Below are 57,671 nucleotides of genomic sequence, written 5' to 3'. Positions count from 1 at the left end.
AGGTTGGTAATAATGTTCATCAACCATTGGTATCTGAAGTTTGGTCGCAATGTCCCAGCCCTCCTCATAATCAGTCCCGGTATAAAAAGGACCAACGGTTCCTATCACAACTATTTCCGGATACTTCTCTCTGAGGGCATTAAAAATCATGGTGAATCTCTCTTCAAATATATCAGTTATTAAATCTTCATTTCCAATACCGATATATTTTAAGTTAAAAGGCTCCGGATGACCAGCTTCAGCGCGAATTCTGCCCCACTTTGTATTTTTGTCTCCGTTGGCCCATTCAATCAAATCAAGTACTTCCTGCACATATTCATCCATTTCGGCCATAGGAATCCCCCCTTGTTGACCATGTCCGCAAGTTCCCGAATTCTGGCAAGGCACTCCTGCCGGCAATACAGGTAGAGGCTCAGCCCCAATATCTTCGCAAAATTGAAAGTATTCAAAATACCCCAAACCTGCTGACTGATGATAGTTCCAAATATTTCGTTGCGGAACCCGTGTTTCCAGCGGCCCAACTGTGTAATTCCAGCGATACATGTTATGAAGCCCGTCGCCATGAGCTACACATCCACCAGGAAAACGGACAAACTTTGGATGGATATCTGCTATGGCCTGTGCCAGGTCTTCTCGCAAACCATTTTTTCTCCCTTTAAAAGTATTTTGCGGAAAAAGAGAAATCATATCCAAAGCAACTTCCCCGGTAAACTCAGGAACGACTTCTAATTTCGCATTATCGACCGTTTTGTTTGCAGTGAGAACAGCTTCATATTTTTTCCATGTGTTCGAAATCGATTTTGTTGTTGTTTCAGCAATTACCTTATTATTTTCGTCGGTCAATCGAATAAGCAGTTTTCCTTTTTTGGGCTCTATCATTTTGGCAAAAACCGAAAAATCATAACGATTCCCTTCTTTTACAGCAATCCCGTCAAATCCTTCGTTAACCAACGCAGCACCAATTTCCCTGATTTCAAGCACAACAAAATGTTTGTTATTCTCGTGAATGGGTGAAACAGAATCTATCTTAAATGATGCATTTTCTCCATTCAACGACCAGGCTTTGTAACTGTTCCAGGATGGATCGTTTCCGCTTTTATCGCTAAGAACATATTCAAATCCACGATTCTGTACCAACTCGGCATACAAACCACCGTCAGCGGCATAACTGATATCTTCGAAAAATATTCCAACCAGCTTATTGCTGATCTTTTTGCTTCTTTCTGGTATTAGCTTAACGGAAGCATCCACTTTCCTGAGACCTTTGAAGCGTTCCTGGTCATTACGCATATTATCTGCCCTCTCCATATTATGAAACTGGCTCCATTCGTACCATTTTATCAGACCATCAATCGTTTTCCATGAAACTCTTTTTACCGTACCTGTTTGTAATTCACCATCAATCCTTACTGTTTCGCGGAGCCCAAACCGCTCATCTTCTGAAATTCCTGTAGTTTCAGAATAAATTTTAAAGTCTTCTGTGGTTGTTTTGAATCCTTTGAGTTCTCCGTCGATTTCACTTTCCCAGGTAATTAAATATCTATTATTTTTTTTGTCTGAAGATATTTCCAAATCCAGGACATTACCATTTCTCATTACCTGAGGATAAGACTGACGCTTCCAGTGATAAAGATCTTCGGAAGCAGCGTGTGCAAATTGCCCCACATCATCGTTCAATGTCCATAAACAATGATACAATCCTTTTTCATCTTGAAACAGAATTGGGTTAATAAGTTTTTTCTGAGTTCCCCATCGACCAAAATCACTCGCCAAAAAGCGAAACTCCGGTCCGATCCCAAACCAGTTTTCACGATCTACACTCCATGCATAGTGCAAACCTGCGGTATTATTTTGTTTGTTTGTGGTGTAAGCAAAAATGTAAGCCGAATCAGGTTCGTCGGCACCTGCTGCATTACAGAAAAATAAATAAATGAATAAAAGAAAAATTGGCAATTTTATTGATTTCATCAGGCAAAAGATTTAAAGCGAAGATAATTAAATGTTCGGAAGTGTACAATATACACTTTAAAATTTCATTCGCATCCGGTCATTTACTTTCCCAATAGATGAAAAAAACAAAAATTAAAAAACCCTGGCTTCAGTATTTATGAACATAAAAACTGAATACCAAGGTCTCAACAAAATGTAAGAACTACTTTGTTCAAATCTCCAGAACCCCAAAAATTACTTTAATTCAAAATCTACTGAAACAGCCTCACCGGCAATTACAGGCACATTATTTAATGTATCGCTTCGTATCCTTCTATCTCGCAAACAACTGTATATGTTCCTTCCCGGAGACCAATGATTTTATAATCGCCAAGTTCATCGGTAAACGAAGACACATAAGTTGAATCTTCTTCCAGATTACTATTTTCCATTTCTGAATTTAACCAGGCTTTCACCATTACATCTTCAAGAGGTGCTTCAAGCGTATCTGTTACATTTCCTTCAATACGTCCGGCGGCTCCCATGTATACACCCCGAACAACTGGTTTAAAGTTAAATCCTTTAATATTATCCAACGAGCCTTTTACCACAAACGATTTGCTTACATCAAAATCAAGCAAAACATCTGAAGTTTGACCCTCTTCAAGATAAATTTCCGGCTGAATTTTCACTTTTAGTCCACTTGATGAACCACTTGGTACTTTTAATTCAAATTCAGAACCGTTAGTAAGAACAACTGTTGCATCAGTAACACGAAGCTTTACCATATCGTAATACCCCGCTTCGAGATCTACTGAAGCAATTTGTTCAGTTATTCCATTGGTTAACTCAAGTAAGTCAACAACCATAGTTTCTTCGCTGAGCACTAAAAAAGTGTCATCGCTTTCTTCCATATCAACTTCTGTTTTTTGCCGAATTTCGACTCTATCAATTGTTACGTAAGTGTGACTGATTAAATCGACAGGAAAGGGAGCGTCAGTAAGATGAACATTAATCCTCCCTTTACCATCCATTGAAATTTTTTCATCGTTATTATTACAACTTACCATTGCAATACTACTAATTACTATTCCGATAATAATAAATTTAAGTTTTCTCATAATACTAGAAATCTTTTATTAATTTTTCTAAATGCCAAATCGGATTACAATTACTATACTAAAAATCAAAATTATATCAATCTCCACCATATCAAACACTTACATAAAAACATATAAAATACTCCCTGATCAATATGATAATTAATTCTCATTTTGATAATAGAATATCTTTAATTATATCATCAAATTCAACAAATATTTTAAAAATATTTATAATACTTTCACCGCTCTATTACCTCAATTTATAATATATTCAACAATCAAAACAGTAAAATTGTTACCCAAAAACAAAATCTTATACCCCGTCCTTTTTTCTAACAATCTCTAAAAAAATTCTAATAATATAAATCACCCCTTCAGATTAAACTTTGTCAAACACACATTGACATAAACTCTCAAAAACAAAGGATTATATGTCATTATACTTTCTGACCAAAGAGGTAAATTATACTGACACAAAAAGAAACTTTTGCTGATTTTTCTAAAATATTCTAATAAAATTCTAAAATAAATTTTTAACATATTTATTATTTATAGTTTTGCCCTGACCATTACCACAACACATTTAAACGTCCACTTATCGGGGCAACTTTAAGTTGCCCTTTTTTTATATCATTAAAAGGATAGCAAAAAATATACAATCGGGCAGAACAATCCTTTATGGATTATTTATTCTTATTTTTTTTACTCTCGCCGTAAAATTTGGGAGTATGCTATAAGAATGTAATTTATCTTTATCTGAAAGACGCATTCAGAAAGTGATATAACAAAAAAGTGGCTTCTATTCCACAGGCAATGTTTCAATAATCCCGCTAAGAAAATTATTCAGGTCAAAATTCGAATATCCATATCCCATTCTGACAACTACCAATTTCTTTGAAGGAATAATATAAATACGCTGACCAAGAAAACCATCGGCAAAAAACACATCATGGGGAATGTCAAGCAGTGCATTCTCCGGATTTGATTCCTTGAGCCAAAAAGTTCCTGCATAATTACCATCAGAGGCAGTTGCAGGAGTTTTCATAAAATCGACCCAACTTTTTGAAATAACGGTGTCACCTGCGAAAACTCCTTCATTCAAAAAAAGCATTCCAAAACGAGCCCAGTCGCGTGTAGAACCGTAACTGTACGAAGAAGCCACAAATAGTCCGGCAGCATCAGTCTCAACTTTGGTGTGCAGCATTCCTGTCGGATACAGCAACTTTGTGTATATGAATTTATGGTAAGATTCGTCGTTATTCATTCTGTTGCGAATAATTCCTGAAAGCAAATTTGCATCTCCCGACGAATAATTCCAGAAACTTCCCGGTTCATATTTTACTTTATTATCAAGGATTGACGCCAGCATATCATCGTTTTGCATTAACATTACCGTAGCATCTGAAATGGTGAAATAATTCTCGTACCAATCAAGACCAGATGACATTTGAATAATATCTTTAACAGTAATCTTGCGGCGTTCATCACTCTGCCATTCTTCAAATCCGGCAGGTTCACCCGCATTTAACTTTCCTTCATCAGCTAAAATTCCTGCCAGTGCTCCCGTAATGCTTTTGGTCATTGACCAACCGTGAAACATCGTTTTATAATTGTATCCATTCAAATATTTTTCGGCAACCAACTGATTATTGTAGACCACTGCAATTCCCAGTGTTTTTTTGAAAGGTTCGCTTCCGGCCTCATCAAAACAGGTGTCGAGTAATTCATTCAAACGTGCAACATCCAAACCTTCCGGCAAAGTATCGGGGAGTAAATCTCCCTTGGGCCAGGAGATTGTATCTTGCGAGTATCCGGGAAAAGGTAATTGAAATTCAGATTTTTTTAGTTCATTTTCAGGAGAATCTAACACAAGCACAGCGCCCAGACCTTCCCGATAAATTGCTTTTCGTTTTGCCAAACCAAAAACGGTCGAGGTTACAGATTTTTCATCAAAATCGACTACTGATTTTGCCAAACTTATCGGAAAAAAAGACAGGTCTTCAGCCTGCACACGTTCCTGCTCTTTATCTGCAAGAAAGATACTTGAACACATTCCTTTTGCTGCAAAAGCAGTAATAATAGGCATCCGGGGCCATACAAACCAACCTGCGGCAGCAATCAAAACAACAATAAAAAACAGTATGACTCTTTTGACACGGTTTTGTTTCATTTTCGTTTGATTTTGATTTTCAACTAAAAATAGGAATATTTTAGAATTTCTCATTAAAAATCATCGCTCGGCAGAACAAACGAACTGCCTCACTCAAACGAAGAATCACCAATCAATATGATAATAACATCATAGCTAGTTTAACACACGGGTAAAATAATCAGGATAATTCTCTTTCAATTTTTATAATATTCATCCAATGGTATTCCTTCCGGATTGCCAACAGAAACTACTACCCCGCGTTTGCGAACATACCCGTCATGATAATTTTCTATTTCAACCTGTTCCTTATTTTGTGTTGGCAAGTATTGTTTGAAAAAAGACTTAATATTATTGTACCGGAGATCGTTTGCCAAATTCGTCCATTCCATTGGATCCTTTTCATGATCGTATAGCTCTTCTGTCCCGTCGTTGTAATGAATATATCTCCATTTCTCGTCGCGCATGGCGTGGTTATTTTGTCCGCAGGTGGTAATTGCCGGCTGTTTAATCGACATATCCGGGTTTCCCATCAGTTCTTTCATACTAAAACCTTCACAATGTTTAGGGATTTCTAGTCCACAAAAATCTGCCAGGGTTGGATATATGTTCATAAAATCAACAGCTTCATTTATCACTCTTCCATTGGAAATATTGCCGGGAACTTTAATCACCAACGGTGCGCGCGTTGCTTCTTCCCAAAGTGTATTTTTTGACCAGTGAAGCTTTTCGCCCAAATGCCACCCATGATCTCCCCATAAAAGAACAATGGTATTCCCGGCATATTTGCTATTTTCAAGTGCTTTTAACAGCCTTCCTATTTGTGCATCGGCATACGATTGCGCGGCCAGATAAGCCTGAACCGCTTCTTTCCACTTTCCTGATTCTTTAAGCCTGCCCCATGTTTTACCTGAATGTTTAATCATTTCTTTTCCCATTTGTGGAATATCATCAAAATCATTCTCATTTACATTTGGCAAAACAATAGAATCAAGCGGATGCATGTCAAAATATTTTTTAGGGATGTACCACGGCAAATGCGGTTTGTATGTTCCACAGTGCAGAAAAAAAGGTTTGTTGTGTTCCTGTTTTAACTGATGGATAACATAATCAACCATTTTCGTATCGTCAAGAGCCTCATCTCCCTGGTCAATAGCTGCCCACATAGCCTTTCCTACCCTGTTTTTCTGAATATTAGAATCAATGTTATCCCGATTTCTAAGGAGGTACTCGTCCCAATCATTAATGCTGATATAATCTGCGTGAAATAATTTACCCGCTCCGGCAACATAATATCCGTTGTTTTTGAAATACCGCGGGAGGGTTACCACATCACCTAAAACATCATTAAAATTATACTTGTTGTTATATAGTCCTGTTGTGCCGGGCCGCATTCCCGTTAATACAGCAGATCTGGACGGGTTGCACAAGGGAGCTGCACAATGGGCATTATTAAACCGGACTCCTTCTCCGGCAAGTTTGTCTATCGCAGGAGTTTTAGGATAGGGATATCCTTTTAGAAAACCAGCCCAGTCATTCATATCATCTACCGAAATCATCAGGACATTGTATTTTTCCTGCTGAGCTTTTATTTGTAAACCTACAACAATCGCCAAAAAAGTTAGCAATATTTTTTTCATGTCTCTTAATTTATTCGGTCTTCCTTTGCTTCTAATGAAGTATTCTTATGTAAAAAAATCCCAAAAATATGGTTTACCAAAAAGGCTTAACTATTTTATCCTCTTTCTTGCACGAGTTTCGTCATAAGAGGTATTAACTGTAGGTAGCTGAGCACCTGCTTTTTTTCTCCATCTTACCAGATCATTCATCAACTCCTTTACTTTTTCCGGATGAGATAGTGCCAAATTCAAATCTTCTTCAATATTATCATGTAGATTATACAGTTCTACCTCTCCTGTTTCGAAAAATTCAATCAACTTCCAATCTCCTTTACGAATTGCGCTATAGGGAGTAGCCCCTTGAAGATGATAATGTGGATAATGCCAATAAATTGCTTCCCGGGTTATTTTTTGCCCTTGTACCATTAATTTAGAAAAATCGATACCATCAATTTCAGATGCAGGCTTCATAGGCGAACCCGTTAATCCCAAAACTGTTGGATAAATATCAATGGAAGTTACAGGTGTTTCATCTATAGTTCCAGCAGCTATCTTTTCCGGCCATTTTATAATAAAAGGGACACGAACACCACCTTCATAACAATCTCCCTTACCTGAGCGTAACGGATAGTTTGAAGTAACCTGCTTACTTATTTTATTACGATTGCCAATTAAACCACCATTGTCACTGGTAAACAAAATAATAGTTTCTTTTTCAAGACCGGATTCTTCTAGCATATTCAGCAATTTTCCAACTGCATCATCCACATGTTCAACCATAGCTGCATACACAGGGTTATGATGACGTTTTGTGGTATCCCTTAGAGCTCTATACTTTTCAATTTTATCTTCTTTTGCCTGTAAAGGCCTGTGTACACTGTAAAACCACAGGTTCATAAAAAACGGCTTATCATCCGATTTGTGTATTTCAAAATACTTAATCGCCTCATTTGCCAGCCTTTCGGTCAAATATTCATTCTTAGGACCATCCGATAACCGGGGATTAAAGTAAGGAGAAAAATAACTGCCTCCTTCATCATTTTGGGGGCTACCTTGCTTATAACCGCCAATATTTACATCAAACCCCTGATTTTCGGGCCAATATTTTTCTTCCTCTCCCAAATGCCACTTCCCAAGGTGAACAGTATTGTAGTTATCTGCCTTTAAGGATTCTGCCAATGTTATCTCATTTTCATCCAGGTGCTGGGTCCATTTGGGTATAGCCAGTTTTGCCCAAGGCATTTTATGACCACTAATCCAGTCTGTGCAGTTTAATGTAGCCGGATACTTTCCACTCATGATGGCAGCCCGACTTGGGGAACATACGGTGCAAGACGCATATCCATTAGTAAATACCATTCCCTCAGTTGCCAATTTATCTATGTTGGGGGTCAGGTAGAAATCACTTCCAGAATAACCTAAGTCCGTCCAACCCAAATCATCAACTACAATTAATACTACATTAGGTTTTTTTGCAATGCTACTAAAAAGACTAAAAATCAGGATTAAAACCAAAAAATATTTTTTCATAGCTTCGCTTTGTTTATTTTATTTCAAAGTCGGTAACATTTACCCAGCCGGTATTTACCGAACGATCGCCATTCATATATTTCTCGTAAAAGTTCCAGAACTTATCCGACTGAAACGGATAATTGTCAAACACATCTCCATTGCCAAACATTCGTGGGTCTTCCTGATTTTTGAGTTGTTCAAAAAGTTTATTTTTTAGCTTTTCTTTTACCTGTTCAAAATCAACTACGTTGCATAAATTATCCAAACAATACGGATCTTCTTTCAGGTTATAAAGCTCTTCCTGCTGACGTTTTCCAAATGCCAGTTGCCAGTATTTACTTTGACCATTTTCCCGTCTTTCATTTAGAATGAATGTTTTTGTCGGACTTCCGTCGCAATCTAGATATCCTGTTTCAGGGTTTCCTGCCGGCCATAACTCTGTTTTGAAATTATAAAGATAAAGCATCTCATCTTCGATAATTCCCCGTATTGGATAGCCCTGATTGTTGGGGCGTCCAAAATCGTGTCGCTCACGTCCTATCAAAACAAAGTTTTCCCCGCCCTGGCTTAACTTATTATCTTTCAGAATAGGTAGCAATGAACGCCCGGTAATTTTTTGCATCCCTCTTTCACTTTCAGAGACCCCGGCTACCTCCAGAAAAGTCGGGCTGATATCGATAAATGAAACATATTCATCGCTCACTCTTCCCGGGTTCTTAATCCCATCCGGCCACATTATCGCAAAAGGCATATGATTTGACATTTCATACTCCTGCGCTTTACACCTGGGAAAAGGCATTCCGTTATCGGATGTAACCACAACAACCGTATTTTCGAGTTGCCCGGTTTCTTCCAGCTTATTTAATATTTGCAATAATTGACTATCAAAATATTCTACCTCAAAAGCATAATCAAGCATGTCTGTTCGCACCGTATCGTTATCGGGCCAAAATCCGGGAACTTCATCAATCATATCCAATGTTTTACCTCCTTTTTTTATTCCCGAACCAAATTCATATCGGCGATGAGGTTCACGCCCTCCATACCAAAAACACCATGGTCGTCCATCAGGAACATCATTTAAAAAGTGATCGAAATTGGTAGAATAATCGGTTGCTGAAATCCACCGTGTCGGCTTTTCTTTTTTTACCTGGTTGTATGCTCTTCCGGTTAACTCTCTTCTCTTCCCGTTAATTGTACCCGGATTACCAGGTTCCCAACTTTTTCCGGTATAACCCACAAAATATCCGTGGTCTTTTAATTCCTCCACATAGGACGTAAACTTTTTTGGGAAATTTCCCACATGATTTCCTGCTTCTTCCAATTGCCAGGAATTTCTTCCGGTCAAAATACAGGCTCTTGACGGAGCACATTTTGCGTTGGGTGTGTATGCATTAGTAAACAATACCCCGCTGCTTGCTACCTTGTCAAAAGCAGGTGTTTTAACCCATGAACATCCGTAAGCCCCCATATAGGGAAACGATGCATCGTCGGCAATACAAAACAGAATGTTAGGACGCGCTTGCGGTTTCTCTTCCTTACCAGAGGTAAGCCCCAATAAAATGATTAAAAATGCAATATTTAACTTCATTTCAAAAACTATTCTAATTAGCAGACGATTCCCCAGTCACCTTTTCGACTTTAAAAACGGCACTTTCCAGTGGTTTTTTCAGGTTAACTTTAAAACCGGTATTCATTAAAACCGAACCTGAAATTATTTGGTTATCAAAAACAATATGTGGTCTTTTTGCCGCTTTATTCAGTTCCGTAATTTTATATAAAGCATCCTCATCCAGGCCTTTCATTTTTACGACCGCTCTTTCCATACGCCGGTGGAATTCGTGACTGTAAACCATTAAAATTGCTTCCGATTTATCGGGCAATACATAGTTGATTGAAGCAAAACCATCGCTATCATAAGGCGATTGCAAACGATACAGATCTCCAAACTGAATAACCGGCCTGATTTCCTTGTAAAGTTTTATGGCTGATTTTGCATAATCTACCTGCTCCGGTTCCAAATCATCCGGTCGCAATTCCATGCCGAGTCTGCCGCCGAAAGCGACATCAAACCTGAACTTTAATGAAGTCTCACGCCCGGTTTGATGGTTAGGAGATTTGGTAACATGGGCCGCGGTTGCAATTGGCGGGTAAATATGGTTTGTTCCCCATTGAATAAATAAACGCTCGTAAGGATCGGTATCGTCGCTTGCCCAAAATTCGTGTGTATATTTCATCGAAGAAAAATCGACTCGCCCGCCACCGGAAGAACAAGCCTGAAAAATTATTCCGGGATATTTTTCCTGCAAACGAAAAAATACGGACTCCAGTCCGCGTGAATAGTCAATCCATAAATGCGATTGTTTATCGTCATCAAGAAAAGTCGATCCAAAATTTTGAATATGCCGGTTTGCATCCCATTTTATATAGGCGATACGCGAATGTTCACTTAACAAATTGTCAATTATACCAAACACAAAGTCCTGTACTTTTGGATTTGCAAGATCTAACAATAACTGATTTCTCGTTAATATCGGCTCGCGGTTATTTTTTCGCTGAATGATCCATTCCGGGTGATTTTCAGCCAATTCACTTTTGGGATTTACCATCTCGGGTTCAACCCAAATACCAAACTTCATCCCTTTTCTTTCTGTGTAATCAATCAGGTTGTCGATACCTGCCGGAAGTTTTTTCCGGTTTACCTGCCAGTCACCCAACCCGGCTTTATCCGAATTGCGGGGATATTTATTTCCAAACCAGCCATCATCCAAAACAAAGATTTCCACTCCCATCTCGGCCGCTCCATCCATCATTTCTTTTAAGCGAGCGGCATCGAAATTAAAATATGCACCTTCCCAACTGTTTAAAACAATCGGCCTGATGGCATTTCCATCCTGCAGATTGTATTTTCGCGCCCAGCGGTGCAGATTAATTGATGCCTGATTTTTACCGCTTGAATTATAAGTTAATATCATACGTGGAGTTTCAAATTTCTCACCGGCGGAAATCGTATATGCGGATGCAAAAAGATTTATTCCTCCAATAAACTGACATCTTTCCTGGTCGTCGACCTGAAAAGACAGTTTATAGTTTCCCATCCAGGCAAGCGCTCCCATTATTACCTCACCATTGTCTTCGCTCGCTGCCTGGTTTAAAGCCATAACAAATGAGGGATTTTCATATTCGGTAGTACGCACTCCCCGCCTGGTTTCAATACTTTTTACTCCGTTGCTTAATTTTTCCTCACTTATGTGCATCTCGCGGGCCCAACTGCCGTTAAAATGTGTCAGATAGTAACTTTCAGCTTTAAACGCCAGTGCAGAGGAAGCAAACTGATCCAAACGCACTTCGCCTTTCTCCTGATGAGAAATTACAACATTTTGTTCAATTACATTTTCTTCCTGATAGGCGCGGAAACACAAATCGACAAAGAAAGGAAGTTTTTTGTCCTTAAGGTGAACAACGGTTTCCTGAACTCCATCAGACAGTTTCTGCTCATGTGACTGATAAAACAAATCAGTAGCCATTGTTCCATCGGAATGTGTTACAATAACAGCCACTTCGTCGGAACTTCCGTTTCCGAAAGAGGGGTATATTTCGCTTATATACGACTGTATCTTTTCAATTCCTTTTATTGACTTTAAATGCCCACCATAATGTGATTGATATACTTTCCCTTTTTTTGAAACACTAAAAACAAGTGATGTATTTTTTGTCTCAATGTGGATTACCTGTGCATTTATCTGTGCACCTATAAAAAGAAAAAAAAGAACGATGAAGATTTTTTGCATTACTGTAAATACTTTAGCATATTTTACTAAGAATCAACCTATTCACTTTTATATTTCGGATTGGAATTATGAACTATGGATGCTCCCGTTTTTTCCTGCAACCCGAATAATTTATCAATCAATTCATCCCGTTTTTTTGTTTCAATATTTGCAAGATTGGTTGTTTCGCCAATATCTGTTTTAAGATTGTATAATTCAACCGAATTATTTGTTGAAATTTTCTCTCTGCCGCCGTCCAGGCTCCATTCTTCATGAAAGAGCAGGAGTTTCCAGTCGCCATCGCGGATAACGCTCACCGGACGGGTACGAAAAGCCGGATCCCTGGACTCATCAGTCATCCCGCTGTAAGCTTGCAAATATGCGGGAAAGTACCAGAATAAAGGATCCCTTTTTAGCGAACTCTTTCCTCTGAACAAAGGAGTAATATCTACGCCGTCGAGCGTGTAATCTTGAGGAGGCTTAGCTCCTGCCAGTTTTAAAAAAGTAGGATAAAAATCGGTACTGATTACGGGCTGCTCGCAGCTTGTACCTGCTTTAACAGTCCCGGGCCAGTAAACAAACATCGGTTCCCTGATTCCTCCTTCATAATACATGCCTTTACCTCCCCGTAGTGGCTTCTGACAAGTATAAGTACCGTGGCCGCCGTTATCCGAAAAGAATATCAGAATGGTATTTTCGCTTAAACCCAGTTCTTCCAGTGAGCTGTTAATCCGGGCAACACTTTCATCAACACTCTGAACCATAGCTGCATATTCCGCCTGACTTTGACATCCTACTCCCTCTTTCTTTTCGTACTTTTTGCTGTAACCTTCTTTTGCCTGAATGGGAGTATGTACTGAATGGTGTGCCAAATAAACAAAAAAGGGCTTCCCTGTTTCTTTTGGGTTGTTCTTTTCTATAAAATTAATTGCAATGTCTGTGAGAGTATCGGCAAGGTAAGCCGCTCCTTCTTTTAAATGGCCTTTGTACCCCATTTCATCGCGTTCGATACCAAAATCAAAGCCTTGTTCCTGAGGTGTATTTCCGACATGCCATTTTCCAATTGCGGCACTCACATAACCAGCAGGCTTTAATGCTTCGGCAATGGTAATTTTGTCGAGCGAAATACTCAACGAGTTTTCATACGCCAGCAACCGCCGTGACTGAGCTTTTCCGCGATTGGGATTTCCAACCGTATACACGCCGTGACGTGGAGTATATTGCCCGCTTAAAATACAGGAACGTGTTGGAGCACAATTGGCAGCATTTGCATAAGCCTGTGTAAAGCGCATCCCGTTATCTGCCAGTTTATCGATGTTGGGGGTTTCATAATATTCCGACCCCATAAATCCAACATCTTTCCATCCCATATCGTCGATTAATATAAAAACGATATTGGGTTTTTCTTCTGCCTGTAATTTACTTCCGCAGGCAAAGATTAAGACAAGGACTAAAAGACTTAATTTTTTCATTTGTTAAAATTTTATAATTGCCGGTTAATGAGTTAATTATAAATTTGAAACTCATAAAACCGCTTCGCTCTCGCATAATTTTCTAAATTATTCTCCTTTGTGATTTAATGATTAATAAAATTATGCTCGTTTCATCCCGTTATATTTTAGCACGGAAACAACTGGCTTAACCAAACTAAACTAAAAAGCTACCTTTTCAAATACCAGTTATTGTCCATGCCGTTTTCTTCAAAATTAATATTTAAACAATGGTTTCAAAGACGATTCCACACGCGCTGTTTTAATTATTTCAGCCATTTCTTTTACGATTTCGGGATAAGCATCAGCAAGGTTATTTAACTCTTTGGGGTCTTTGTTTAGGTCATATAACTCAATCGCGGTCCCGGGATTTTTTGATACGTTTTGTTTTATCGCTTTCCAATTGCCTTTTCGCACAGCTTGCTTGCCTCCTCTTTCATAAAACTCCCAATACAGATATTCGTGTTCCTTCTGCTTTTTAGGTTTTCCTTTTAAAGTTGGCAGAAAAGAGATTCCATCAATATCTTTTGGTGTTTTTGCTCCTGCAATGTCTGTTAATGTTGGTAAAATGTCCCAAAAAGCACTTATGTGTTCTGATTTTACACCCGGTTCAACTATCCCCGGCCATTTCACAATAAAAGGCATTCTTATACCGCCCTCATATAAATCTCTTTTGATACCCCGGAAAGGGCCTGAGCTATTAAAAAATTCCGGGCTTCTTCCTCCTTCCTGATGTGGCCCGTTATCGCTTGAAAACATGATAACAGTATTATCGTCAATACCCATTTCTTTAAGCTGTTTTAAAATTTTTCCAACTTCCCAGTCGAGCCTTGAAATCATCGCGGCAGTAGTTGCATTTGGTGTCAATGTTACTCCATAATGAGGGTTCCTTCCTGGTTTTCTTCCCATAAACGGCGTTTCTTCAAATTTACCTTTGTAAGGTTTTTCAAACTCTTCGGGAGCCCACATCTGCGCATGAGGAAGCGTTGATGCATAAAACAAAAAGAAAGGCTTATCTTTTTCTTCCTTTATAAATTTAAGAGCCTCTTCAAGCATTAAATCCGGGCTATAGATTTTTCCCCGCCATGTCTCGGATCCCCCATTCCCGGGAAAGTTAATCTGCTCTCTGTTCCGGTGTAAATATTTGGGGAAATAAGCATGTGCCTGTCCGTGCCCCAAATAGCCATAAAATAGGTCAAACCCTTTCTCGTTGGGTTGTCCCGGAGTTGTTAAACAGCCGGTGCTCGATTTTCCAATCATTGCTGTTGCATATCCGGCTTCTTTTAAATATCTCGCAACGGTAATATCCTCCGGATCCGGGCGCATCTGATAATCACCATTAAAGCGAACATATGTATGCCCGGTATGTTGCCCGGTTAACAATGTGCTGCGCGAGGGTGCACACACCGTGCTCCCGGCATAATGTTGCGTAAACTGCATGCCTTCCTTTGCAAGATTATCAATATTGGGTGTTTTTATTACTTTTTGTCCGTAAGTTCCCAAGTCGCCATACCCTAAATCGTCGGCAAGAATATAGATGATGTTGGGTTTGGTGCCCTTTTTATTTGGTGCAGTCTTGCCAACACTCGCACAGAAAGCGATAAAAAAAATCAGTAATATTAATTTGTTTTTCATTCAAAAATAATTTGCGGAATACAGTCTTCCGAAAGAAAAATCAGAAGACCGTATCTAATTCTTGTTATTCGGGATCTTCCGATAAATTGGGATTTTGCTCAATGGCATCAAGTGGAATAGACCACAGATAATACTGATCGGCAGTAAAAGTTCTCGTTCCTACTATAATTTTCTTAGAATCATCCAGGTCGCCATCCAATACATTTGCATTTGCATTCCTGCCGTCTCCCAGCGGTATTCCGTATACATTGGTTTCAGAAAACAGTTGTTCACCCAGCCGATGCCTGCGGATGTCGAAAAAACGTTGCGGGCCTTCGAGAGCGAATTCAATTCTTCTTTCCTGTAGAATAATATCCAACGCCTGGTCAACACTTCCAACGCCGCCATAGCTTGTACTTACATTGGGCATACCAACACGCTCGCGAATCTCATCAACCAAAGACATAGCAAGGCCGATATTTTGATCTTTCCCAAGAACAGCTTCGGCATACATTAGGACAACTTCGGCAAAACGGATAAAGTGATACTGAATATCACTGCTTTGGGGTTCAATAAAATCAAAATCCATGTATTTTTGAAAATTGTAACCTGTTTTATTTATTCCGTTTTTATTTACATCATCCGTTTTCACGGATTCAACGGTAACGCCGCTTTCCAATGTTACAGTAGGATCTTTTTTTGGATGAGGATCAAAAACATACAAATCGTTTACTCCATCGCCTCCTTTAGCAGGAATAATATCTCCGCTTTTTAAAATCGTAATATCTAAACGTGGATCTCTGTTTTCCCATGGATTTGCAGGATCATAACCCGATTCAGCATTTGAAATTGCCAGTCCGTTTGATTTTACCTGGTATGCTTCAATCAGTGAATTGGTTGCTCCAATATAGTTACTGTTGTTTGATCTGGTTCCTGAAAATGCTCCCTTGGGCAAAATAGCAAGCTCGTAACTGTGACTCTTAAAATCGCGGTTATAATTAATTGTTAATATTGCCCCGTTTGACACGCCGTTGGCCGATTCGCGGGTAAACAACATTTGATAACCTTCTTCTCCGGGGTCCAGACTATAAATCCCGGTGTTATAAACCTCGCCCGCAGCTTCTGCTGCACCCGTATATAAATATGCTTTATCGGGATACCAGTCAATTGCATTTAACAAATGGCGTGCTTTAAGCGTCAATGCTGCCCCTCTTGTTATTCGCACTTCGTCACCGGCATCTTCATATGTTTCAGGTAATATTTCAGCGATTTCATCCAGTTCAGAATTTACGAAATCAAAAACCTTTTCGCGTGTGGCCCTTTTTGGAAAAAAATCAGGTTCAGTTGGCTCTGTCAGCAACGGCACAGCACCAAACAGAAAATTTAAGCGGGCATAATTCATCGCCCGAATAAAACGAGCCTCAGCAATATAACGATTGTACAATTCAGGATTGGAAAAATTTTCTTCGGCCTGTGGTGCCCGGGCTAAAAATTCGTTTACATCCCTTATGGTTGTGTATCTCGTTTGCCAATCGTAGCCCAGAACTTTTTTACTTGGGCTAAAGTCGAGATCTGAGGATTGGTTCGCACCTGCCCGGTGATAAGCATTATCTGTCCACATGGAATAAATATATTCGCTTTGGTTAACATTTCCCCCTGTGTTAAATCCCTGCAACTGACGGTATAAACCGTTTAATGCGAATCGTATATCTTGCTCAGATGTATAAACTGTTGAAACAGAGTACTGATTCAATGGGTCCTTGTCCAGAAATTCTTCGCAACCTGTAAATGCGAATGTGAATATTATTATATATAAAATACTTTTTTTCATGTTGATTCAATTTAGAAAGTAAAATTTGCGCCAAAAGTAAATGTACGGGGTAATGGATAATCAACCTCTCCTATTCCCAATTCCGGATCCCAGCCATAATCACTGGCATAAAAGTTATCCCACAAAATAAACGGGTTCTCTACCGACACAAAAAAATCTGCCTTTTTCAGGAACCGTGTCTTTTGAAGCCATCTTTTATTAACAGCGTAACTCAGATTCATATTTCTGACCCTTAAATAACTTGCTTTCCTCATCCAATAGCTGGATCTGTCGTAATTAATTAAACCTGACCGCACCAAAGGATAAGCAGCTTCTCTGTCCGGATTATCGGGATCGAAACTTTCCAGATGTACGGCAAAAGCATTTCCTACTCCACCTGAAAAATGTTGATTTGACTGTCCTCCGGTTGCATAAATTGTTCGGTTGAGAACCCCGCTGACAACGGCAGAAAAGCTAAAAGATTTATAAGCAAGCCCCAACTGTCCACCTATACGGTAATTCCCTCTTAAATCCTCAATAATTTCGCGGTCATAAGTCGCATCAATCTGACCATCGGGGGTGCCATCAGGTCCGCTAATATCGACCAGTTTAGGAGCACCAACATATAGCAATGATGCGTTGGGTCCAGCAAAAGTGTGTGTACTTACATACTCTTCCAGTTCTTCCTGGCTGGCTATCAATCCATCGGCCCGGTAACCGTAAGCGATTCCAACCGGAAAACCCTCTTCTCTCAGACTGCTACCATAATTCGGTTCTTCTCCGCCCAACGACAGCCACTCCGAACGGACATTTGTTGCATTAAGCGAAACGGTATATCTAAAATCCCCGATGTTATTTTTGTGGGTTACAACCAATTCCCAACCTTTGTATTCCTGAGAGCGCCGGTTTATACTGGGTGCAGGTAGCCCAAATTCCTGTGCTATTTGCACATCGGCGAGAATATCATATATGCGGTTTCTAAACACATCGGCAATAACACTTATTTTGCCATCATACAATCCGATGTCTGCTCCCAGATTTATTTTTTTATGTGTTTCCCATGTTAACTCAGGGCTGGCATAATTGGCAATTACCAATCCCGGTTCCATTCCGGTTGACCAGGGGTAACCACTATTTTGATTAACACGCTGAATAAAGGAGAGCGCAGAAACGTTGTCGAGGCCAACTTCGCCCCATGCTCCTCGTAGTTTTAACAAGCTAATTTTTTCAATACCTGCCATAAATTCTTCTTCCTTAACATTCCAACCCAACGAGAATGAAGGGAAAAATCCGCTTCTAAAGCCCTTTGCAAAATTAGAAGACCAGTCGTTTCGAAATGAAAACTCAACAAGATAGCGCCCTTTATAATCGTAATTTATTCTTCCGAGTGCTGAAAGGTTACTTGATTCTCCAGCATCGGAATTGTTTGTTAATCCTGTTTCTATACCACCAACGTCTAAACTAAGAACTGCATCACTTAAAAAGTCTTCCCGTTTTGTATTAAATCCTTCTGATTTCTTTTCTTCGGTTTGCCACCCCAGCAACGCTTTTACCGAATGGTTGTCGATTGACCAGTTATACCGTAACAACGACTGTGTTGTAATACTCTGAAAACGGCTTGTGGAATAACGTAATGATCTTCCTGATGACTGTGCCACAGAAATTGGATTAGAAGAATATTCTCCGGTTTGTCCATCGAATTCAAGCGACGCATAATCTATCACATTTGTCCAGTCTTTACCGTTTGAATTGATAATACGTACTCCCACATTTTCTTCAAAGCTTAATCCTTTAAATAATTTTAGTTTTGCATTTAGCTGAATCTCAAAAGCATCTCTTAAACTTTTATCGAAAGATCCTTTATTTGAAGTTAATACCGGATTTTCGGAAGTCCCTCCATCGCCAACAGCATACAATCCTGATCCCAGATGATCTCTGACCTGATAATAAGGAACTGCACGAAGTCCGCGGCCATTTTCGATAGGAACCGTAATTTGAGTGCGATGTGAATATGCACTGTTCGTGCCTATGGTCAACCACTTATTTACATCGGTTTGAAGTTTAACACGGACATTGTAACGTTTAAATCCATCAAGGTCTGAAATATTTACCCCATCCTGATCGACATATCCCAAAGCCATCGAATACACCGTTTTATCGGTACCCCCTCTTAAACTAAGATTTTGTGAAATTTGAGAAGCATTTTGTCCATATAAAATATCGGACCAACGAGTATCAAAAAACTCACCATTCATAGCCCGGCTAATAACATCCTCACTAAACAATGAATACGTTTCTGCAGATTCCGGATCTATTCCGTTAATATAAAGTTGTTCATTTAACTCTGCCTTGTTCCGAAGTTGCATGTATTCGACTGTATTGGCCAGTTCCGGGATTTTTGTATATCCCTGTACACTCGTCTGGATCCCATAAGTAAACTCAATGGGTTTGTTTTTTTGTCCGTCTTTGGTTGTTATAAGGATTACCCCATTGGCAGCCTGCAAACCATAAACAGCCGCAGCAGAGGCATCCTTCAAAACCGAAATTTCTGCTACCTGGTTGGGATCTACATCGCCCAATGAAGACTGAAACCCGTCGACCAAAACAATGGGGCTTCCGTTTCCCCGGATCGTTAATCCGGGAAAATTTCCGGGACGTCCGTTTGATTGAAATACATTCAATCCCGGAGTCATCCCTGAAAGCCCTTGCTGAACGGATACAATTGGCCTTCCCTCCAGTGCTTCGTCGGTTTTGATTGTTGAAATTGCACTGGTTACCTTACGCTTTATTTGTGTTCCGTAACCAACTGCAATTACTTCATCTAGCCCGATTGCGTCTTCCACCATTACAACATCAAATATTGTTTTTCCGGTTGCAGGAACCTCCTGTGTTTTCATTCCCACAAACGAAAAAACAACTATCGCATTTTCGCCAACACCTGACAAAGAAAAACTTCCATCAAAATCGGTTACTGTTCCAATTGTCGTTCCTTTTACCAAAACAGAAACACCGGGTATTGGTAAATTACTTTTATCAACGATCTTTCCGCTGATCTTCTTCCCAATCTGTTCTGTTTTTTGAATAAAGGCTTTCGCGCGTAATGAACTATTATTTTCAGCATGAAGCCCCGTTGATAGAAGTAAGAATACAATAAAATACCAAACATTCTGTTGATTTAACTTTCGATACAAAGTATTGCCTATACTTTGCCTGAAGCATTTTATCTCTCCGTTTTTTTTCATAATTAATTATTTTTTTAATCTTTTATTTAGCGGAACAATAACCCGGATTGTATCCGGCAAATACAATCCGCGTTATGTTTTTGTATCTTTTTTGTTTCGGTACAAAAACAACTCTTATTGATTACGGTAACAAAACTAAAACATATGAAAGCTACATCCCGGAAACGATGTAACAGATATGGGGTACATTTATAACATCTCGCATAACGAGCTTAGATAGAATGAAATATATGCATACATTTACCCGACGGTTCATAACAAATTTTATTATATTATAATTGTAATATGAAGAAATACGCTGTTGTAATACTCATTCTATTTTGTTCGTTACTTAACCGTGCCAATGATTTTCGCCTTGATAAAATTCAAATTGAAGACGGGCTCACCCAAAGCGATGTCACTTCAATTGTTCAGGATAGAAATGGTTTTATATGGTTTGCTACAAATAATGGATTGAACCAGTATGACGGCTACCGGATTAAACAATTTAAGCACACTCCCGGATTAAATAACCAATTAATAGATAACAAAATCAACACGATGGAGCTGGACGATCTGAATAATATATGGATTGGAGCAAATACCGGCTTATGTTATTACAATATATCTTCCAATAAATTTGTCGGAATCAACGATGTTCTAAGAAATAACAATTACGATCCCATTGGAGATGTTAGCCAGATATTTCACTCTTCGAAAAATCAAATCTGGGCGATAATAGATAACCAGATTTGCAGGCTGGATGAAACCAAACAATATTTTATTGCCCAGGATATTCAACAAAACAACTATAATATTGGACGTATTAATCAAGTGCTTGAAAATATATTACTCAATCAATTAATTTTAGCAACCAATCGCGGCGTGTGGGTATACGACGCGTCAAAAAACATGGTTAGTCCAATAATACTAACAACAGCCAGTTATTGCCGGTACGACCCATCTACCAATGGATATTATATTGCAGATGCAGATGGATTAACTTATATTCAGAAGGAAAAAAATATAAAGGAGGAAATTCTTTATAAAGGAGAAAATATTCAGCACATAAGGGCTTTATTTAAAGATTCAGAAGATAGAATATGGATTGGGACAAAAGATAACGGTGTATTTGTCAAAGACAGAAATGGTATCATTCAGTTTACACACAATCCTTCCGATCCAGGCTCACTCAGCAGCAATGAAATAAGATATATTTACGAGGATTCTTCCAAAGTAGTTTGGATTGGAACAGCTACAGGAGGAGTAAATAAATTTGTGTCAGATTATTCTCTTTTTAATACACTTCGGGTAAATCCCTACTCAAAAAATACAGGGTTGAGCGACAAAGTTGTAAAATCGGTATACATAGAAAACGATGACAAGGTTTGGATTGGAACCAAAGAGGGTGTCCTTAATTTATGGGACAGAAGAAACAATAAATTGTTTTATTACAAAAACAAAAACACCTTCTACATTAACGACATTGAGCAAAGTACAGATAAAAATTTTTTATGGATTGGCGGCACATACGGACTTTACCGGTTTAATAAAGAAACCGGACAATTCAAACATTTACCTTCTGCCACAAGAAATAGCAATTCTTATGTAAATACACTTTTTATGGATTTTGACTCTACTCTTTGGTACGGCTCTCCCAACGGGTTGTTTGCTTTAAAAAACGATAAAATTACTGCCCGCTTATCCGGAACCGACAAATTTGGGATTTCGAATAAATGCAGATTTATATACCGCAAAAACAAAAATGCAAAACTCTGGATTGGATTCCAGGAAAAAGGAGTGGCAGAGGTAGTTGTAAAAGATGGCGAAATATCACTCAAAATGTTTTCTCATATTGCGGGGGATTCTACAAGCATTAATTTTAACGACATTTCGTGTATGTTTGAAGATTCAAAAGGCCGCTTATGGTTTGGCACCTGGGGCAGAGGAATCAATCTATTAACGGATTATAATACCGGCACATTTAAACATTTTACAACCAAGAACGGATTGTCTGACAACATTGTTTTTGGGATGTATGAAGATAAATCCGGTCAACTGTGGATTAGCAGCTACAACGGATTGTCCAAATTTAATCCAGCAACCGAATCCTTTACAAACTACACTTATTTAGATGGTTTACAAAGCAACGAATTTTCGGTAGGAGCACACGCACAATCAAAAGAAGGAGAACTCTTTTTTGGCGGAATCAATGGCCTAAACTACTTTTTCCCTGAAAATGTAAAACAAACAAAAGAACAATATCCGTTGACGATTACCCGAATGAGAGTTTACAATGATGAGGTTAATGTTGGCACCGAATATAATAATCGTATCATTTTAGATAAAGCTATCTTTAAAAAAGAAAAAATTACCCTGCCCTATTCGATTAAATCTTTTTCTTTCGATGTCAGTTTGTTTTCATACGTTGAACCTGAACGAAATCAATTTAAATATACCCTGGAAGGATTTGACAACAAGTGGAATACATCCATTGGAAATACATCCATCAATTACTCCAATCTTTCACCGGGTTCTTATTCTTTATTGATAAAAGGGCGGACATACAACGGCAAATGGAACCAGGAACCTTTGTCGCTTACCATTGAAATTACACCACCTTTTTGGGCTTCCATCTGGGGATATATAATTTATGCCGTTGTTCTTGCAGGTATAATTTATGTATTGCTCTTATTCTATCTGAAATCGCAAAAACAAAAACAAATTATTTTAAAAAATAAATTAAAAGATGAAGCGCAAAAGGATATGTATAATACACGTATGCGGTTTTATACCAACATTTCACACGAATTGCGGACTCCATTGTCTCTTATTTTGGGATTGACAAATAAAATACAAAAATCTTCTGCCGGCGATACATCAAAATCAATTGAAATAATAAAACGAAATGCCGAAAAATTACTTACGCTGATAAATGAGATACTTGACTTCAGAAAAATTGAAACACAAAACATTAAGGTTGAAAAAAAGAACAGGGAAATTGTTTCGTTTGTCCGGTCGATTTATGTAAACTTCAAAGACGCCAGCGAAAAAAGTGATATTGTTTTCCATTTCGAATCGAAAATAAAATCTTTGATGTTGGATTTTGATATTGAAAAGACAGAAAAGATAATCTATAACTTACTGTCCAATGCACTAAAACATACTAAAAATGAAATAAATGTTGAGGTTGCAATAGATGAAACTAAAGACAAGCGATTAATAAGCATTTCGGTAAGCGATAACGGCAACGGTATAAGTGTTGAAGAGCAAAACCATATTTTTACAAGATTTTACCAGGGAATTAGCAGCACAAAACATTTGGGGTCGGGTATTGGCCTGAATCTGTCTCTTGAGTTGGCCAGGTTGCAGGAGGGGAACCTGAAAGTACAAAGCGATATTGGTAAAGGCTCCAAATTCACCTTGTTCTTGCCAATACAAAATGTTAACATCGAAATAGAATTGGGGGATCAGGACGAGAACACTGAAAATCTCCCTGTCGTTTTAGTAATTGACGACAATAAAGACATGTGCTTTTATTTTGAAGAGATATTGTGCGATGAATATATGGTAAGCAAAGCATATTGCGGGAAAGACGGCCTTCAAATTGCCAATGAAATCATGCCCGATATTATTATCTGTGATATAATGATGCCGGATATGGACGGGATAACGCTATGCAAAATGTTTAAAGAATCCGTAAAAACAAACCACATTCCTGTAGTTCTGGTTTCAGCTCGCTCAACAGATCAGTACAAAATTGAAGGTTTACAATACGGAGCCGACGCTTACCTTACAAAACCTTTTTCGGAAGAACATTTGAAAGCACAAATGGAAAGTATTTTTAAAACACGGGATACGATGCGGGAAAAATTAAAATTGGAATTGCTTTCAAAACCAAAAGATGTTGAACAGGATTCTCCTCAAAACCTGCTGATGCGAAAGATTGTGGAATCTATTGAAGCCAATATTGCCGATTGTAATTACAGCGTAGAGCAACTAAGTAAAGATGTTGCTTTAAGCCGCATGCATCTTACCCGGAAATTAAACGGTATTATTGGAATGAGTCCCGGGAATTTTATTCGTGACTTCAGGCTTCAAAGGGCAGCTGATTTGTTAAAAAACAGCGATATGAATGTAAGCGAAGTTTGTTATACCGTTGGATTCAATACACCAAAATATTTCAGAGCTATTTTTGCCAAAAAATTTGGAGTCAATCCCAACGAATATCAAAATTCTGCCCGGCTTGTAATGACTTCCCGAGAGCAATGATTGGCTTAAGTTTCACAAAAACCCTGAACTCTCATCACTATTATTTCAATAAATCTTTAATCGTTAATTGTAATTATCCAATAGTTTTACCATAGCAGTTGCAGCCCAAAGAACGGCAGCCTGCCCATGGTAATCGCCGGTTAATTTCCAACGTTTCAGGTAATGTTTTTCACTGTTTTTGGCATTGGTGGCAATACATACGTTTTTTGTTTTTCCTTTTTTGTTCACATAACCAGCCAATGCATCCCAGCCTTTTGTAACATTGTCTTTATACTCATCAAAAGGGAGCCAGCCGCTATCGATTCCTGAAGCCATGGCATAAAGAAACATTCCCGAACTAGACGTTTCTGCATAACTTTCCGGATAATCGATCAACTGGTGCCACATGCCGTCTTTTTCCTGATAGTTTTTTAGTGTCGACATCATTTTTTGATATGCTTTTAACAGCGGAAGATAATGTTCATGTGTTTTGGGCAAAACCAGCAATACCTCGGTTAAAGAAGCGGCAGCCCAGCCATTTCCACGCCCCCAAAAGAAAGGCGCATCTTTCCGGTGGTAAAACAAGCCATTCTCTCGTTGAAGACTGTCGCAGTAAATTTTTAACAATGAAGCAGCACGGTCGAGATATTTTTGCTCTTTGGTTGATTTAAACGCCTGAACCTGCAAAGAACCAACCATGTACATGTCATCAACCCAAAAGCGGGAGTAGGATGTTAAACCGTCTTTACGTACATTTTTATATTCATGGTCAGCCAACTCTTTTCCAATCTGCAAATATTTTTCGTTTCCTGTTTGCCTGTATAATTCAAATGGCCAGATTCCAAACACATTGTAATCAACATGTCCTTTCCGGTAATTGCGTTTGCCATTTACGTAAGGTTCAATTCCTTTTTCCATCTGCCGGGTTATTTCGCTATCGTCAGTGGCATCGCCAAATATAAGTGAACCATAGTAGGTACAAACCATTGCATAAAACCGGTACGATTTCTTTTTTGCCACATGATCTGTTATTCTTTTACCAATTTCAACCGGGTCTGTTTTAACCTGAATGTTTTGATTGTTACTATTTTGAGCTTTTACGGTAAGGCTAATTGATACGCTTAATGCCATGACAATTAAAAGCCCCGATATAATTTGTTTTTTCATATGATTAAAATTGTTTATTTATAAAGTATCATATGGAACTCCCGATGAATTTAATCATTCCCTTGTGTGTAATTTAGAATGCTAAAATTCATGCTCGTTTCATAATATTCTCTATTTGTAGATTCTGATTAGGTTCTCAAAATCAAGGAATAATGATTTCCCATTGTAACTAAAAATTAGTGTTTTGTCTTTTTTTTCTGCTTTTGCGTAAGGAGAATCATAGCGGTTATAGTTTTTATCTACTAAATTGCCATCAATCATAAAGTCTCCTCCAAATTTCAATTGGTAGGTTTTGCCATTCGACTGATAACTTAGTTCCAGTGTTTCCGCAGAAAAACTTACTTTATTGTTCTTAATCCTTTTTACAAAAGCTTCAAACGAACCATCTTCGGTTTTTGACCCAGCTTCTGTAATCCAAAATGTTTGTTTTCCTTTTTGAATGACATCGTCATTTGCCTTATCCCTGAATTCAAAATTATTGGCGCCAATAAATGCACAGTAGGTTTCGTCTTTTTTGCCAAACACATAATTTCGGTCGATGTAAGCCGTATCAAACTTTTCTGAAGGAAAATAAGCTCGTGTATAATCGAGCAAATCCATTTCCATCATTCCTTTTTTCTCCGGAATATTGTAAATAGAGAGGTTTACATTTTTATCCTGCATAGCGTGCGGAATATGTCCGTAACCCACCCAATAATTTGGCGATTGGTTTTCTACATCTTTTTCGATGGCGGGATGAGTATGAAAGATGCTAAAATGATTTTTAATGTTCATTCCAAAAATATGCTGCTGATCGCCGTAAGTTCCCGGATGATAACTCTGCGCGGTGTACATCGAGTAATCTTTTGTTTTGTAGGTGTAAGTAGTTCCTTTTTGAATGGCAACTCCATTGGGCTGAGGATTAAGCAACCGGATTAATGAAGGTTCCAGATGCAACCAGTCGATTACTTTTAAATCCAATATTTTAAACTCTCCTATAAATTCATTGGAAAACATACTACAGTTTCGAATGTGCTTCATGGAATTTCTCACAACTTCCGGATTGGTAAAAGCCTCCATTCCCCACTGCATCATCATACTTCTGGTGTCGGTTCCGTAATAGCCTTCTTTCTTTAGGTCTGAAATATCAAGTCCGTTGCTCTGCCTGATAATTACATCCGACGAATCTTTTGCAATCTCTGCGATTACCGGTGGCAAATCATATTTTTGTGTGGTCATCATTCCATACATCATTCCCGGACCTATTTCTTTACCGTCTCCCCAGAAATAATTTGTTAATCTTCCCAGTGTTGAGCCGGGACCACCTGTCCGATTATTTTTGTATGCACGGCCACTCACACTAACAAACATGGTATTTATATTTTGTGTGGCAACATCGTAAAAAAGCAAATCCATAATCATCCGGCACTTTATTGAAATTTCTTCTTCTGCAAAATCTATGAGATTGATTAGTGCACCAACATCTTCTTTATAATAAGTGCCTGAATAAAATTCAATAAAACCATAGTTCCAGCGCATCTCCAGCCAGTCGAGTATCCTTTTTCTGGCTTTTTCCATGTGTTGTTTTCCTGTTAATCCACTATTTGGGAAAACAATGTCAGGATATTTTTGCCCAATCAGATATTCGGCAGAAGCAAACAGGATTTGATGATTCTCACTCCAGTAGCACATTGAATTTTCGCCGGGCTCGTCCCACCAGTATCGGAAATTAAAAAGTACATCTTCAATTTTGTTTTTATAATCTTTCGGAATCTGGTTGCCGACTTCATAAAGAATACGAATGAGGTTGACCAATCTAAAATCTGAACAGTCGTATTCTCCTTTCACGTATTTCAGTGTGCCATCCAGTCGATTCCAGTTAATTTCGGTCGCGCAATTTGCTAATTCATACTGTATTTCATTGTGCTGTAAATCAATTTTTTCCGCAGGCCTCATGGGGATGAGCTCATAATTTGAAATGCGGATTAAATCAACAACGATGGTTATTGAAACTATCAAAAGCAATAATAAAAATATATGTTTGATTTTGAATTTCTTAGGCATGTTAATTCTGTTCATCTAAGTATTGTTCAAATTTTTCGAAAGAATTCATTTCAGCTTCACGCGCATTTGCCGATGTAATTCTAATTTCCATCTGTTTTGTTGGTATAGAAATTAGCAGGTATTGATTACCGTCATCAATTTCATTTTCGAAATCGCTGCTGTCAAAAAGAATGGCTCCCCCAATTTCAACTTGTTCGGCAGCAACATCTTCCGGATGAATTCCCCACGTTGCAATATAATTATCACTTTTCTTTACTTTAAGTTTTTTAAAATAGTTTATTCCGGTAACAAATTGAACCGATTCACCGGTTTGCGACGACGCTTCAACTGTCGCTTCACGCTTATCGGGAAAAACAGTCACCCTGACTAAAATAGTAACTTTCTCCCCTTTATACCGAACTCCTTCCGATACCATTTCCATATAAGATGAGTCCTCACCTTTTTCAACCCTGGCGGAACGTAAGGAAACCGGATGAAGCGGGACGACTTTTTTGCCATCCCAAAGTCTTACTCCCCCTAAACCAACAGTTTTTCCAACTTTGTAATAATCAGCTCCCCAACCATTGCGTTGCTCATTTTTGGAGGGATACCACTTTTTCTCCCGGATTTCCAGTCCCGGTTTAGCTTTCGAATAAACATCTATTGCTGCTTTTTTATTGAAATACAAACGAAATCCCAGCCATTGATTTTCAATTGCCGGTCCATGGTGTCCAAGTTTAGTAAAAAGATTTCCCGATTTTGATTCAACAAGAGTAAGATAGTTATTCCTGTCTTTTTTCAGATAAAGACTCACATCTGTTTTGTTTTGCGCAACACATTGTATTATAACAAAGAACATTATGGCAGATGAAAATATTCTCATAAAATAATATTCAAATTTATTTTTTGCTTGACTGAATATAAAAAAGTTGCTCCCAATTAATTTCATTATAAAATTATTTTATGGGAGCTCCCTTTTTTAACCTAAACCTATACTTATTTTGGTATGAATGTAAAATGAATAAACAGTGAAGTGTGAAACGGAAGTTGTTCCACAACGTCTAAACCTATTGCAATATTAAGTTCGTTTGCAGTTACTTTTTTAATAATAAACAGAGGCGACAAATCCAGGAAACCGATAAAATGCCCCTCTGAGAAAACCAGTCGTGCCACTTTGTTGTCACTTTCATTAAAATTGAAAGTAACTTGTTCCGGTGCCTGGGCTCCCGTAAAAACATTAAAAACATCAACGGTATAATCGTCATAATCCAATGTCCACGTACCGCTTGCAGGCGGAGTAAATGTTGATGCGCAAAGTGGAACTGTATTCAGGTCACTTGATGGAACTGCAATGGTTTCTGTTGCTGCACCAAAAAGAATACCTGCCAGGATAAGGCCATTTTTAGAATCTATTTTATATGCTCCGTCGGGATAAAAAGTATACTCATCTTCGTATTCATCTTTTAGCCCAAAAAATCGAAGTACTTCTTCAACCGATGAATTTTCAATTTTCAGGTCGTTGCTAACACTACCAGAACCATCAGCCCCCACTACATATCCTTTGCTTAATACCCATGTTTTTCCTTCAGTATTGCCGGGACCACCAGCCAGTAACTCTTCAATTGGGATAGCAACTTCAAATGACTTTTCTTTTGTTTTTTCGCCACCCGGACCCTTTACCGTTAATGTTACGGTATATTCTCCGCCACTTCCGTAGGTGTGAATTGGTTCCGTTTCAGTAGAAGTATTTCCGTCACCAAAATCCCAAAGGTAGGTGTCCACATTTGCAGATTTGACTTTCGTAGTTAATTCATACTCATTCAAGGTTCCGTAAAATTCAAATAAGGGAGGTTCCACTTCTTCTTTACATGATACCAAAATGCCAATTAAGAATACAAAAGTGACTATTTTGTATGTTGATATTATATTCTTCATAATTTTTCGTTTCTTCAATTATTTTTTTTTGTATAAACGGGCTTGTTATTTAACATCCCACCAAAGAGCAGTAGTAATTTTATTCGGCCCTTGTTGTGCAATTGCATTTGCAACATTTTCGGGGTTGGTGCTTAACTCATCGGTTCCGTAAATTAACCTCTTTGGAAAATAACCGTCGGTAACTCCCCGGGCCATATCTTCTCCGCGTTGTTCAATTACCGGATAATCCGTTCTTCTCATATTGCTGAATATTTCAGCAAAATTTGGAATTAAAGCAATCCAAACCTGTGTCGAAATTTGCTCAAACTTTTCTTCATCACTTCCGGTTAACATTGCTTCAGCTTCGTTGGTTAGAAAGGTTGTAATCTGGTCTTGTGGTACATTCCATTTTTCCATAGCCTTTTGAATTCCTTCCTGATAAAATGCATTTGCATCGCCTGTTCCAAGGCCAAACAGTGCAGCCTCTGCTTTTAGAAAAGCCACCTCGTCCGCACAAAGGAAATACGACGGCCTGTCTTTCGCATATAGCGCTTCAGCCGGATAACAGTACATACTTTGACTAAAAGCATTTCCGTGATCAAGATCAGTTAATCCATTCTTTATTCCGTAGTATTCTCCATTCTGATTGGCTTCCACAAAAATGGGGAGTCGCGGGTCGTTTGTGATTTTTAACCAGTTGACAAACAGTTCTCCCATTTTCCATTTTTCTTTTACCACAAATAAATTATACCAGGGATTGTTCAATTCTTCTACATCTCCTCCATCATGCTGAAGTTGGGCATTCTGTTCATTGGTTTCAATCAGCGGGTTAGATAAACATTCAGAAATTATCTGAGCTGATTTGGTAGGATCGATAAATCTTGCCCTCATCGCCAATCTTAACCGTAACGAATTGGCAAATCTCACCCATTTACTTAGGTCGTTTTCATACAAAGGATCAAAACCCGGATAAGCATCTTCAGGATTGGCTGATTTTAGTACATCGATGCTGCTTTTTAGCTTATCCAACATGTCGTTGTAAATAAACTCTTGTGAGTCGTAAGCCGGGTACAGGATATTTTTTCTTCCCCAGCCACCTTCGGTATATGGAATACTCCCGTATAAGTCGGTAAGCTTTGCAAAATTACATACACTTAGAATATGAACCAGAGCTAATTTTACTTCATTATGTGGATTCCCATCCTCGTCTTCATTTAACAGTATTATTTCATTTATATATTTTATCGGACCGGTAAACTTGCCCGTTAAAGTAGCATTGTACACAGGGTCGTTATAATCTTCATACCTGTCGGCCTGACGTCCTAAACCCGGAGAAACATACATGTGAGAATACTGAGACCCCATCCTTAAATCGAATGACCCCGGACTTTCTTCAATGGTAGATTTTACAGCGCTGGTAAACAGGAATTTATCATCGATACTGGTAACAGCGTTTGGATTTTCATTCATTTCAACCAATGAATTTTCACATCCCCAGTGCATTAAAAAGAGAAGTAAAACACTGAATCTTGTTATGATATATTTAATATTTTTCATTTTCATCTGTTTTAGTGTTCAGTGATAATTTAAAAATTAACTTTTAGTTGCATTCCAATTGAACGTGTGCCTGGCAGCGGAGAATGCTCGATTCCCGTGCCCACACTGCCGCTGCTAAAACCCGACTCAGGATCTGCGTAATTATTCGCACGGTATAAAAAGAACAAGTTGCGAGCTACCAGTGAAAGATTGGCATTCTTGATGGGCGTTTTTTTAATAAGGCTTGATGGTAAGCTATACCCCAAAACAACTTCACGCATACGTACATTTGTAGCATCTAATACAAACTCTTCACCAACCGACATGCTATACGGGTTTGTATAGTAAGTATATGGTGCCAGAGGTATTTCATTGGGTTCTCCGGTGTTAATATTTATCCCGTTAATTATTGGCCCGTCAGGTATTACTCCATCAATTGCTGAACCGTCTGCATTATGGGTTGCATACCATTCTTCCCTGCCCTGCAAAGTTTCAGCATGCGTACCGAAAGTGTATTGATAATACTTACTGCCGGAAATAAAATCACCTCCAAGCTGGAAATCGATAAGAAAACTCAGACTCAGATTTTTATACTCAAATTTATTACTAATACCACCGGTAAAGTCCGGATTAATATTTCCAACTTTCTCTATTTCACCTTTAACCGGATTTCCATTATCATCCACATAAATGTCTCCGAAATCATCTCTTAAATAAACATTTGAATAAATTGAACCAAACGGTTCTCCTGGTCTTGCTTCAATATTCAGAATACTAAAAAAGCTGGTTAGTCTTAAATTTTCCAAATTTTCGTGTAAGGAAATAACTTCAGAATAATTTTTAGCGGCATTTATTGAAACATCCCAGTTAAATCCTCCGTCATTCTGAATGATACCTGCGTTCAGAAGCATCTCCATCCCGGTGTTTTTTACTTCACCGGCATTTACAACTTTACTGCTGTAACTACTTGTACTTGGTATGTCGATGGCCATAATCTGGTTTTGAGTCCGGTTATTGTAGTAGGTGAAATCGAGTTCTACCCGGTTGTTAAAAAACAATAGGTTAGCACCTACCTCCCATGATTCGGTAATTTCAGGTTTCAAATCAGAGGTTGCCAGTGCTCCAATCGTTCCCAACGGATAAGCGTAATTTGACTGGTTAAAACCGTAATACTGATTGGTGCGGTAGGGACTGGTATCATTCCCTACTTTTCCATACGATCCGCGCAAGCGACCGGCAGAAAAAAAGTCGGAATCAATTCCAAAAGCCTTTGTAAATAAAAAGCTTAAGTTTTCGGAATGATAGAAATAAGAATTATTCCCTTTAGGTAAGGTTGATGACCAGTCGTTGCGAAGGGATACATCAAGATACAACCATTGATTGTATGTTATCGATCCTAATGAGTATGCAGAATATACTGCCTTCTCCCCAAAACCAAGACCAGTTTTATATTCATTTGCATTGCTAATATGATAGAGATCCGGCGCATTCAATGCAGTACCACTCTGACTCAAGTTATTGTATTTTGAATAACGATAATTACCTCCGGCACTTAAGCTTGCAGAAACTTTGTCAAATAAATCTTTATTAGCATTGAACATAAAATCAGAATTCCATTCAATATTATTAGCCAGAATATTTGACAGACCTCCCAAAATATTTAAACGAGGTTCAGAACTTCCGGGCGCAAAATGTTCATGTGTAGTAAGATTGTTATAATCTATTCCGGTTTGAACTTTAAGATTTAACCAGCTTAAAAAATCAATTTTGGTGGAAAGGAAGCTGATAACATGGTGTTTCTCATCATTATTTTTCAGGTTATTCAGCGTCCAGTAAGGATTGTTTGAAGCCGGTTCATCCTGAAACTTTAATTCATATCCATTTGCATCAACCGTATTGTTTTTTAAATCTTCCAGCCGCATATTTCGAGGCATAATCGTAAGCATCCACATTGCATTTCCGGCTGATTCCTGCATATAAACGCGGTTGTCTACAGTTTGATGGATATAGGAAATCTTACTGTCGATTTCCACTTTTTCACCTACTTTCATTAATCCGCGCATATTTATTACCTGGCGTGCTAAATCATTATTTGGTGATATTCCTTTACTGCTGACATTTGTAAGAGAAAGGATAAAATTTGCGTTATCGTTTCCGGCATCCAGTGTTAAAGAATTTGTAGAAGTCCCCCCGTTTCTGTAAAAGTCTAAAACGTTATTGGGTTGAGGTGTAAACGGTACTTCCTTTCCGGCAAAATTAGGTAACAATTGTCCATCCATTTTAGGACCGAAGCTAAGGGTCCAGAAAGCGCTTTTATTTGGCATATTTGTACTTTCATCAATGGCCGGGTACAATCCCATCAATCCGGCGCCATAAGTATTTTGTAATTCGGTGTATAAAACAGGCTGGTCGATTGTATAATTGGAACTGTATGAAACGCCAAAACCTCTGCCTCTTCCTTTTTTAGTGGTTATGAGGATAACACCATTGGCACCTCTTGAACCATAAGCTGCGGATGCTCCGGCACCTTTCAAAACACTGATTGATTCGATATTTTCAGGATCAATCTCGCTCATTGCATTTCCCATATCTTTATAAGAAATACCTCCATTGGGATTGTTTCCGTCACTCATAGGCACACCGTCAATTACAAATAACGGGCGGTTTGAACTCGACAGGGAAGACACTCCGCGCAAAACTACACGGCTTGAACTACCAACACCCCCGGCGGTTTGTGAAATTCTTAACCCGGCAACTTTCCCTTTCAGAGAGTTGATCATGTTGGTTTCCTTGGCCTGGTTAATTTCTTTACTATTTATTGCAGTTAATGAATAGCCTAAGGATTGTTTTTGCCGGTTAATATTAAGTGCTGTTACAACGACTTCCTCCAATGCCGCAACATTTTCTTCCATCGTTACATCAATTACACTTTGTCCTGCTACCGGAATTTCTAAGGTATTCAATCCAACAAAGGAAAATTTGAGTATGGCATCATCCGAAACATTTGTAATTGAATATTTTCCGTTGGTATCTGTAATCCCTCCATTCGTGGTTCCTTTAATTACAACGGTAACTCCGGGTAGTGGATCGCCTGCTTTGTCGGTTACGGTTCCGGTAATGTTCTGCTGTTGCCGTGAGTCAGCATTATTCGCAATTTTTGAAATTGCAATGTAGCGGTCAATTATTTTGTAACTGTATCCCGTGTTTGCTAAAATATCATCTAATATCTCAGAAATCTGCGCATTTTTATAATTTATATCAAAATGTTTTTCTAAGATATCGTCATCGTATTTTAACATGAAGTAGTATTCTGTTTCTGTCTCCACATGGGCAATGAAATCCTTAAAAGTTACATCATTCATTGAGAGGCTCAATTTTGAAGATTGCCCATAAGAACTCGCATAGGTTTGAATAGTTAAAACAAATATCAGTAATACCGTTATTTTCATTACCTTAATTAGTTTAGTCCGGCCCCAATATTTAAGGGCATTTTGGTTTTTTTTCATACATTTGTTATTGGTGAATGATTAGCTGGTAAAGCAATTATTTATCGCATGTTGGTTTGTGTTAGCGCACAAACTTATTTAGCAACAGACTGAAGATATTGGTAGTATTTTCGGTCTGTTTTCTTTTTTAGGAAGTATTCAATTTTAGCATAATATTTTTTTGACTAGTTTATTTTATCCCAATATATTAGTGTAGGTTTATTGGCACGAGGAATAATTTCGTACTTAAAAACAGTAGTAAGTTTAAATACTTCAAGAATCTGGTCGATGGGTTTATTTTTCAAAATTGTTCCAAAATATCTTTCATCTCCAAGTTCCTCACTTCGTATTATAATTTCAACATTATACCACCGCTCAATAAATTTGGCAATGTCTTTTAATTTTTCGTTTCTAAACGTTACCAACCCTTCTCGCCATGAAGTATAAATTCCTGTATTAACTTTTTGAACAATCAACCTGTTTTCATCCTTTGCATAACTGGCATTTTCTCCGGGTTTCAATTGTGCAATTTCCTTTCCCGTTTTATCCATCACACTTATGCTTCCCTCAACCAGCGTGGTACTGAATTTTTCTTCGTTAGGATATGCTTCAATATTAAACGATGTACCATAAACCTTGATATCCAAAACTTTTGACTTTACTGTGAATGGATGTTCTGTGTCTTTCTCAACATCAAAAAATGCCTCACCTTCAAGAAATATTTCCCTTTGCCCCCGGCTAAAATCAGCGTTATATTTTATTTTACTTCCTGAATTTAACAGGACAAAACTACCATCAGGTAATTTCAGTTCCGTCATTTGCCCCAGGGGAGATTTTACCGTGTATTTTGCCTGATATATTTCCTGGTTGGAAGCAGAATTAAAATAAACGTATGAGATAACGCCGCCCAGTCCAATTAACAAAATAAAAATAGCAGCCTGTGCCATTATTTTCCTGAACCTGTTTTTCTGTTTTTCTCTTTCGGCAACTTTCAGGAAATTTTTATAGGCCACATCTTCATTTTCCGATGCCTTTTCCGTAAGAGCCCATATTCTTTTCCAGTTGGTAAATTCTTCTTTGTTTTCAGCGCTTTCGTCTATCCACGACAAAACAGCTTTTCTTTCTTCAGGAGAAGCTTCTCCTTTCAGGTATTTCAGAATCAGTTCAAAAGTCATTTTTGCGTTTTATTAATTAAGGTACGTGCTCACACATAAATACCCTGTATCCGAAATTGTATTTTTTTAAATTGATGTTTTATAAAGAACAAAGGAGTGCTATCAGAATACTTAAAAATTCTGCCAGGCTCTTTCTTAGAAATTTCAATGCGCGGGTTATGTTGGTTTCAACCGATTTTATGGCTATTCCCAGTTCATCTGCTATTTCGCGGTTCTTTTTTCCTTCGTATCTGCTTTTTATGAAAACCATCCGACAGCGTTCAGGTAAGTTCTCAATTGCCCGGTTCACTGCTTCTTCCAATTCTGAAAACTCAATGTTGTCGAAATCGTATGATTTTAAAATATTTTGGGAAAGAATCATTTCCCGCTTTTCAAAGTTACTTTTTACCTTTTCATGTCTGAGGTAATCCAAACATTGCGTACGTGCTGCGGTGTATAAGAATGAATGAATTCCGTTTTCGGTTTGTACTTTTTTCCTGTTTAACCAAAGCTTCAAAAACGACTCCTGGGCAATATTCCGGGACATATCCAGATCAAAAATGAATTGGTTGCAAAAACCAACAATGCGGTTATAATTTGCTTTAAATATCTCCTGGAAAATCCTTTCATCTCCTGATTTAAAAAGCAAAAATTTGTAGGATAGTATTTCCCGGTTATCTTTTGTCAATTGTTTGCGTTAGTAAATTGACTATAAATTTAAATAATAAATTAAAGTTCAAAACATTTATGTAAAATGGAATGTTTCTAAATGAAAGAAACAAATCAACAAGTACATAACCACCTACCGACTACCTAGTTACAATCAAAACCCAACCCAGGTTCCAACTCCGAATGGGAAAATATCCGTTTTTTTTGATTTGCTGTATATCGGAATTTCTTTTTTGTTACTTTATACATCCTTTAGATAAAAATGGGGCAACAATAAGGAAAAGATTTAAATAAAACACAAGCGTTTACTCAAAACTGTTTGTTATAAAAGTTGACCGTAATAAAAAACGGAGCAGGTTCCGTTCGCACACCCCTATTTTAATAATTCGCCATCGAGTAATATTTTACCCACATGCCAGCAATTCTCACTGTATTTCTCCGGGTGCTGATCAAAATCTTCCTTTTTGGTCAGTATGCTTCGTTTGTCAAATGGTTCTGCAATTACCTTAAAAACAACCTGGTGCTCTTTGTTTTCCAGTTTATCAATAATTACAAAATTCATTCTCCTGTAGGTACAATATTTGTCAAACCGGGAGAGCGTATCCCGCGGTTCGCCATCTATTTCCACGGCAACTTTCCCTGCATCGGGTCCCATAATATCATACACTCCAATTGCTGTCCCTTTAAAATGAACAGCTATTGTTTCGCCCGTGTAACAAGTTCTTCCCACATGGTCGAGAAAACGACCAAATCCGTTAAAGCGTTCATCATCTTCTACAGGAATTATTTCCCAGTTATCGCTTAACTCCGCATTTGTAAAATCCAGCATCCTGGTGTCTGAGAAATATTCCGGATTGACAGGTTTCGAAACCTTGTGCTTTTTTGCTTTTGCGGTCTTTTCCTTCTTTATTGTGTCAAAAGAACGGGCAAGAACTGTCTTATAAATTTTGTGTCCGGTTTCAACATAGGGATGCACCCTGTCGGGACAAAAAACAGGCACTCCGTTTACTTCTTTACTATCCGGGTTGGAAAAGATTAATTTGCCTTCCTTTACTTGTTGAGCGACTTCAAAACCAAAATTCACGCTGGGAATTCCGTATTTATCAGCTACCTTTTCCATCGCCTGTGCAGATTTCGGTAATTGCCCGTTGGTTTCAGTTTCCAGGAAATCACCTTTAATGGTGTAAACAAAACAAATATCGACATACGGATTATCTTCCCATGTTTGGCGTACAATTCCTTCCATTGCCCTGATCACCCTTTCAGACGCTGCACCATCATCATTCACGGCAAACTCAACAAACAATAAATCGGGTTTGAACCTAAGTACATGCTCATGTAACCTGAAAACACCAAAGTTGGATCCTGTACCGCCAATCGCAGCATGAATTTCTTCAAACTTTGCCAGGGGAAACTTCTCTTTCATCCATTCCAAAGAATAAACGCGCCACCCGGCCTGAGCAGTAATGCTTCCTCCCAGGTAAGCCACACGAATAGATTTTCCTTTTTGAATCTTACTAAAATAATTGGGCAAACCTCCCCTGGCATTTAATTCCTTTGAAGTGAGAATACCTGAATTCTCCAACGCCGAAGCAACAAAAGAGACAGCTACAACCAGTAAAATGGTATATAAAAATTTCCGGAAAAGAGTATTGGTTTTCATTGTTATTGTTTATTCAGTTTCTCTAAAATAACCATACTAATTAGAACGATATCCTGTACTGTCCTGAATAAGCTTTACACTTTAACCAAGTCAGGCACACAAATAATCATCAGATAAATTTCCGGTTGCTATTTTATTTTTCCGGTTGGATTTTTGGGCGGGATAAAAAAAATTGTCCGGGGAAAGTGTAAAATCATCTGCGGAATAAGAAAAATGGTCTGAGGAAGAGGAAAGATTACCCGGGGGCATATAAAAGCTCCGGGGGAATTGGTACATCTGCCCCGGGGAGAATAGAATCAAGGGTTTGATAAAAATTTTTCCCGGTTAGAACCGGAGGAAAATAGACGGGAATACAACCCAGGCCTGCGAAGTAAACGAGATTAAAAAGGAGCCTTTCTTCCGGCTGCAAAGATAAAGGAAACAAGGACCAGCGTAAATACCATATTAGTAAAGGAGAAAGGGTTGTTTCATAAATTTACAGGAATTCAACTGGAAGTTGCGGCGCATGCTTTGCCTCTGTTTCAAAACACCGGTTACGGTGCACCTGTTTTTTGTGTGGTGCTTCGTCCCCGGCATAAATGCCGGAGTTATTACTGTCAAAGCTTGCAGAGGTTTATATTTGGAATGACATGATTTGTAGGTAATCCGTCTTGGAATCCAAACCACAAGTAATTGAACCATACAAAACCCTGTAGGGTTCGATAAAATAGCCCCCGGTTTTAACCGGGGGAAAGAATATCATACAACTCAGGCCGGCGACGTGAACCGGATTGAAAAGGCGCCCTTCTTCCGGCTGCAATAACAGACTAAACATAAGAACCATCCGTACAAATCTAAAATCAGTGTATGGGTTAACGAAACGAATGGGGTTAGGGTAGTTGGCAGTTCTGTTAGCGGCGCATGGCTTGCCTCTGTTTCAAAACATCGGCTGCTGTGCGCCTGTTTTTTGTGTTGTTGCGTCATGAGGCTGTGAAAAAAAATAAAATTGGACAGCCTCATTTTTTCGTCGCAGTTATTACCCAGTCATAAAAAAGTTATCCGGGAGATTTCAATATAGCTTTTGTAACACTTTAACGTGTTTCCCCAAAAGGACAAAATCCCCGGATAACTCTTTTTCTATTACTTCATTATTCTTAACTATTCATCAACATAGGCACCCCAGAATTCAATTTCTCCTATATGCAAGATAGATCCGCCCGACCAATTTGCATCACAAACAAATCGAATATATCTAAAAGGGGTACCTGTATATTGAGGAAGGATATCATATTCCAAACCGTTCTCTGTTACATATGCTATATCTTCATCTGTAACCTCTGCCGCTGTTGTTGCTCCTGAAGGAGGAATACCATCACAAGTACAAATTTGTGTCCAATCATTTTTCCACTCATCGGTACCGCTTACTTCTTCCCACTCTGTCCAATAAGCAAGGCTTTCCAATTTAGTGTCGAAGTCATCAATTCCCTTTGGAGTTTCGTTTGTCGCCCAAATTTCATAATACTTAGGATTTTTTTCCTGCATGCATAAAGTAGCTCGATGCCAAAGTTTATGTCTGCTTAACTGACAGGATTTCCCCAAATCTATTGTAAAATAAATAGGGTAAACCTCTGCGTCCTCTACTTCATCGGTAAAGTCAGCAAGATAATTCCCGGGCCTTGCCGAATGCCAGTATGCGCCTTCGCTTGTATAGTTCTGATCCCACATATCACTAAAAGCGTGTGCAGCATTTTGTTGATTAGGAGCATCACCTCTCCAGTATATAGAGCCATCATCGTATCCAAACCGGCTCCAAATATCTGTCCCATCGATTTTCCCCCACAATTGTTCTTCATATAATGGTGTTAATGTTGTATCAAGCATTCCGGAATAATTCTCCCATCGGTCGCGTACCTGTATTTGAAAATCAGTTTCCCTGGAGTCGAATCCACGGAAAGAATATTCCCCGTCGGCTTCATTGCTGTAATAGGTATAATCAAGGTTATAATCGCCAACCGAATCTTTTGCGAACACCATAATACCTACGTCTGCCCTGGATTCATTCTCCCATGTTACATACAAACCACCAAATGTTGCGCTTACTTTTGTCGATTGGATAATCAAATCAACCGGTGGTGTTAAAGGTTGTACTTCTACGAATACAGGCTCCGATTCGTTTTTACTTTTATCAATAGCAATCAGCTGAACCGTGCGTATTTCAGTGTCCGGAAATCCTTCTATCTTAATGGTATCGGTATAGGCAGAAGAATAGGCCTCTAATTCTTCGCTATCAGTAGAGAGTGAGTAAACGGCTTTTACACCAAGCAGATCATCGTCAGCGGGCAAGGTATATGTAATAATCGCTCCGCCTGCTGTGTTTTCAACCTGAGCATCTGTTACCACCCCCGGAGCAACATTATCAGACACCTCACTCCAATCCTGGGCTTTTTCACATTGAAACAGGAAAATTGCTGCTATTAAAACAATTGTGTTTAATATTATTTTTTTCATGTGTTAATATTTATTACCACGACACGAGTATCAAAACACAAGCCTTATATTATCGTTTTGTGTAATGAAAATTTTATCATGGTCGTTTTATTTGATTAAATTTTTTAAAATAAATGTCCATATATTTCGCTGTCGCAAATTGATTCTCTCTGAACACCTCGTCGCTAAAGGAAGCAGAGACAATCAATCCGAACCCTTTAGGGCTGAGGTAAACAAATTGAAATTCAACACCAGTGATCATATTCTTAAGTTTATACGAACATCCATTATATTTTCTTACCATCCCGGATTTTGAACCAGGTTTTGATTTTTTAAAAGATTCCCCTGCCGTAAGGGCCACAAATAATCTTTCATTTCAAAACTTTGTTCATTAAACAGGGTTTGCACCTGATAAAAACCTTCTGCATCCTCTTCCAAAACATCAAATCCCTGAATGGGGGTGTTCATGTATTCTTCTGCCAGTTTCCATCTTCTTAGGTCCCAAAAGCGAATGCCTTCAAAGGCCAGTTCAATCATTCGTTCCTGCCGGATAATTTCCCGCATACCATCCCGGGAAAGTGGTTTGCTTGCATTGTTTGAATAATTCGCCCAACTGGCAACCACACCTTCCAGGCCTGAACGGGCCCGAACCAAATCAATGTATTCATACACTTCATCATCCGGGGCAGCTTTTACTTCATTTAAAGCTTCGGCATACATCAAATATAAATCTGCCAGTCTGATTACCGGGAATGCATAACGATTATAGGATGGTGCAGTATTATCATCATCCAAGGCAGTAAGCCTGCTGCATACTTTTTTTACCAAATAGCCGGTACTGGAATGTTTTGCAGGTATATGGCTTCCAGCCTGTCCGTACCTCAACTGGATAACTTTCATCGATTCATCGGAAAGCGCTCCGTTCCCGTAAATGGTACTTCCATCGAATGAAATGGAGCCGTAAAACCGGGGTTCGCGGTTAAAGTGAAGCCGGCATGTTTCATAACCCTCTTCGATATAGTAGCTGTGCGCCGAATCTCCTTCCATAATTTCATACAGATCAATTCCTTCCCACTCTTTGTCTTCATCAATCGGCACCCCGTTTTTGGTATAAAATTGTTTTACTACATTTAGAGTGGGAGCGTTACATAGAAGTAAACTCCCTGTTTTATGGTTTGCATTAAATGCAGGATAACTCACCCTCTGTATTGGGGTTGAACTGGATGTACAGCCCCAAATAATTTCGTCATTCCATTCTTCTGTTACGGCTCCTCTTACTCCCATGGAAAGGGTCGTTGCTTCACTTAACTGAGAAGCAACAGAAAGTGTGGAAAAATCGAAAAGCTTATTCCCTGCCTGATGGGCAATATCAATTGCTTCCTGCAGGGCGGTTGCCGCTTTCTCCCACTTGACAGCATCATAATCGGTTGAAAATAACTGTACGCCTCTGGAATCGGTAATACCAGTGTAATCCGAGTTCCCGTTAAACAGGGGACTGGCGGCCAACGTTAACGCTTGTGCTTTTACAGCTGCTGCCATCGGTTGAGTTGCCCTTCCCAAATCATCCGTTATATTATCGATTGTAAGGGGAAGGTCAACCATGGCAGAATCGAGCAAATTAACAATATAATCCACCACGTCATCCACCGGGTCACGGTACACCATAACCCCTTCTGTTCCGGTGCTGATTTCCATATTCTCGTCAACAATAGGAATAGGCCCGTACATCCGCAATAACCAAAAATGAAAATAGGCTTTCAGAAATTTTGCTTCAGCAATCCATTGTTTTCGTTCCCATTCTTCCATATCCTGCGGGGTATCAATATTTTCAAGAAATATATTACAATCCCTGATAGCTGTCCATAAGGTTTTACCTCCGTTTAACTCGTATGAATCCTGTTGACTTGCCCAATAATTCCCAATAGGAGATTCTGTACCCTGATTGCCCCTGGCGATTTCCCACATTTGTGGATTAACAGTGCTTTCATCCACACCATCAAATAACCAGGTTTCATCAGAACCATAGAACCCGGGATTGGTTCCCGGAGATGCAATATTGGGTAGAAAACCATAACAGCCGTATAAATAGCCTTCGGCCTGGTAACGTTTTGTAAAAGCATTGTCCACCGTGGCAATGTTATCGGGAACAACATCCAGGTAATCACAGCCAGCCTGTGCAAACAATATAAATACGACCAAATATTTTAATATGCTAAATTTTCTTTTTTTCATAACTTTTAGAATGCTACGTTAATACCCAGGTTAATAACTCTTTGTAAAGGATAGCCTAAACCGTTGCTCCCCATTTCAACATCCCATATTTTAAAATCACTGATTTTAAACAGGTTTGTCCCGCTCACATACACCCGGCAGGTTTTCAGGTTCAATTTATCCGTAACTTTTTGGGGTAAGGAATAACCAAATTCAAGGCTCTTCAGCCTCAGGAAAGCACCATTCCGCATAAACCATGAACTGGCTACCGTATTGTTTTCGATTTCATAATTTGACAACCGGGGCCATACCGCATATGGGTTTTGAGACGATTCAGACCAGTAATCGTCAGCAATAAACTGAGCTAAACCGGTTTCCAAAATTTTTCCATCGGAGGTTGACTCCACAAACGGGGACATTGTACTGGCGCCAATCCAAAATGAAGAGCGTGCCGAACCCTGGAAAAAAAATGAAAAATCAAAATTTTTGTATCCTGCCGACAAACCAAAGCCATAATTAATTTCAGGTGTCGTCGGTAAGCCAAGCGGTACCTTATCGCTGGAATTAATAACACCATCGCCATTCATATCTTTGTATTTTATATCACCGGGGCCATATTCACCGAAATCCTGTCGTGCAGAATTTTCCACATCGGCAGCGTCGATAAAGAGCCTTTCAGCATAATAGCCCCAGGTTTGTTTGATTGGCCTGTTAATCTTTGATTTCCAGGGGATATCGGAATAATCGGGTTCTTCGTACTGTTTATAAAGCGATCTGGCGTATGTGAAGTTAGCCCTTCCCACCAACCAGATACCGTTTCTGAAAGTCTGATTATAATCGGCCGAAACATCAATGCCTTTACCGGTTGCTTCCCCGACATTTACGGTTGGCGTGTCCCAAAGCCCCATGGTTGACGGAATATCAGCCCTTTCCTGCAGGATGTTGGTACGGTATTCGTGGAATAAATCAGCATTAATATCTATTTTGCCGTTAAACAAGCCCATTTCAATTCCGAGATTGGATTTATAGGCGATTTCCCATCCAATGTTTGAATTGGCATAATTATTAATACTGGTTCCACTGCGTGAATAGCCATAATCATAACCGGAAGTAAAACTATTGCCCCCTTCTATTGTAACATCCGATAAATAGAAAAACCTTTCAGTGCCAATATCATCGTTCCCTACTAATCCGTATGTTGCCTTTATTTTTAGTTTATTGATGATATTTTTCAGATTGTTCTGCCAGAAGGTTTCATTACTTGCCATCCAACCCAATCCAAATGAAGGAAAGAATCCCCAGCGGTGACCTTTGTCAAATTTTTCAGAGCCATTGTAGCCAAAGTTAAATTCAGCCATGTATTTGGCATCGTAGGCATAGGTAAACCTGCCTGATAAACCTAGGTTTCGTTCCGGTAGTGACTCAGAAAGCGTACTGGCGTTTGCTGTTAAGGCATTTCTCGCCATACCAACCAACATTCCGCTTATATCATTTTTCCCAAATTGCTTTTTGTATGCAAGAGATGCTTCTGAATAAAAGGTACTGGTAATGGTTTTATTGCCTGGCTCGTAACTCAGATATTCTGTACCATCCTCTGTATTCAATTCGGTTAAATTGTAGATATCGGTATACCTGTCGTAGCTTCCAACACTGTAATAAAAGGGTTGATAAGCCCGTTCCACATCAAAAAAGGAATAACGTTGTGTATTTCCTAAAATTCTTCCGGTCAGGCCGTCAATCCATTGCCCAAAATCCTGTTTTAATTCAAACTGGGCCATCATTACCGATTCACTCGATTCTTTATAGCCTGAAACCAATTCGGCATAAGGATTCAAATAAGTACCATCTCCATCATTCCCAAAAAGGATGTGTTGCTCGTAAGCGTACGTTTCGTCCGGTTCATAGTAGGCCGGAAAACGGGCCGGGCTTACCCGCAACATTTTCTTATACATAGCACTACCTCCGGTCATCGGCCCAATATAATCTTCAAATGTTCCATGTACCCTGACAACTGCTTCGGTAGATTTTGTTAAATTGATATTGATATTGGAACGGATAAGATATTTTTTTAAATCGATGTTTGAATTAAAATTATTTCTTTTATCCACATCCAGAATTCCATTGTCCTGCGAGAAAGATCCTGCAATATAATACCTTGCTACTTTACCACCACCTGAGATATTCAGGTTGGCACGTTGATTAATTGACAAATCCTTAGTCAGCATATCCATCCAGTCAACTGCCGGATAAACATACGGATTGGTTTGGTTAATGGTATTTTCAATTTTTGTGTTTGAATACGTATTTGCAGCCAAGGGATCCCGGGTTTTTGCCGCTTCGTTGGCCAGTTTCATATAGATAATCGGATCCGCCATTTGAATTTCCTGAGTGGGTGATGAAAATGAATTTTCGAACCGTACCGATACTTTCATTTTTCCTTCTGTTCCCTCTTTTGTGGTTACCAGAACAACACCATTTGCCCCGCGTGCCCCGTACAAAGCCGTTGCTGTGGCATCTTTTAATATTGAAAAACTTGCAATGTCATCAGGGTGTAACCGGGAAAGGTCATCACTGGATACTTCAACATTATCAACCAGAATCAGGGGGTCAACCTTCCCTGTTCCAAAGGAAGTAACTCCACGAATAAAGAATTCTGCATTATCTTCACCCGGCTCCCCACTGGTTTGATAGGAAATTACACCGGACATTCTCCCCGCTAAAGCTGTGGTAAGGTTACTTGAAGGAACCCTTAATTCGTCGGTTTTAACGGTTTCTATTGAAGAAATTACACTTTCCTTTTTTTGTTTTCCAAAGGCCACAATGGTAACATCTTCCAGTTCCTGTGTTTTGGGTTCTAATTGTACATTGATTTTTGTCTCGTTACCTACATCAATCACCTGGCTTTCCATCCCGATAAAGGAGAAGACCAGCCTGTCGCCGGAATTGGCCTCAATGCTGTATGTACCATCATTGTCGGTAATAACCCCTCTTGTGGTTCCTAAAATGGTTATGGTTACTCCGGGCATGGGTTTGTTGTCGTTGTCGGTAACTTTCCCTTTGATTTTGTTTTGCTGTTCCAATTTATTATTGCCGGGAGACTCCAGGATTATATCATTGGTTATAGGATCTTTTTTCCCTATTACGATCTGCCGATCATAAATCCGGTAGGTTTTATCTGTCAATTTAAAAACTTTTCGGAGTATTTTATCAACAGTCTTATTGGAAACATCGATGCTAATTTCTTTATCCAGATCGATCAATCCATCATAATACACAAAAACAAATTCGCTTTGATTCTCAATTTCTTCGAATAATTCTTTCAAAGTAGCATTTTTTAGATGGACAGATAATTCGGTATTTTGTGAATACCCGTTATTGCCCAGTAAGGTTGCTGTTGAAATCAAAACGAATAACAGACATAATTTCATAGTCAGTAGTAATTTTTTTGCGCTATCATTGCTGATAACACAAAACACATTTTTTTTCATAAATTTGTTTTGGTTTTAATTTGCACTTAATAAATTTCTGATTGCTGTTAAAACTTTAGGCAGATTATATTCCCAGTATAATCTGTCTTTTTTAATTTTGGTTTACATAGGCATTTAATTTTTATTTCATAGAAATGATAATTTTTCCTTCGTTTTCTTCGATTTTAACAGGGGCTGTAAAACATATTGCCTCAAGAACCTGAGTGAATTCCGATTTCAAATCGAGTTTTCCGGAAATCGTTAGCTCTTCAGTTCTTTTATCTTTTGCCTGAATATCTACATTGTAATACCTCGATAAAGTAGCAGCTATACTTCCAATTTTTTCGTTGTTACAAAACATTAGGCCATCTTTCCAGGCGATGTATTCTGAAACGTTTATTATTTTCTGCGTAATTTCTCCTGATGAATGATGCAGAATTAATTGCTCCCTTTCTTCCATCATTATTTTTTTTGATTTTGCAACTGCCTGCACACTACCTTTTACCAATACAATACTACACTGATCTTCGTCTTTGTATGCTTTAACATCAAATTCGGTTCCTAAAACCTCAACCTGCACCTTATCGGTAACCAGATGAAATGGCCATTTATCGTTATGTGTAACTCTTAAAAAAACTTCTCCTTCAACATATATTTCTCTTTTCTCCTTCGAGAAAGACACCGGATATATTACTCTACTGCCCGAATTCAAATAAATCTCGGTACCATCTGACAACGTTAGGGAGGAACGTTTTCCGTAAGGAACAACAAGTTGGTTAAAACGCTCTTCTGTTATTTTGTCTTTTTTTGCTTCTTGTTTTATCGAAACCGAATCAATTAAAACCTCACCTTTGGGTGTATATGAAATCGAAGGTTCTTTTGATTGTATCGTTTTAGTGGAGCGGTCAGCCAGAACAAGTTGCACATCTTCTTTTTCTGAACTTTGTTTAACTAACGACTTGTAATCTATTGCGCCATCATTTTTTAACAAAATCCCAATTATTCCGCCAACACCAAGCAGAAGAAAAATGGAAGCAGCCAGCATCCATTTGTTCAGGCGGCTTATTTTCGGATTTGGCTCATTGATTTCTGTCCCGATGCTATTCCAGATTTCAGCTATTTCTTCTTTTCCAATGTTTCGGTTTTCGTTTTGAAGCCTTTTAACAACGTATTTCGCTTTTTCAAATTCTTCTTTTAAAAATGGATTTTCAGTTATAAAAAGGTTCCAATATTCATCGGACGCAGGGTTTGGTTTTTTTACCCACCCTATAAATTTATCGTCGGTTAGTAATTTTTGAAATTCTACTTTTGAATCCATTCTGCTTAGATAAAGGTGTTTATTAACTAAAGAGAAAAGCTGTGGTTTTGTAACCAGTATTTTTTATTTTTTTAATAAAAAAAACAGAAGCTTAACATAAGCTACTGAATTTAAGCATGTAACCAAGAAGACAATCAAGGGTTTTATGATTGTAGAAAGCGAAAATTAACGGGAAGTGACCCTGAATCCACAAAAAACAGAGGACTATCTTTTAAAAATTGAGAATAACAGAATGATATTGTCATCTTTTAAATTCTCCCTGAGTTTTAAAATTGACCTGTAGATTAAGTTTCGTGCTGTTTGATAGTTCAGATTGAGGACTTTTGCCAGATCGTTGTAATCAAATTCAAGGACATATTTTAAATAAATTGCTTCTCTTTGCCGGGGGGTAAGGCTATTTAAGGCTATCTGCAAAACATCCGGATGATTTTCATCTGTACTTTTTTCTTCTTCTGCCAAATCAAAATTAAATGCCAATTGTTCAATATTTATCAGCTTGCCGTTTTTCTCTTCCTCTGTTTTTTTGAAAATGATACGCTTAAGCGATACCATTAAATAAGGCATGATTTTGTTGGTGAGTCCTAATCCCGAGCGTTTGTTGTATAGGTCGATAAATAAATCCTGAATGCAGTCTTTTATCAGTTCATGATTGGAAGAAAAGCGTGCTCCGTAAGAAGATAAATCTGATACCGATTTCTCGTATATCAGTTTAAATGCTTCTTTGTCGCCTGAAAGAAAGTTTTTCCATAATTCTTCGTCAGATTGCATACACAAAATCTTTTGACAATTGCAAAACTAAAAAAATTTTAATTTTTACCTGTGTAACGAATTCACCATAAGATTACAGATTAACTGTCTGCATAAAGAACAGTATTTTTTGTTAAACAAAATAATTCCGGATTCACAAAAAATGGATTTATTAGAATTTCCTGAGAAGTATAAACTTTTGTATTTTAAGTCCAGGCTGTTTTTTTATGTATATCACTTATATTGAAGTGTATTGCTGTTTTCCATAACCTTGGTTGTTGTGCTTTTCCAATCCTTTGTCCAATGGATACATGAGTTGCGCCAACTTATTTTGGCTTTTACTGAGAAGGATATAACACGAGGCTGACATTGGATAGTCTTTATTTACTCTAAAGTTATAAAAACGAAAGCACCTCCATCTCTGAAAGTGCTTTGTTTACTTGGGTGGGCCCACCTGGGCTTGAACCAGGGACCCCCTGATTATGAGTATTAACCAGTTGCTTTTCTTATATTTTCATGTTTTTGTAAATATTATCTTAATCACTATATATCAGATATTTGTGCGACTGGTATTTTGTATGAATAGTATTTATTTTCAAAGAATCGCTATATTTGTGTGCAAATTGTGTGCAAATTTCATGGGATTTGCACACAAATAAATCATTTTAAATCTACCATTTATGTTTAACTATACAAATAGTGGGATTACAATTTCTTCAGTTTTAGACAACCGGAGGGCTACAAATGGCAACTTATATCCTATCAAAATACGTGTAACATTTCAACGTATTCGAAAATATTACGCAACTGGAAAATATTTATCGATTAATGAATGGGAGAGCCTACCGGATAGCAAGAAGAAAGAAATGATTTCAATAAAAGTTGATATACAGAATACTTTTGACACGGTAAAGTCCGTTATAAAAAGCTTATTATATGAAGGTGGCTTTTCTTTCGAGGCTTTAAACTCACGATTAAATAAATCAGCAACTGATACGCTGAATAACGGATTTAAGCTAAAAATTCAGGCATTAAAAGATAATGACCAGGTCGGAACTTACCTTTTTTATCAGAATGCATTTAGAAGCGTAGAAAATTTTTCAGGAGAGAATATTTTGTTTGCATCCGTAACAGTAGATTGGTTAAAACGTTACGAGAAATTTATGGAAAAAGAGGGGAACGCTTATACTACCATCGGGATGTATTGTCGTGCGATTCGTTGCGTTGTCAATGATGCGAAGAAAGCAGGCGTAATAAAAGAGAATCAGTATCCTTTTGGAAGTGGTAAATTTGAAATACCAACAGGTCAGGGGCGTAAACTGGCTCTTAATTTACAGCAAATAAAAGCAATTGTAAGTTATTCTGATGGAAACGAAACAACTGAGAGGTATCGTGATTTATGGTTCTTTTCATACTTGTGCAATGGAATTAATTTTGCTGATATGTTAAAACTGAAATACTCCAATATTCGTAATGGAGAAATTTGCTTTATGCGTGCCAAAACAGTCCGAACATCTAAAATGAAGAAAGAAATTTGTGCAGTTCTAACCCCAGAGATGAAGGCTATTATAAAGAAATGGGGGAATAAACCCAGAGGACAGGACAAATATATTTTCCCTTATCTGCATGGAAAAGAAACTGTTTTTACGGAAAAAAGAATAGTAAAGGACGTAACTAAACGATGTAATAAGCGATTAAAAGTAATTGGTAAAGCACTGAAGATTGAAGGCTTAAGCACGTATTCGGCCCGACATTCTTATGCCACAGTGCTTAAAAGATCGGGGGCGAACATTGCTTATATTTCAGAAAGCCTGGGGCACAATGACCTGAAGACAACAGAAAACTATTTAGCATCCTTCGAGAGGGAAGAACGGGTAAAGAATGCGAGTTTATTGACTAACTTTGGAGAATATGCAGAATAATTAATGGAAGAATTATTATATAAATTGTTGCAAAGTCCTGTCGAAACAGAGGTTTTGGAGTTTAAGGAAGCCAAAAATCAGTTTGATAAGGACAAGCTTGGCAAATACTTTTCAGCATTAAGTAACGAAGCGAACCTGACTGGGAAGCCGGAGGCATGGTTGTTATTTGGAGTAAATAATGATAAAAATATTATTGGAACACAAATATCGGATAAACAACTGAACGAATATAAAAAGGAAATTGCTACAAATACTTCTCCTACGCTCAGTTTTATTGCTGTTCATCGGGTTGCAGTTGCACAAAACAATGTCCTGATGTTTCAGATTCCAGCTGCTCCAAAAGGAATGCCCGTTGCATGGAAGAATATGTTTTATGCCCGCGATGGAGAAAGTTTAACGGGATTAAACATTAACAAGATTGAACGTATTCGAAATCAACAAACGAATCTGGATTGGAGTGCAGAAATTGTACCTGATGCGATGATAAAAGACTTATCAGTAGAAGCTATAAAAAAGGCAAGAGAACAATTTGCCGAGAAACATCCTAAATTGAAGGATGAAATTCCAACATGGGATGACATTACTTTTTTGAATAAAGCCAAAATTACCATCAACGGACAACTAACGCGTACAGCTATTTTGCTGCTTGGCAATCCAGAATCGGATACTTTTATAAATCCGGCATCATCAAAGATTACCTGGATATTACGCGACCGTGACAAAATTGAAAAGGATTATGAACACTTTTTTTGTCCATTATTGCTTAAAGTTGAGAATGTATATGCAAAAATTAGAAACCTGAAATACCGTTATCTGAAATCCGGCACATTGTTTCCTGATGAGGTCGATCAGTTTGAACCATATATTATACGTGAAGCATTAAACAACTGTATTGCTCACCAGGATTATACTTTAGGAGGAAAGATTAACGTCGTTGAACGGGAAGATGGCTTTCTCACATTTAGCAACTTAGGACACTTTATTCCCGAATCGGTTGAATCAGTTATTACTGCAGATGCTCCTGAGGAACAATATCGGAATCCGTTTTTAGCAAATGCAATGGTGAATCTGAATCTGATTGATACCATAGGAAGCGGTATTAAGAAAATGTTTGTCATTCAGAAGAATAAATTCTTCCCGCTACCTGAATATAATCTTGAGAACAATAAGGTTACAGTGACAATTACAGGGAAAGTACTTGATGAAAAATATGCGCAGAAACTTGCGTTGATGCCAGACTTAAGCCTTGACGATATAATTTTGCTAGACAAGGTGCAGAAAGGGAAATCGTTGACTGATGAAGAGATAAAGACTCTTCGGACAAATTCTTTAATTGAAGGACGTAAACCTAATTTTCACATTTCTTCCGTGGTAGCCGAAAAAACAGGGCAACAAAATGATTATATCAGGCAAAAGGGTATTGATGATGAGTACTGTAAAAAAATAATTATTGATTATTTGGAAAAGTTTGGTGAAGGTAGAAGGTCCGATTTTGAAGAAATTCTTTTGGATAAGCTTCCTGATATTCTGGATATGACACAAAAGAAGAATAAAATAAAAAACAATTTGCAGATACTTAAAAACACGGGAATTATTGAACCACATGGTAAGTTGTGGAAAATGTCTAACAAAGGATAGTTTAGATATTTTCTAGACATTTAATAAAGTGCGACATGTTTTATATTATTGTATATCAGCAGTATGAAATGTCTAAATCCTGTTCTTTAAAAATAAATTAGATATTCTTAGACAAAAAAACAAGCAGTATGCCCCGTCGTAAACAATACAAAATATTAGCCAGACAAACGTCAGTTTATGAAGCTATTGTCTCTGAACTTCAGAAAAATCCTGAACTGGTTGATTGTGATATGGAAACCATAGAAATATCGGTTAAAAAGAAGATTACTCCCCGTATCCTTAATATAGATAAAGCAATAGATAACCTTAAAAGGTATATAGTGGTGAACAAAGAATTTATCCAAATCGTCAATGGAGAGGCGATAGTATCGAAAAAGGATATTGCCAAAATGATGAAAATTTCACGGCCAACTCTTGATAAATGGATAAGGGAAGGATTTATTATTCCTATACAATCAAGCGTTTTGCCTAATACCGAGGTTTTTCCTCCCGACCTGATTCTGGAACAACTTCAAAATCAAAAGAACAAAAAATAGAAAAAGTTTTTCAGCTTTACATTGTATCATGTTGGTATAGTTTGGCTCCTCAATGTAAATAGATACACGCATTTAAGTTTTGTATAACGAATTTTTGTCTTAATTGTCGTCAATTGTCTACCTCGTGTAAAGCTATTTTCCTGTTTGATTACCAATTGTATTCAGTTTTATTTTATACCCGTATTCAGTTAAACATGATGTGTAATAATAAAATTGAAAACTATGTCAAATATTATTGTAACCACGCCCGAAGAATTGCGGGCTATTGTAAGTGAAGCGGTTTCCGGGGCCTTACCCAAACAGGTTTCGACCCAACCTCAGATTGATACTATGACCCTGAACGATGCACTGGAGTTGTTAAAAGAACACGGCTACCCAACATCTAAAGCAAAAATCTACAAGTTGACCTCTGCAGGTAAAATCCCCTGCAAAACGTACGGGAACAAGCTGGTCTTTTCGCGGAAAGAGATACTGCTTTGGGCGGAAAACCAGACCCAACCCAAACATGATTCAACAAAGATAAGTTTAGCCCTTGCCCGAAGTGCCAGACGTAAAAAATGATTTGGTACACGGAAACTTGTAACGATACTCTGCGAAACCTCGATTATTAGCAGAGAAATTATCCCAATGAAAAAAAAAGTATGGCACTTTCAGACATAAAACAAATAAGTATCAGGGAATATCTGAGAAATAAGAGTATCCTTCCAAAGAAGGATTTCGGTTATTATGGGATGTACTTTTGTCCGTTTCGCGAAGACCACAATACAAGTTTTAAAGTGGATTACCGTAAGAATATTTGGTACGATTTCGGCACAAATGAAGGAGGCTCCATAATTGACCTTGACATGAAGATGAATAATTGCACTTTTCACGAAGCCGCAACCCGATTGGAGAAAGACTTTTCAGGCAGAGACCTGAATTTTTTTTCTTTTCACCGGGGTAATACTTTGGACAAAAAGAAAAACAATGAGACATCAATAATCATTCATGATATCAGTGAGATCTCGCATCGCAAACTAATAGAATGGGTAAATGCGCGAAAAATTGATTTGTCGCTCGCAAATTTATATTGTAGGGAAGTTCATTACCAGGTCCGTAACAGAGTGTATTTTTCAGTTGGATTCGAAAATGACAAAGGCGGATATGAGTTGAGTAGTTCGCCCAGCTTCAAAGGCTGCATCCCACCTAAAGAAATTACAACCATGAAGAGTGGTCATGAAACCTGTTTAGCTTTTGAAGGTTTTTGGGATTTCCTTTCCTATTTAACCTTACAAAAAACAGATAAGACGAGATACGATGTTGTAATTTTGAATTCAGTTGCCAACATCAAAAAGGCGCTTCCTTTTCTGAAAGAACACAAAAATATTTGTGCTTTTCTTGACAACGACGAAAGCGGGAGGAAAGCATTTCAAATGATAAAATTGTCTTGCTTCTCTGTTGACGATATGTCAATAAGATATACCGGGTACAAAGATTTGAATGACTATTTATGTGGTAAAAAGCAAGTTCAGGAAATGAAAAAAAGCCGTGGTTTTAGATTATGAGCGTAGGCTTTTTTTAGCGGAGCAAGTTTGTGTTTTGGTCTGACCAAAACCTTGCTCTGCGAGGCAAAAATATCCCGCCGGTCTCACTAATTATTAAATGCAAATTCAAATGAAAACGATAAAAAACAGAAACACCAATGGCAGGCCAGCCAAGAAACCTTCCGAAAAGATGGGCTATAAAATAACCGTTAAAATGGCCACCGAAGAATACTATTCATTGAAAGCCAAATCTGTTTTGGCAGGGATTAACCGCAGCGAATTTATTCGTCAGTGCATCTGTTCCTCTGTGGTGAAACAACAACTTACTCCGGAACTGATGGGACACATCCGGCAGCTTTCCGGCATGGCCAACAATGTCAATCAAATTGCCCGCACAGCGAATGCCGCCGGATATATTGAAGTGCATAATTATTGTCTTATGATGAGTGAACGACTGGACAAAGTAATCAAGCGAATAGAAGATGATTGCTAAAATTGTTCAGGGACGTGGTTTTAAGGGAGCAGTAAACTATGTATTAGATAAAAAGAATGCCCGGTTGCTTTTTGCCGAAGGAGTACGTTTAAAAGACAAAGCATCCATCATTCAAAGTTTTATTACCCAAAGTAAGCTCAAACCCAAAATCTCAAAGCCGGTGACACATATCTCGCTGGATTTTTCAGCACAAGACAAAGGCAGGTTAACAGACAAATTTATGGTTGGTGTTGCGCAAGAGTATCTGGATAAAATGGGCTATGTTAATACACAATACATCATTGCCCGGCACCACGATACCGACCACCCTCATATCCATCTGGTGATAAACCGGATTGATAATAACGGGAACCGAATTTCTGATAAAAATGAAAAGCTGCGTAACATAAAAGTTTGTCTGGAGCTGACGAAAAAACATGGCCTTTATATTGCATCGGGCAAGGAAAATGTGAAAGAACACCGGCTCAAAGAACCGGATAAAACCAAATATGAGATTTACCGGGTACTTCAAACCGCGATTCCTGAATGTCGAAACTGGAAAGAGCTGGATGCCAAACTTCGAAAATCTGGAGTTACCGCTGAATTGCGAAAAAACGGGAGTACAGACAAAATCCAGGGAGTACGATTTGGTATGAACGGATATGAATTCAATGGCTCCAAAATTGACCGGACATTCAGCTATTCTAAAATTAGTTATCAACTTCAGCAAAATGAGCTATCAATGGCGGCTCAATCCAAATCGGCACACCGGAGCACCAATGAAGGTTTTTCGTATGCAGTCGGAGCAACGGTTTCTTCTTTGGGAGGTCTGTTCGACTTAATGAATCCGCCATCGGGTTATGATGAGGACCGTGCCGAATATTTAAGACAGGAAGCCCTAAAGAAAAAACGACGCAAGAAAGGGCGCAAATTGTAAACAGCAAAATTAACAACAATGGGTACAGGCAAAATGGATTCTTCGGCAGTTTATGCCTTGTTCGAAGAATTAAAACAAAAGATAGAGCAGTTGAGTAAAGGTGGAATTTCAGATAATCAAACAAATTCCAATTTTGATGCAGAAGAAATAGTCGTATTGATAAACGAAATACTTACCCGTGTAAATCAAAAACAATTTTCTCCTGAGCAGATAAAGGAATTGCAGAATATTCTAGCACAGGTTGCTGGCTACTCTCTGGGGAAAGTCAATGATAATATTCGTACAATATTGACTGAATTAAAAACGATAATCGTTCCAATTAAAGAGAAAATAAACCTATTACAAATTCCCCAAAATACGGTTATCCGTAAAGAACATGTTTTTATTGTGGACTTTCGAAGAAGCAAAACGGCCATTACTATTATTACAATGGCGTTAGTCATTTTGCTTTCATGGGGTGGTAATATTTGGCAACTCAGAAACAATAATCAACTAAAGGATAACGCCCTAAAATACCGCTATATAAAAATGAAAGGAAAAGCGAGCTCCCAGGATTTACTTCGGCTGGAAACGGTTTTTGTTTATGACCGGAACAGGGACAGTATTTCTGTTATCCGGGAGCAGATTGAAACTTATGAACGTTTGGTTAAGAAGCAGGCTGAGGAAATTGAACAGACGTTGTTCGACAAAGAAAACAAAAAGGAAGTTAAATGAAGACTCCTTTGTAAAGAATTTAGGCTCATAACTAATTGCTTTTGCTATTTTTGCAATTAAAGCCTAATCACATGAAAACAAGGATATTTATCTTAGTTTCTATATATATTTTCTTCCTTATTACTTCCTGTCAAAAGCAATCAGTAAAAGTTGAGCCAATACTCAAAAAAGTAGAAATACTGGTAGAGCACCACCCAGACAGTGCCTTGGTTTTATTAGAAGAAATTCCGAATCCTCAATCCCTGAAAAAATCTTTGTTTTATCGCTATTCGTTATTACAAATACAAGCTAAAGATAAGAGTTATAAGGATATTACCACTGATACATTAATTTTCGATATTCAAAAATATTACGACAACAGAAATGAAATAGAAAAAGCGGCACTTGCTTCTTTTTATTGTGGAAGGGTAAGGCAGGAACAAAAGAAATACGAGGAGGCTATGAAAATCTATTTAAATGCCGAAAAATATTTGATGCAAAGCAATAATGTTAATCTAAAAGGATTATACCAAAGCTCCGTTGCTGCGATTTATTACCAACAACTTCTTATGCAAAAGGCTATAAATCATTTTAAACTGGCAAAAACATATTTTCATCAATCGGAGAATTATAAAAATGAAATTTCCGTGAGTAATTTTATTGGAAACTGCTTGTTGATCCAAGAAAAGGCAGACAGTGCTTTAGCATACTATTATAAGGCACTTGCTTTGGCCGATAAACACAAGCTTAGATACGAGCAGGCAAGAACTAGGGAAGGTTTGGGCGTGGCTTATCGGGAGATTGAAGAATGGAAACGATCAGAATTTTTTTTTAAAGAAGCATGGATATTTTCAGATGATTCTTTGAAAAAAGCTAGGCTATCTTCAAACATTGCATTTCTTTTTGAGAATCGAAACAATACAGACTCAACAGTTTACTATTTACAAAGAGCTATAACATATATGCCATCTCAAAAAGATAATTTTCTTATGGCCAATATATATAAAACATGGTCGGTCATTGAAGAAAAAGATCAGAACTTCCAAGAAGCCTTAAGTAAGTATAAACTTTATAATAAATACCTTGCCACAATTCTGGATGAGAATAAAAATAGTGCTATGCTTGAAATTGAAGGGAAATATAATTTCCAACTTATTGAAACCAGAAATAAACAGCTTATAATTGGACGACAAAAGATTCTATTGTTTTCTTTGGGACTAGTACTCACTCTTTTGGTATTAATCTTTTTGGTTCTGAGACGGTCTGCCTGGAAGGAGCGAAAACTGGAGGAGGCAGAACTGAAAATTTACCAAATGAAGGAAATGGCCAGAGGCTTTAACGAAAAGGAGAATTCATTCAGAAATGTATTAATCCGGCATTTTGATATTCTTAAAAAAGCCGCTTTGTTGGAGGGATATCTTAAAGAAGAGGAAAAAATAAGAGGGAAAAATTTACTTAAGAAATTTAATGAAATCGTTTATGGCCAGAAAAAGCTGGATTGGGATTTGTTTTATCAAACACTGAATGATTTGAACAACGATTGTTTTGACCGGTTAAAAAATAAATTCCCACAACTTGACGAATCTGAATTCCGTATTTGTTGTCTAATCTATGTTGAGTTTAACAATACAGAGATTGCTATTATTTTAAGTTATAGCGTCAA

Annotated in this window: 35 protein-coding genes (1 of these 35 running past the window's edge); 10 read left to right on the top strand and 25 right to left on the bottom strand. The window is 38.1% G+C overall.

Annotation, left to right across the window (positions count from 1 at the left end):
• The 11 genes from K5G00_RS14460 to K5G00_RS14410 all read right to left on the bottom strand — a co-directional run.
• A protein-coding gene (locus K5G00_RS14460) for an alpha-L-arabinofuranosidase C-terminal domain-containing protein (protein ID WP_238766893.1) crosses the window boundary here: on the bottom strand, positions 1 to 1,968 show its 5' portion. The gene continues 630 nt to the left of window position 1, outside the view; 1,968 of the gene's 2,598 nt are visible here — the first part of the coding sequence; it begins with the start codon at positions 1,966 to 1,968; its stop codon lies beyond the left edge, outside the window.
• A gap of 272 nt (positions 1,969 to 2,240) precedes the next feature.
• Positions 2,241 to 3,050: a DUF4382 domain-containing protein gene (locus K5G00_RS14455; RefSeq protein WP_238766892.1), complete on the bottom strand. Its 810-nt coding sequence runs from the start codon at positions 3,048 to 3,050 to the stop codon at positions 2,241 to 2,243.
• Between the two features lie 781 nt (positions 3,051 to 3,831).
• Positions 3,832 to 5,202 (bottom strand): serine hydrolase domain-containing protein, encoded by a 1,371-nt coding sequence (locus K5G00_RS14450; protein ID WP_238766891.1) that lies wholly within the window; start codon positions 5,200 to 5,202, stop codon positions 3,832 to 3,834.
• 176 nt (positions 5,203 to 5,378) lie between these two features.
• Positions 5,379 to 6,821: a sulfatase gene (locus K5G00_RS14445; RefSeq protein WP_238766890.1), complete on the bottom strand. Its 1,443-nt coding sequence runs from the start codon at positions 6,819 to 6,821 to the stop codon at positions 5,379 to 5,381.
• 90 nt (positions 6,822 to 6,911) lie between these two features.
• Positions 6,912 to 8,330, bottom strand: a complete 1,419-nt coding sequence (locus K5G00_RS14440; protein ID WP_238766889.1) for a sulfatase — start codon at positions 8,328 to 8,330, stop codon at positions 6,912 to 6,914.
• Positions 8,331 to 8,343: 13 nt separating this feature from the next.
• The gene (locus K5G00_RS14435; protein WP_238766888.1) at positions 8,344 to 9,903 is read right to left on the bottom strand and encodes a sulfatase family protein; all 1,560 of its coding nucleotides are present in this window, start codon (positions 9,901 to 9,903) and stop codon (positions 8,344 to 8,346) included.
• Between the two features lie 13 nt (positions 9,904 to 9,916).
• A complete protein-coding gene (locus K5G00_RS14430) occupies positions 9,917 to 12,103 on the bottom strand; it encodes an alpha-galactosidase (RefSeq protein ID WP_238766887.1) in 2,187 nt (728 codons plus the stop codon).
• A gap of 38 nt (positions 12,104 to 12,141) precedes the next feature.
• Positions 12,142 to 13,554, bottom strand: a complete 1,413-nt coding sequence (locus tag K5G00_RS14425; RefSeq protein ID WP_238766886.1) for a sulfatase — start codon at positions 13,552 to 13,554, stop codon at positions 12,142 to 12,144.
• A gap of 234 nt (positions 13,555 to 13,788) precedes the next feature.
• Positions 13,789 to 15,207, bottom strand: a complete 1,419-nt coding sequence (locus K5G00_RS14420) for an arylsulfatase (RefSeq protein ID WP_238766885.1) — start codon at positions 15,205 to 15,207, stop codon at positions 13,789 to 13,791.
• Between the two features lie 64 nt (positions 15,208 to 15,271).
• Positions 15,272 to 17,017 carry a RagB/SusD family nutrient uptake outer membrane protein gene (locus K5G00_RS14415; protein WP_238766884.1) on the bottom strand — a complete coding sequence of 582 codons (1,746 nt, stop codon included), beginning with the start codon at positions 17,015 to 17,017 and terminating at the stop codon, positions 15,272 to 15,274.
• An 11-nt stretch (positions 17,018 to 17,028) separates the two neighbouring features.
• Positions 17,029 to 20,238, bottom strand: a complete 3,210-nt coding sequence (locus K5G00_RS14410; RefSeq protein ID WP_238766883.1) for a SusC/RagA family TonB-linked outer membrane protein — start codon at positions 20,236 to 20,238, stop codon at positions 17,029 to 17,031.
• Positions 20,239 to 20,523: 285 nt separating this feature from the next.
• Here K5G00_RS14410 and K5G00_RS14405 point away from each other — a divergent pair, with 285 nt between their 5' ends.
• Entirely contained in the window at positions 20,524 to 24,489 is a 3,966-nt protein-coding gene (locus K5G00_RS14405) for a hybrid sensor histidine kinase/response regulator transcription factor (protein WP_238766882.1), read from the top strand.
• Positions 24,490 to 24,552: 63 nt separating this feature from the next.
• Here K5G00_RS14405 and K5G00_RS14400 read toward each other — a convergent pair whose 3' ends face one another.
• The 14 genes from K5G00_RS14400 to K5G00_RS14335 all read right to left on the bottom strand — a co-directional run bounded on the left by K5G00_RS14400 (position 24,553) and on the right by K5G00_RS14335 (position 48,308).
• Positions 24,553 to 25,635 carry a glycoside hydrolase family 88/105 protein gene (locus K5G00_RS14400; protein WP_238766881.1) on the bottom strand — a complete coding sequence of 361 codons (1,083 nt, stop codon included), beginning with the start codon at positions 25,633 to 25,635 and terminating at the stop codon, positions 24,553 to 24,555.
• Between the two features lie 111 nt (positions 25,636 to 25,746).
• A complete protein-coding gene (locus K5G00_RS14395) occupies positions 25,747 to 27,693 on the bottom strand; it encodes a hypothetical protein (RefSeq protein ID WP_238766880.1) in 1,947 nt (648 codons plus the stop codon).
• A complete protein-coding gene (locus K5G00_RS14390; protein ID WP_238766879.1) occupies positions 27,680 to 28,540 on the bottom strand; it encodes a DUF4861 family protein in 861 nt (286 codons plus the stop codon). The genes K5G00_RS14395 and K5G00_RS14390 overlap by 14 nt, the downstream gene beginning before the upstream one ends.
• A gap of 113 nt (positions 28,541 to 28,653) precedes the next feature.
• Positions 28,654 to 29,592, bottom strand: a complete 939-nt coding sequence (locus K5G00_RS14385) for a PKD domain-containing protein (RefSeq protein WP_238766878.1) — start codon at positions 29,590 to 29,592, stop codon at positions 28,654 to 28,656.
• A gap of 45 nt (positions 29,593 to 29,637) precedes the next feature.
• On the bottom strand, positions 29,638 to 31,128 hold the full coding sequence (locus K5G00_RS14380; protein ID WP_238766877.1) for a SusD/RagB family nutrient-binding outer membrane lipoprotein: 1,491 nt from the start codon (positions 31,126 to 31,128) through the stop codon (positions 29,638 to 29,640).
• Between the two features lie 29 nt (positions 31,129 to 31,157).
• A complete protein-coding gene (locus tag K5G00_RS14375) occupies positions 31,158 to 34,613 on the bottom strand; it encodes a SusC/RagA family TonB-linked outer membrane protein (RefSeq protein ID WP_238766876.1) in 3,456 nt (1,151 codons plus the stop codon).
• Positions 34,614 to 34,777: 164 nt separating this feature from the next.
• Positions 34,778 to 35,767 carry a FecR domain-containing protein gene (locus K5G00_RS14370; protein WP_238766875.1) on the bottom strand — a complete coding sequence of 330 codons (990 nt, stop codon included), beginning with the start codon at positions 35,765 to 35,767 and terminating at the stop codon, positions 34,778 to 34,780.
• Between the two features lie 79 nt (positions 35,768 to 35,846).
• Entirely contained in the window at positions 35,847 to 36,434 is a 588-nt protein-coding gene (locus tag K5G00_RS14365; RefSeq protein WP_238766874.1) for an RNA polymerase sigma-70 factor, read from the bottom strand.
• A 354-nt stretch (positions 36,435 to 36,788) separates the two neighbouring features.
• A complete protein-coding gene (locus K5G00_RS14360) occupies positions 36,789 to 38,078 on the bottom strand; it encodes an SGNH/GDSL hydrolase family protein (RefSeq protein ID WP_238766873.1) in 1,290 nt (429 codons plus the stop codon).
• A gap of 1,137 nt (positions 38,079 to 39,215) precedes the next feature.
• The gene (locus K5G00_RS14355) at positions 39,216 to 40,565 is read right to left on the bottom strand and encodes a DUF5126 domain-containing protein (RefSeq protein WP_238766872.1); all 1,350 of its coding nucleotides are present in this window, start codon (positions 40,563 to 40,565) and stop codon (positions 39,216 to 39,218) included.
• 276 nt (positions 40,566 to 40,841) lie between these two features.
• Positions 40,842 to 42,776, bottom strand: coding sequence for a RagB/SusD family nutrient uptake outer membrane protein (locus K5G00_RS14350; RefSeq protein WP_238766871.1), 1,935 nt, complete (start codon positions 42,774 to 42,776; stop codon positions 40,842 to 40,844).
• A gap of 5 nt (positions 42,777 to 42,781) precedes the next feature.
• Positions 42,782 to 46,078, bottom strand: a complete 3,297-nt coding sequence (locus tag K5G00_RS14345) for a TonB-dependent receptor (RefSeq protein WP_238766870.1) — start codon at positions 46,076 to 46,078, stop codon at positions 42,782 to 42,784.
• A 286-nt stretch (positions 46,079 to 46,364) separates the two neighbouring features.
• Positions 46,365 to 47,540, bottom strand: coding sequence for a FecR family protein (locus K5G00_RS14340; RefSeq protein WP_238766869.1), 1,176 nt, complete (start codon positions 47,538 to 47,540; stop codon positions 46,365 to 46,367).
• 204 nt (positions 47,541 to 47,744) lie between these two features.
• Positions 47,745 to 48,308, bottom strand: coding sequence for an RNA polymerase sigma factor (locus tag K5G00_RS14335; RefSeq protein WP_238766868.1), 564 nt, complete (start codon positions 48,306 to 48,308; stop codon positions 47,745 to 47,747).
• 659 nt (positions 48,309 to 48,967) lie between these two features.
• Here K5G00_RS14335 and K5G00_RS14330 point away from each other — a divergent pair.
• The 9 genes from K5G00_RS14330 to K5G00_RS14290 all read left to right on the top strand — a co-directional run.
• Positions 48,968 to 50,209: a tyrosine-type recombinase/integrase gene (locus K5G00_RS14330; protein WP_238766867.1), complete on the top strand. Its 1,242-nt coding sequence runs from the start codon at positions 48,968 to 48,970 to the stop codon at positions 50,207 to 50,209.
• Positions 50,210 to 50,212: 3 nt separating this feature from the next.
• The gene (locus K5G00_RS14325; RefSeq protein ID WP_238766866.1) at positions 50,213 to 51,847 is read left to right on the top strand and encodes an RNA-binding domain-containing protein; all 1,635 of its coding nucleotides are present in this window, start codon (positions 50,213 to 50,215) and stop codon (positions 51,845 to 51,847) included.
• Positions 51,848 to 51,975: 128 nt separating this feature from the next.
• The gene (locus K5G00_RS14320) at positions 51,976 to 52,383 is read left to right on the top strand and encodes a hypothetical protein (protein ID WP_238766865.1); all 408 of its coding nucleotides are present in this window, start codon (positions 51,976 to 51,978) and stop codon (positions 52,381 to 52,383) included.
• A gap of 222 nt (positions 52,384 to 52,605) precedes the next feature.
• Positions 52,606 to 52,944, top strand: a complete 339-nt coding sequence (locus K5G00_RS14315) for a helix-turn-helix domain-containing protein (RefSeq protein WP_238766864.1) — start codon at positions 52,606 to 52,608, stop codon at positions 52,942 to 52,944.
• An 80-nt stretch (positions 52,945 to 53,024) separates the two neighbouring features.
• A complete protein-coding gene (locus K5G00_RS14310) occupies positions 53,025 to 53,927 on the top strand; it encodes a toprim domain-containing protein (protein ID WP_238766863.1) in 903 nt (300 codons plus the stop codon).
• Between the two features lie 109 nt (positions 53,928 to 54,036).
• Positions 54,037 to 54,399 carry a plasmid mobilization protein gene (locus K5G00_RS14305; protein WP_238766862.1) on the top strand — a complete coding sequence of 121 codons (363 nt, stop codon included), beginning with the start codon at positions 54,037 to 54,039 and terminating at the stop codon, positions 54,397 to 54,399.
• Positions 54,389 to 55,315 (top strand): relaxase/mobilization nuclease domain-containing protein, encoded by a 927-nt coding sequence (locus K5G00_RS14300; RefSeq protein ID WP_238766861.1) that lies wholly within the window; start codon positions 54,389 to 54,391, stop codon positions 55,313 to 55,315. Before K5G00_RS14305 ends, K5G00_RS14300 begins: the two co-directional genes overlap by 11 nt.
• A gap of 18 nt (positions 55,316 to 55,333) precedes the next feature.
• Complete coding sequence (locus K5G00_RS14295) at positions 55,334 to 56,029, top strand: hypothetical protein (RefSeq protein WP_238766860.1); 696 nt, start codon at positions 55,334 to 55,336, stop codon at positions 56,027 to 56,029.
• 35 nt (positions 56,030 to 56,064) lie between these two features.
• Positions 56,065 to 57,671: tetratricopeptide repeat protein (locus K5G00_RS14290; protein WP_238766859.1), on the top strand; the 1,607-nt coding region annotated here is incomplete at its 3' end.

This window comes from Maribellus maritimus (assembly GCF_022267315.1).
In the GTDB taxonomy this organism is placed as follows: domain Bacteria; phylum Bacteroidota; class Bacteroidia; order Bacteroidales; family Prolixibacteraceae; genus Draconibacterium; species Draconibacterium maritimum.
The sequence above is the reverse complement of the archived record's forward strand: the minus strand, read 5'-3'. Positions and strand labels throughout refer to the sequence as shown.

Bases quoted from the DNA above. Each gene is read 5' to 3' on its own strand.
- K5G00_RS14435 (WP_238766888.1), bottom strand. From the start codon at position 9,903: ATGAAGTTAAATATTGCATTTTTAATCATTTTATTGGGGCTTACCTCT.
- K5G00_RS14425 (WP_238766886.1), bottom strand. From the start codon at position 13,554: ATGAAAAAATTAAGTCTTTTAGTCCTTGTCTTAATCTTTGCCTGCGGA.
- K5G00_RS14385 (WP_238766878.1), bottom strand. From the start codon at position 29,592: ATGAAGAATATAATATCAACATACAAAATAGTCACTTTTGTATTCTTA.
- K5G00_RS14310 (WP_238766863.1), top strand. From the start codon at position 53,025: ATGGCACTTTCAGACATAAAACAAATAAGTATCAGGGAATATCTGAGA.
- K5G00_RS14370 (WP_238766875.1), bottom strand. From the start codon at position 35,767: ATGACTTTTGAACTGATTCTGAAATACCTGAAAGGAGAAGCTTCTCCT.
- K5G00_RS14295 (WP_238766860.1), top strand. From the start codon at position 55,334: ATGGGTACAGGCAAAATGGATTCTTCGGCAGTTTATGCCTTGTTCGAA.
- K5G00_RS14315 (WP_238766864.1), top strand. From the start codon at position 52,606: ATGTCAAATATTATTGTAACCACGCCCGAAGAATTGCGGGCTATTGTA.
- K5G00_RS14330 (WP_238766867.1), top strand. From the start codon at position 48,968: ATGTTTAACTATACAAATAGTGGGATTACAATTTCTTCAGTTTTAGAC.
- K5G00_RS14325 (WP_238766866.1), top strand. From the start codon at position 50,213: ATGGAAGAATTATTATATAAATTGTTGCAAAGTCCTGTCGAAACAGAG.
- K5G00_RS14440 (WP_238766889.1), bottom strand. From the start codon at position 8,330: ATGAAAAAATATTTTTTGGTTTTAATCCTGATTTTTAGTCTTTTTAGT.
- K5G00_RS14300 (WP_238766861.1), top strand. From the start codon at position 54,389: ATGATTGCTAAAATTGTTCAGGGACGTGGTTTTAAGGGAGCAGTAAAC.
- K5G00_RS14410 (WP_238766883.1), bottom strand. From the start codon at position 20,238: ATGAAAAAAAACGGAGAGATAAAATGCTTCAGGCAAAGTATAGGCAAT.
- K5G00_RS14455 (WP_238766892.1), bottom strand. From the start codon at position 3,050: ATGAGAAAACTTAAATTTATTATTATCGGAATAGTAATTAGTAGTATT.
- K5G00_RS14430 (WP_238766887.1), bottom strand. From the start codon at position 12,103: ATGCAAAAAATCTTCATCGTTCTTTTTTTTCTTTTTATAGGTGCACAG.
- K5G00_RS14350 (WP_238766871.1), bottom strand. From the start codon at position 42,776: ATGAAAAAAAGAAAATTTAGCATATTAAAATATTTGGTCGTATTTATA.
- K5G00_RS14355 (WP_238766872.1), bottom strand. From the start codon at position 40,565: ATGAAAAAAATAATATTAAACACAATTGTTTTAATAGCAGCAATTTTC.
- K5G00_RS14390 (WP_238766879.1), bottom strand. From the start codon at position 28,540: ATGAGAATATTTTCATCTGCCATAATGTTCTTTGTTATAATACAATGT.
- K5G00_RS14380 (WP_238766877.1), bottom strand. From the start codon at position 31,128: ATGAAAAATATTAAATATATCATAACAAGATTCAGTGTTTTACTTCTC.
- K5G00_RS14400 (WP_238766881.1), bottom strand. From the start codon at position 25,635: ATGAAAAAACAAATTATATCGGGGCTTTTAATTGTCATGGCATTAAGC.
- K5G00_RS14375 (WP_238766876.1), bottom strand. From the start codon at position 34,613: ATGAAAAAAAACCAAAATGCCCTTAAATATTGGGGCCGGACTAAACTA.
- K5G00_RS14405 (WP_238766882.1), top strand. From the start codon at position 20,524: ATGAAGAAATACGCTGTTGTAATACTCATTCTATTTTGTTCGTTACTT.
- K5G00_RS14360 (WP_238766873.1), bottom strand. From the start codon at position 38,078: ATGAAAACCAATACTCTTTTCCGGAAATTTTTATATACCATTTTACTG.
- K5G00_RS14340 (WP_238766869.1), bottom strand. From the start codon at position 47,540: ATGGATTCAAAAGTAGAATTTCAAAAATTACTAACCGACGATAAATTT.
- K5G00_RS14420 (WP_238766885.1), bottom strand. From the start codon at position 15,207: ATGAAAAACAAATTAATATTACTGATTTTTTTTATCGCTTTCTGTGCG.
- K5G00_RS14335 (WP_238766868.1), bottom strand. From the start codon at position 48,308: ATGCAATCTGACGAAGAATTATGGAAAAACTTTCTTTCAGGCGACAAA.
- K5G00_RS14445 (WP_238766890.1), bottom strand. From the start codon at position 6,821: ATGAAAAAAATATTGCTAACTTTTTTGGCGATTGTTGTAGGTTTACAA.
- K5G00_RS14450 (WP_238766891.1), bottom strand. From the start codon at position 5,202: ATGAAACAAAACCGTGTCAAAAGAGTCATACTGTTTTTTATTGTTGTT.
- K5G00_RS14305 (WP_238766862.1), top strand. From the start codon at position 54,037: ATGAAAACGATAAAAAACAGAAACACCAATGGCAGGCCAGCCAAGAAA.
- K5G00_RS14320 (WP_238766865.1), top strand. From the start codon at position 51,976: ATGCCCCGTCGTAAACAATACAAAATATTAGCCAGACAAACGTCAGTT.
- K5G00_RS14395 (WP_238766880.1), bottom strand. From the start codon at position 27,693: ATGAACAGAATTAACATGCCTAAGAAATTCAAAATCAAACATATATTT.
- K5G00_RS14415 (WP_238766884.1), bottom strand. From the start codon at position 17,017: ATGAAAAAAAGTATTTTATATATAATAATATTCACATTCGCATTTACA.